Genomic DNA, 43,094 nt, shown 5'->3' with positions numbered 1-43,094 from the left:
GCGGGGCCGGGGGCGGGGCCGGGAGCGGGGACGCGGGCGGTGTCCCGTGACGGCGCCTACGGGAGGGAACGGGCTGCCTCGTGCGGGACGGAGGGATCTAGCGCGCGCGGGAGGGAACGTTCTCCCCCGCGCCGGACGGAATGACCTGCCTCATGCCGTCCGGAGCTATCTGACTCGCGCGGGACGGAATGATCTGACTCGCGCGGGACGGAATGATCTGACTCGCGCGGGACGGAACGATCTGGCGCGCACGGATCAGAACGACCTGCCCGGCGCGGAACCGAGCGAGCTGCCCCTCGCTTCGGGCGGTTGTCCGCGCAGCGCGTCGCGCGGTCGCTTGTCCGCCGCCGTACGTGGTCGGTTGCCCCACGCCGTGCGCGCCCCGCTGCCCTGCGCAGAACGGACGGATCCGCCGCGGGCGGTCGGCGGTCGGCCACGAACTCCCGTACGCGGCCGGCTCCTCCGCGCCGCGCGGAGCCGGCTCCCCGCACTCCGCGCCGTACGGACCGGGGTCCGCGCACTCGGAGCCGCATGCGGCGCCGTACGGAAACATCTCCCCGTACTCGCCGGAGCCATCATCCTCGCCCTGCTGATCTGGCGGCTCGGCACCGGAGCCTTCGTGGACGGACTGCACAGGATCGACGGGCCCACCCTCCTGGCCGCCCTCGGTATCGGTCTGCTCACGACGGTCCTCAGCGCCTGGCGCTGGTGTCTGGTGGCCCGTGGGCTCGGAATGCGGCTGCCGTTGGGCGGCGCCGTCGCCGACTACTACCGCGCCCTGTTCCTCAACGCGGCGCTTCCCGGCGGCGTACTCGGCGATGTGCACCGCGCCGTACGGCACGGCCAGAGCGCCGGGGACATCGGCCGGGGCGTCCGCGCGGTCGTTCTTGAACGGGTCGCTGGTCAGGTGGTTCTCATCGTGGCCGGGGTGGCGATCCTGTCGGCTCAGCCGACACCGGCGCTGGCGGGGGTGCCGGGGCTGTCGGGGCTGCCTGGGCTCCCCGAGCTCGGCCGTATGCCCCACCGACTCGCCATGATGCCGGACGCCACCTTGCCCCTTGCCGTGGTCGTGCTCTCCGTGTTCATGACCGTGGTAGCCCTCCGTCTCCGGGCTCGACGCCGCCTTCGCCAGGAGCCGGGCCCCGGATCGTCGCGATCGCACCGTGCGTTCCGCGCCGCACTCACCGAGGCCCGCTCGGGGCTGCTCGCCCGCGGGATCTGGCCGGGTGTGGTCGTCTCGTCCGTCGTGGTGCTGGCGGGGCACGTGGCCATGTTCCTGCTCGCTGCCCGGGTCGCGGGCGTGACGGCGCCGGCCGCCGCGTTGGTGCCCCTGGCCGTACTCGCGCTGATCGCCATGGCGCTGCCGCTGAACGTCGGAGGCTGGGGGCCCAGGGAGGGTGTCACCGCCTGGGCCTTCGGCGCCGCGGGCCTAGGGGCGACACAGGGGCTGACCGTCTCCGTGGTGTACGGAGTGCTCGCCTTCGCGGCCGGTCTTCCCGGTGCCGGGGTGCTCCTCGGCAGGTGGCTCGCCCGAGTCGGTACGCGCCGGTCGTGCGCCGCAGCACGCATTCGCCGACCGTTCGGCAGGCCGCTCAACAGCCGTCCGTTCGCCGGAGCAGTGCTCGTCGGCCGTCGCCGGATGGCCCGACTGCGGCGTGCCCAGGTCGAGTTCGTACAGCGTGTCCTCGCCGAGGACCGTACGTCGGACGGGCGGACGGAGTGCGTCCCGCATCACCACCGGGCCGGGGAAGCGGAGCCCCGGGACGCCGTCGCCGAGGAGGACTGGTGCCACCGTGACGTAGAGCCGGTGCAGCGCGCGCTCGTGCAGGAAGCGCGACACGGTGACGCCGCCGCCCTCGATCAGCAGACGGCCCAGGCCGCGTCGCGCGAAGGTCTGCACAAGGCGCGCGGGAGCGAAGGCGTCACGGTCGGGCAGGGTGAGTATGTCGACCCCGTCCGGAACGGCGGATCGCTCGCGGTCCTGGCCGGCGCCCACCACCCACAGGGTGGGGGCTGATCCGTCCATGAACACGCGTCGCTTCAGCGGGACACGGCCTTGCGGATCCAGGACGATGCGCAGGGGGTTTGGCCCCGCGCAGGCGCGCACCGTCAGCTGCGGGTCGTCCGCGACGGCGGTGCCGGCCCCGACGACCACCGCGTCCGCGAGCGCCCGTAGGCGGTGCAGATGACGGCGGTCGTCCTCGCCCGTGACGTAGTCGGCGTCGCCGGTACGGGTCGCTATGAAACCGTCCAGGCTCTGCCCGAGCTGCGCGAACGTGACGTGCGGGCCGGCCAGGCACAGCGGCACGTACAAGTCGGCGAGTCGTTCTGCTTCGGGCGTTGCGTCCTGGCGCCACTGCCACGCAGGGCCGGCTTTAGCACCCCCGACCACGAGCCCGGCGGCCTCGGCGTCCGCCCGGGACCGTATGGCGAGCAGCCGCTCCCAAGCCTCTGCCGCGTCCAGTACGTGATGGTCCGGCTTCCGTTCAGTATGGGCTGTCATCGGGTCCCCCTCGCATTCGGTGTGTTAGGGGCAACGACAGAGACGTACTCAGCGAACGAATCGACCAGTCCGGCGAGCAGTTCCTTACCCTTCACGGCGGACGCCAATGATGGACTGCCGATGACACCGGACTCCGTATAAGCCGGCATACCGAGAGTGAGGAGATGCCGACGCTCATCGGCAAGGAAATCGGCGGATTCATATCCGGGGCGGACCAGTTCCGGATGGGCGTGCAGCAGGATGGAGGTCTCCACCTCGCCCGCATGCATATCGCTGTGTGAGGAGGTCTGTACTCCGGCCCTTGCGCGGGCAGCGTCCCAGTCCGCCGCCCCCGGAAATAGCGCCATGCGCGTACCAGTCCCTTCGGATTCCTGAACCACGTTGCGGAGTACGTAATTTCCGCCGTGGCCGTTCACCAGAATGAGGGCCGAGATGCCGGACCTGCGGAGCGATTCGGCGATGTCCCGTACGACGGCGTACAGGGTGACCGCGGAAATGCTGACCGTGCCCGGCCAGGCGGCGTGCTCGTGCGAGCAGGAGATCGTCAGCGGCGGGAGGAGAAGTACGGGATGAGCTGCGGCGATCTCCCGGGCGATGGTGCAGGCGACGACCGTGTCGGTCACCAGGGGGAGAAAAGCGCCGTGTTGCTCGAAGCTGCCGATGGGCAGGACGGCGACATCGGCCTGTTGTGCCTTCACGTCCTCTGTCGTGTTCAACGGCAGGACGCCGTAGGCAGTCGCTTGCGTTTCCGCACCGCTCATGTCTTTCCTCTCCGACTCCTCCGCCTCCGCGCCTTTCGAACCCGGCGGCTTTGGGCAGTCCGTTGATACTTGTTCGTCATTTTCGCGCACACCGCGGTCACATACCAGCTAGGGTCGGTCCATGGCAGAAAGTGACTGGACGTTCGACGGCGGCCAGGCCCGCCCGTCAGGTGTCGAACGAGTGGTGAATGTCCAACTGTCCACGGTGTACGGCGATTTTCTCGCCGTCGGCTACCTGGACCGCAATCGCGGTGACGAACAAATGGCGCTGATCTACGGCGTGACAGAAGGCGACATCGGTCACAGTGACATCGGTGATGGCGGCATTGGTGACGGCGACATCGGTGATGGCGACATCGGTGGGGGCGACATCGGTGGGGGCGACATCGGTGGGGGCGAACTCGTTCAAGGTGGCCCCTGTGACGGCGTCGGCGGTGACGGAATGCTCACCCGCGTCCATTCGGAGTGTCTGACCGGTGACGCTTTCGGCTCCAAGCACTGCGAGTGCGGAGAGCAACTGTCCGCGGCACTGCACGCCATCGCGAGCGAAGGACGCGGCGTTCTGCTCTACCTCCGCGGTCACGAAGGGCGCGGAATAGGTCTGCTGGGCAAACTCCGGGCGATGAAGCTCCAACAGGAGGGGCTCGACACGGTCGAGGCGAATCTCGCCCTGGGCTTCCCGGCCGACGCCCGCGACTACGAGGTCGCGGCGGACATCCTGCACGACCTGGGTGTGCGATCGGTGCGGCTGCTGTCGAACAACCCGCGCAAGAGCGAGGCGCTCATGCGGCACGGGATCAAGGTCACCGAACAGGTCCCCCTGCTGACACCGCCGCGCCCGGAGAACATCACGTACCTGCGGACCAAGCGCGAACGCCTCGACCATCACCTGCCGCACCTGGATCGCGGTCCTGACCGAGACCCCGAGCTCGCCATGGATCTGCATGGCGCGGCCGACTGGTCGTAAAAGGCTGTCCACCATCTCGGCCGCCTGTTCCCGAGGGCTAGCCACGGGTGCGGCAGTCGCCACGCCCTTGGATGGGGGGTGCCGTTGCTTGGTCAGGGATGTCCAGCCAGTCGCCGATGAGCCTGACCGCATCCTCCACCAGTGCGCGCGGGGCGCCAGAGGATTCGACCGAGGTGCGGGCTATCGCGGCGATTTGGGGGTCGGTGAGGGCGAAGGTCGCGCGGGCTGTCTCGTACTCCTCCAGCAGGCCCGGGCCGAACAGGAGGGGGTCGTCGGCGTTGAGGGTGCACCGGACGCCGGCCTGCAGCAGAAGCGGGAGGGGGTGGACGGACAGGGATTCCACGACGCCGAGGGCGACGTTGGAGGTGGGGCAGACGTCGAGGACTACGCTTTCCGCAGCCAGGCGGGCGACGAGAGCCGGGTCCTCAACCGCCCGTACGCCGTGGGCGATCCGTCGCGCGTCGAGCACGTCAAGTGCGGCGCGCACGCTGGCCGGACCTGCGAGTTCCCCAACCGCCCGTACGCCGTGGGCGATCCGTCGCGCGTCGAGCACGTCAAGTGCGGCGCGCACGCTGGCCGGACCTGCGAGTTCCCCTGCGTGCGGGGCGGAAATCAGCCCGGCATCACGGGCGATGGCGAAAGCCTCGGCGAACGGCTCAGGGGCATAGTGGGCCTCGTCTCCGGCCAGCCCGAAGGAGACCACCCCGTTGTCTGCCCGCCGGGCCGCGAGGCGGGCGGTCTCGACGGCCTCCGAAGGATCCGCGTTACGCCGGGCGAACACCAGGACGCCGAAGCCGATGCCCAGCCGGGCGGCGGTACGGCGGCCCTCGTCGATCACCGCGTCCAGCAGTTCCAGCGCGGCGTCCGGGTCGTCCTCGTAGGTCAGGGGGTTCACATGGGGTTCGATCCATACCGCTCCGTCTGCGGCGGCGTCCTCGACCACTTCGCGCACCAGCCGCAGAAGGTTCTCCCGCGGGCCTTCGCGCACCAGCCGCGCAGCGACGCGATACAAGGGCATGAAGTCCTCGAACGACTTGAAGCCGCCTGAGTCCGGCGGCTGTTCGCCACGCTCGCCCGCTAGTTCCGCGAGCGTGGCTGGGCGCATCGCGCCTTCGAGATGGAGATGGAGATGGGCCTTCGGCAGACGGGCCAGGCTTCGCATGGTGCATCACTCTATGACCATCCCAGTGACGGTCGTTGGAGATACGTCAGCAGGAGTCCCCTATGTCCATCCGCCGGGCCATGCCCGACAGCACCCCTCGCAGGATGAGGAGTGGGGAGTGCGCCGGTTCTTCGTCCGTGACCCCAATGGCAGGATGATCAACGTGCTGATCAACGTGCTGAGCCACCGATGAGCCCCTCTGTGGTCTGACGTGCTTGTGTCGACCGCTGTGATGACGACCGAGGGCGCGCCACAGCGCCGACCCGGTCGTTATGCTGCACGAATGGACGGGGAGGCGATGAGCGAGGCGCGGGAGCACCAGGAGAATCCCGAGGCGGGGGAGTGGGCCGAGCATGGTCCGGCCGCGCGGGAGATCGATCAGCCCGCGCCCGTCGAGGGTGCCCTGGAGCGGGCGATCGCGGTGCAGGTGCGCCGGTATCGCCAGGCCATCGGGCTGACCGTGGGTGACATGGCGACGCGCGCCGGGATCTCCAAGGCGATGCTGTCCAAGATCGAGAACGCCCAGACCTCCTGCAGCCTCACCACGCTGGCCCGGCTCGCCGCCGCCCTGGATGTGCCGGTCACGGCCCTGTTCCGGGGCGCCGACGCCAAGCGGGAGGCGGTGTTCACCCCGGCGGGGTCGGGGGCCCGCATCGTGCAGCGCGGGACCAGGGTCGGCCACGACTACACGCTCCTCGGCGCCCTGCGCGGACCGCACAAGCGGATGGAGGCCCACCTCGTCACGCTGACCGAGCAGAGTGAGGTGTTCCCGCTCTTCCAGCACCCCGGCACCGAACTCATCTTCATGCTCGAGGGCGAGATGGTGTACGGGCACAGTGACGCCAGTTACCGGATGGAGCCCGGCGACGCCCTCCAACTGGACGGCGAGGGTGTGCACGGCCCGCAGGAGCTGGTGAAACTGCCGATCCGCTTCCTGTCCGTGGTGGCTTACGGGGACATCGAGCCCTGACATAGCGTCAGAGCACGTCGGTAGTTGTCCTTTGCGGGCCGAGCGACCTCGGGCAACACGTTCTTTATCCAGTGCACCGCGTCCCGTAACACCGATCGTCCACTGTCTCTCAACATTGGTTCTCTTCAGGAGACAGGACGGCAGGCGGCACCGGCCGTCGCACGATCTGGAGGACGACAGCATGGACGCAGCAAGTACCGCATGGATTCTCGCCTCCTTCACGGCGGTGAGTCTCATGGTGCCCGGCCTCGCGCTCTTCTACGGCGGCATGGTGGGCTCCAGGAGCATGCTCAACATGATCATGATGGTGTTCGGCGCCGTTGCCGCCGGAGCCGTCGTCTGGACCCTGTACGGCTACTCCGCGGTCTTCGGTGACTCCTACGGCGGCCTCGGCCTCCTCGGTGACATCACCGAACACGCCGGCCTCACGGACGTACTCAAGGGGGACAAGGAAGCAGCCATTCCCCCGGCCCTGTTCGCCGCGTTCCAGGCGCTGTTCGCGGCGCTCACGGTGGGGATCATCGCCGGGGCACTCGTCGACCGGGTGCGCTTCGGCGCCTGGATCGTCTTCTCCGCCCTGTGGGTCAGCCTCGTCTATCTGCCCATCGGGCACTGGGTGTTCTCGCTGAGCGCCGAGGACGGTTCGCTCACGGGTGGATGGATCCTCAACCGGCTCGCGGCCGTCGACTTCGCGGGCGGAACCGCCGTGCACATCAATTCCGGTGCCGCGGGCCTCGCCGCCGTACTGGCACTCGGCGCCCGGCGCGGCTGGCCCCGGCAGCCGCGCCCGAACAGCATTCCGTTCACCGTTCTGGGTGGCGGCATCCTCTTCTTCGGCTGGTTCGGCTTCAACGGCGGCTCGGCCCTTGCCTCGGGCAACAGCGCATCGGTCGTCGTCCTCACGACCATGAACGCCGCCTTCGCGGCCATGCTGGTCTGGCTGCTCGTCGAGCGGATCATGGACAAGCACGCCACCGCGCTGGGTGCGGCATCGGGCCTCATCGCCGGCCTCGTCGCGATCACCCCCGCCTGCGGCGCCGTGTCCCCCATGGGTGCGCTCGCCGTCGGCGCGATCGCCGGCGCCCTCTGCCCGCTCGCCATCCGGCTCAAGTACAAGCTGGGATACGACGATTCACTCGACGTCGTCGGCGTCCACCTGGTCGGCGGCGTCGCCGGAACCCTGATGGTGGGACTGTTCGCGACGCCCGATGCACCGAGCGCGGCCACCGGCCTCTTCTACGGCGGCGGCTTCCGTCTGCTCGGCGTCCAGACCGTGGCGGCGCTCGCGGTCCTCGCGTACTCCTTCGTCGTCACCTGGCTACTGGTGAAGGCCATCGACAAGACGATGGGCATGCGGCTGGAGGCGGAAGCCGAGGAGAACGGCGTCGACGTGACGGTCCACGGTGAGGTGGCCTGGGACCTGGAGGGTGCGATGTACGGGCCCGCGCCCAAGCTGGCCGAGCGCAGCCGCGAGGTCGTCGAGTCCGCGGAGGCGCTCGCGTCGGCCGCGGCCGAGCGCGGCAAGGGCTGAGACCGGCGCGCCCGGCACGCAACCTCACTCCGACGCATCACCTGCCCCGGCCCATCAGGCCACGCGGCCCGGCTCCGTGCATCAACGGGCCGGGCTGTGTGGCGTGTTGAGGCCATTGCTCGTTGTAACAGGCCTTAACGGCTCATTAACCACCGCTGTTTCCTGTGGCGATACGGTATTTCACCGTAGGACATCGGAAGGTGGGTCCGTATGGCACTGTCACCGTCTTCGTCCCGACTGCTTCTGCCAGGCCTCACCCCACGGGAGCCGGGCCTTGAGACCTACGGGGTCCGACCCGGCGGCGTCACCGGCGTACGGCTGCGACCCGGTGACCGGATCGATGTGGTCGACCGGCACGGCAGGCAGCCCGCCGAGTTGACCGTTCTCGACCGCGAGGGCCCCACCGGCTCCGCGCTCGGGATCACCCTCGATGCGCCGGCCACGGTGCTGCGCGGGTCCGCGGCGCCGAACGTGTCCGCCGTCCCGGCCGAGTACGGCATCGATCCGGAACGGGCCATGGCGGTAAGGCTGTTCGGCGGCTGGTCGCCCGCCGGTGCCCGGGAGTCGTTCACCGCCGTCTGCGAGGCCGTCGTCCTGGTCGCCGCCCCCGCCGTACCCATGGCTGTGGACGACGAGGCCGCCAACCCGCCGTCCGATCTGCTCATCGAGATACGCCGTGCCGCTCCTCGGGTCGCCCACGAGCCCCGGCTGCCGGAGCCGCTGGCCGAGCCCGTGCTCGATCTGCGGATAGACGCGGCCACCGCCCGCGGCTATGAGGTCAAGAAGGGCCAGTACATCCAGGTCATCGACGTCGAGGGCGGGCAGTGCTCCGACTATCTGGCCTTCGACGCCAGGCGGTTGCAGAACGGTCTCGAGCGCGGTCTCGACGCGACCACGACCCGGCACTTCACGGGCCGCGCCTATCCGCAGCCCGGACTGCACGGCAAGTTCTACGACGAGGACGCCCGGCCGCTCGTGGAGATCGTCCGCGACACGGTCGGCCGGCACGACACGTTCGGGCTCGCCTGCAACGCCAAGTACTACGAGGACATGGGCTATCCCGGCCATGCCAACTGCACGGACAACTTCAATGCGGAGCTCGCCGGTTACGGAATCGCCGCCCGGACCGGCTGGCCCGCGCTGAACCTCTTCTACAACACGGCGTTCGACGATGCGCAGGTGCTCGTATTCGACGAACCATGGTCGCGGCCCGGCGATTACGTCCTGATGCGGGCCATGACGGATCTCGTCTGCGCCTCCTCCGCGTGTCCCGACGACATCGACCCGTCCAACGCCTGGGAGCCCACGGACATCCACATCCGCGTGTACGACGCGAGGAGGACCTTCTCCATGGCCATGGCCCATCGGGTCACCCCGGACGCCGAGCCGACACTGACCAGGCCGACCGCGTTCGCGCCCAGGACCGAGAAGCTGACGCGGCAGTTCACCGAGTACCGCGGCTACTGGCTGCCGGACAGCTACGACAACCACGGTCCGCAGGAGGAGTACTGGGCCTGCCGCGAGCGCGCGGCCGTCATGGATCTGTCCCCGCTGCGCAAGTTCGAGGTGCTCGGGCCCGACGCGGAAGCCCTCCTCCAGGCCACCCTCACCCGCAACATCCGCAAGCTGTCGCACGGCCAGGTCGTGTACACGGCCCTGTGCAACGAGACTGGCGGCGTGATCGACGACGGCACCGTCTTCCGGCTCGGCGACACCAACTTCCGCTTTGTCGGCGGTGACGACTACGACGGCATCTGGCTGCGCGAGCAGGCCGAGCGGCTCGGCCTCGACCGCGTCTGGGTCAAGCCGTCGACAGACCAGCTGCACAACATCGCGGTCCAGGGCCCCGCCAGCCGCGACCTGCTCGCCGAGATCATCTGGACCCCGCCGACCCAGCCCGCCTTCACCGGCCTCGGCTGGTTCCGCTTCGCCGTCGGCCGCCTCGGCGACCATCAGGGCATCCCGCTGCTGGTCTCCCGTACGGGCTACTCCGGCGAACTCGGCTACGAGATATGGGTCCATCCGCAGCACGCGACGGCGCTGTGGGACGCGGTGTGGGAGGCCGGCAGGCCATACGGCCTGACGCCCCTGGGCCTGGCCGCGCTCGACATGCTCCGCATCGAAGCCGGACTGGTCTTCGCCGGATACGACTTCTCCGACCAGACCGACCCCTTCGAGGCGGGCATCGGCTTCACCGTGCCGCTGAATACGAAGGAGGACGAGTTCGTCGGCCGGGAGGCGCTGCTCGCCCGCAAGGCCAGTCCGCAGCGGACCCTCGTCGGCCTGGAGCTGGAGGGCAACGAGCCCGCCCGGCACGGCGACTGCGTCCACGTCGGACGCTCCCAGGTCGGCGTGGTGACGAGCGCGACGCTCTCGCCGCTGCTGCGCAGGAACATCGCGCTGTGCCGGATCGCCGTCCAGTACGCGGATCCCGGCACGTACGTCGAGATCGGCAAGCTCGACGGCCATCGCAAGCGCATCCCCGCGCAGGTCGTGCGCTTCCCGTTCTACGACCCCGACAAGACGCGCCCGCGTTCCTGAACCCCCTCGCCTCCCCCCACACCCACCTACAGGAGGATCTCCCATGTCCCGTGTCGCCATCATCGGAGCCGGTCCCAGCGGGCTCGCCCAGTTGCACGCCTTCGAGCAGGCCGGGCTCGCCGGCGCGGATGTCCCCGAAGTCGTCTGTTTCGAGAAGCAGAGCGACTGGGGCGGTCTGTGGAACTACACCTGGCGCACCGGCCTGGACGAGCACGGCGACCCCGTCCACGGCAGCATGTACCGCTACCTCTGGTCGAACGGCCCCAAGGAGTGCCTGGAGTTCGCCGATTACACCTTCGATGAGCACTTCGGCGGGCCGATCCCGTCGTTCCCGCCCCGCGAGGTGCTCTACGACTACATCACCGGCCGGGCCAAGAAGAGCGGCGTCCGGCAGTACATCCACTTCGACACGGCCGTGCGGTGGATCGCGTACGACGAGGCCCGCGGCACGTTCGAGGTGACGGTGGAGTCCCGTGCCGACAAGTCCACCCGCACCGAGGAGTTCGACTGGGTGATCGTCGGCACCGGGCACTTCTCGACGCCGAACTTCCCCGAGTATCCGGGCTTTTCGACCTTCCCCGGACGCGTACTGCACTCCCACGACTTCCGTGACGCGGGCGAGTTCGCGGGCAAGGAACTGCTGATCCTGGGCAGCAGCTATTCGGCCGAGGACATCGCATTGCAGTCGCTCAAGTACGGGGCCGAGTCGGTCACCATCTCGTACCGGACGAGCCCGATGGGCTTCGGCTGGCCCGAGGGGATCAGCGAGGTGCCGGGGCTCGACCGGGTCGAGGGGCGGACCGCGTACTTCGCCGACGGCTCCACGCGTGACGTCGACGCGATCGTGCTGTGCACCGGCTACCGGCACCACTTCCCGTTCGTCGAGGAGGCGCTGCGGCTGCGTACGGGCAATGAGCTGTACCCGGAGAAGCTCTACAAGGGCGTCGTCTGGACGCCCAACCCGAAGCTGATGTACCTGGCGATGCAGGACCAGTACTACACCTTCTCGATGTTCGACGCGCAGGCGTTTTATGTGCGCGATGTGATCCTCGGGCGGATCGCGCTGCCCGAGCCGGACGCGATGCAGGCCGACATCGCCTCCTGGCGCGCCCGCCAGGACACCCTCGCCGGACCGATGGACGACATCGACTTCCAGACCGACTACCTGCGTGACCTGATGAAGCCGACCGATTACCCGGCCTTCGATCTCGACCTGGCCCGGCAGCACTTCGCGACCTGGGAGCACCACAAGGAGGAGAGCATCACCGGCTACCGGGACCGCTCCTTCGCGTCGCCGTGCACCGGCACGGTGGCCCCTCTGCACCACACCCCGTGGTGGGAGGAGCTCGACGACTCGCTGGCCACGTTCCTCGGTTCCGGGCGCGTCAGCGGCGACGTCAACTGATGTGCCCGAAACACGCGTTCACGGCCGCGTAACCCACCGAGCGTTTCCTCGTATGACACTTGATTTCACTGCAGGATACGAGCAAGGAGGGCGAGGATGACCACGACCGAAGGCGCGATCCTCAAAGTGCAGGACGGTGCCGCCAACCTCCCGAGCATGAACGTCGAGGGCTCCAAGGCGTTCATCGGCGACGCGTTCGCCAACCCCGGTGGTGCGGTGATCTGCTCGGGGTTCTTCGAGCTCTTCCACTCCGAGCCGCTCGTCTACGAGTACACCTACGACGAGACCAAGTTCGTCGTCGAGGGGGAGTTCACGCTCACCGACATGGCGACCGGCCAGGTCGTCCACGCGGCCAAGGGGGACGTGCTGTTCTTCCCCAAGGGCACCACCGTCAAGTTCGAGACGCCGGACCACGCCGTCGGCTTCTACGCCGGCCACCGCAGCTTCGCTCCCTGACATGGGTCTCCAGCACACGAGTGTTCCGCGCTGGCCGACGGCGGATCCGGGTGTGGACCGGACCGGCCGCGCGTATGCGGTGATGTCCTTCGGGCCGGACGCGGCGCCGCTCGCGGCGGGCTGGGGGCGCGAACTGCACGCCCTCGGACGGACGGTGTGGTCGTGGCACGGCGAGGCGGCCACCGACGAGGCCGTCGCCGAGCTCCGCCGGCAGGTCGAGTACGCCACCGTGGGGTGGCGCCTGATGCTGGCAGGCCCGCAGTGCGACGTACTGCGGGCCCATGCGGAGGCGCTCCGGGGCGGCGTCCTGGAGGCGGAGATCACCGTCCTGGTGACCGACGCGGTGCGGACCCGGGTGTGGTGTGCGCACTGCGGCGCCACGACCCTCGCCGACGCGGCCCTCGGCGAGGTCACAGGCTGCTCCGGGTGCGGCCGGTCCCTGTACGTCTACCACCACGTTTCCCGGCGAACCGCCACTCACCTGGGGTTCATGGCCGATGCGGAGGAGTTGCAGTGACCCTGAAGCTCGTCGTCCGGCGCAGCACCGAGATCGCCGAGGGAATCCGCGAGATCGTCATGACCCGGCCTGACGACGGACCGCTGCCCGCCCATCCGCCGGGCAGTCACGTCGTCGTCGACTGCGGGCCTCAGCGCAACGCCTACTCGCTGACCAACTGCGGCATCGACCCGGGTGCCTACACCGTCGCTGTCCTGCGTCGCCCGACGGCGGACGGCGGGAGTGGCGGCTCCGAGCAGATGCATCGGTTCCAGCCCGGCGACCGGGTCGCCCTGTCGCCGCCGCGCAGCGCGTTTCCCCCGGTGTCCACCGCGCGCCGGCATCTGCTGATCGCCGGAGGCATCGGCATCACGCCCTTGCTCAGCCATGCGCGTAACGCCGTGCGCTGGGGTGCGGACGTACGGCTGCTGTATGTGCATCGCCCGGGGGCCGGAGCGTACGCCGATGAGCTCTCCGAACTGCTGGGCGAGCGCGCGCAACGCGTCACCGAGAAGAGTGAGTTCAGTGTGCTGCTGCGGCAGGCGCTGGTCTCTCAGCCTATGGGGACCCATCTGTACGTCTGCGGTCCGGCGGCGCTGATGGACCGGGTGCTGCAGGAGGCCGCCGCGGCCGGATGGCCGCCGCAGCGGCTGCACCTGGAGCGGTTCACCCCCGCCGAGCTCGATCCGGGGCAGCCGTTCACGGCGAGTCTCGGGCGGTCGAGGCGCCAGGTTTCCGTACCGGCGGGTACCAGCCTGCTCGAGGCGCTGGAGAACGCCGGTGTGGAGGTACCGAACATGTGCCGGCAGGGGGTGTGCGGCGAATGCCGGGTGCCTGTGCTCGCCGGGCGGCCCCTGCACCGCGACGAGTTCCTGTCCGAGGACGAGCGGGTGGCCGGGGACAGCGTCATGTGCTGCGTCTCCCGCAGCGAGACCGAGACCCTGGAGGTGGACCTGTGACTACTGCTGCCGCGCGGCGCTCTGCCGCGCTGTCGTCGCGGATCGCGGGCTTCCCGTTCCCGTTCCGCGCCGACACCTACCGCTACTCCACCAACGTCGAGCCCGCCCGGGTGCCGGTCGCCACCGAGGCCGGGGGCTGGGGCGGCGGAATCCTGGACATCGACGGCGAGTACGCGGCAGAGCTGGCGGAACGGGAGCGCATACTCGCTGCCGATCCCACCCGGCTCACCGTCCTGCCCCACATGCGCCCGGCCTGCTGGGACGCGCTGCGCACACTGCTGCGCGAGCTCGCAGCCCAGCACCCGGACATGATGGAGCTGCGCCGGGACGGCGACGAACTCGTCTGGCGCAATGAACTGTTGGGCATCGAGCAGCGCTTCCGGGACGGAGATGACGACACTCTGCCCGGCGGCCCCCTGGGGTTCCTCGGCAGTCAGATCCAGGACGACATCGTGCTCCTCGACCAGCGTGAGGGCTCACTGTGGGCCGATGCCGGACTGGTCACCTTCGCCGCCGACTGGTCGCTGCACTTCGACGTCGGCATGCGCTTCCTCGAGGTGCACGGTCCCGTGCCGCGCGTCCATGAGGAGGGCGTCATCTCGCGCGCCGAGCGCTTCCTGATGCGGCTGCAGCCGGGCCAGGAGTACCGGCGTACGAACTGGACCATGTCGGTGGACCGGCGGCTCGACCAGTCGACCGAGGTCTACCCGTTGTGGGGCAGGGACCGGCGGCTGATCGCCGAGGCGCCGGCGGACGAGCTCGCGGAGCGGCTGCAGCTGCGCGTCGAGGTCCAGCACCTCATCCGGCTCGGTGCCTCGGGTGCCGTGCTGTTCCTGATCCGCACCTATCTCCTGTCGCTCGCCGAACTGGCGCAGGTGCCGGCCTGGCGGACACGGTTCGGCCGCGTCCTGGCCGAACTACCCGACGACATGGCCGAGTACAAGGGCCTGACCCGGTTCCGCCGAGCCGCGGCGGACTGGCTGCTGCCCGACTCCTGACCGACCTCTGACTGACTTCTGACCGACCTCTGCGCTGTCTCCTCAGATCTCCTCCTGACCGCTCGCGACCCCGGATTCTGGAGCCCCCATGACCGTCGATGTCTCCACGCCACCAGCCGAAGCCGCTCAGGATGAGGCTCCTTCGGACCTCGCCACGCGGGCCCGCGCCGACGGCGTGAAGTTCCTGCTCGCTCTCTTCGTCGATCTGACGGGCAAGCCGTGCGCCAAGCTCGTCCCCGTCGAGGCGGCGGACGAACTCCAGTACGAGGGCGTCGGGTTCGCGGGCTACGCGGCCGGGGCGATGGGCCAGCAGCCCAGCGACCCGGATCTCATCGCCCTCCCGGACCTCGCCTCGTACACCCCGCTGCCGTGGGTGCGGGAGGGGCTGGCGCTCGTGCACTGCGACCCGCATGTGGAGGGCAAACCCTGGCCGTACGCTCCCCGCGTGATCCTCAAGACGCTGCTGGAGCGCGCACGGGCGCAGCAACTGGAGCTTTTCGCGGGCGCGGAGGTCGAGTACTTCCTCGTCTCGCGCGACGCCGACGGCCGGATCGCTCCCGCGGACACGAAGGACACCAGCGCCCAGCCGTGTTACGACGCGCGCGGGCTGACCCGGATGTACGAGCACCTCACCGCCGTCTCGACGGCGATGAACGCCCTCGGCTGGGCCAACTACGCCAACGACCACGAGGACGGAAACGGGCAGTTCGAGCAGAACTTCGCCTACGCGGACGCGCTGACCACCGCCGACCGCGTCATCACCGCCCGCTATCTCATCTCCGTGCTCGCCGAACAGCGCGGCATGACGGCCACGTTCATGCCGAAGCCGTTCAGCGACCGCACCGGAAGCGGCATGCATCTGCATCTGTCGCTGTGGCGGGACGGTGCCGCGCTGTTCCCCGACGGCGCCGACGAGCGTGCGCTCGGGCTGTCGGAGGTTGCGTACTCGTTCCTGGCCGGGATCCTCGAACATGCGCCGGGACTGCAGGCCGTGTTGGCCCCGACCGTCAACTCGTACAAGCGCACAGGCGCGGTCTCGACTCGCTCGGGCGCCACCTGGTCGCCCCGGCACGCGAGCTACGGGGGCAATGACCGTACGCACTTCATACGTGTCCCGGACGGCAACCGTATCGAGATGCGCGGCGGCGACGGCTCCGCGAACCCGTACCTTGCGCTGGCCGCCGCGCTGGCCGCGGGCCTCGACGGGATCGAGCGCGGCCTGGACCCGGGTGCGCCCGGAGCGGACGACGGCACGAAGCGCCCCGAACTGCCGCTGACCCTGCTGCACGCGGTGGACGCCCTGGCCGCCGACCCCGTGGTGGGCGGCGCACTGGATGCCGCCGGGCCCGGAGTCTGCGACTACTTCGCCGGGCTGAAGCGCGAGGAGTTCTTCGCCTGGCACAGCACGGTCGGCTCATGGGAGGTCGACCGCTACCTCACTGCTTTCTGATCCACGGACTCTGTACGCACGAAAGGGGATGTGCCGATGTGCGGGATCGTCGGTCTTCATCTGCGTGACCCCGGACTGCATCCGCAGCTGGGCACCCTGCTGGAAGCCATGCTCGGCCAGATCGTCGAACGCGGCCCGGACTCGGCTGGTGTCGCCGTCTACGGCGACCGGCGCCGCTGCCCGGAGGGCCATGCCGCAGTGTCGGTGATCGGCGCACTGCCGGACGCATTCCCCGGCCTGCCCGAGGTGTTGGTGACCAAAGCGGGCGACACCACGATCGTCGCCGCACCGGTCGCACCCGACGTACTGGCGGCGGCCGTCCGTAAGGCCGCGCCGGACGCCTTGATCGTCGGCACGGGCACCGACCTGACCGTCTACAAGGGCACCGGGAATCCACGGGACCTCGCCGCGACCTACGGTCTGGCCGAAGCGCAGGGCTGGCAGGGCCTCGCCCACACCCGCATGGCGACCGAGTCGGCCGTCACCCCGGAAGGCTGCCACCCCTTCTCCGTTGGTGACGACCAGTGCCTCGTGCACAACGGATCGTTCGCCAACCACGCCACCATCCGCCGCGAACTGGCGGCCGAAGGCGTGGAGTTCGACAGCGAGAACGACTCGGAGGTCGGCGCCCGGTTCGTCGCGGCGCGGCTGGCGCAGGGCGAGGACCTGGAGAAGGCGCTGCGGGCCTTGTGCGAGCGCTTCGACGGCTTCTACACGTTGCTCGTCACGAACGGCGACGGATTCGCCGTCGTCCGCGACGCCATCGCGTGCAAGCCCGCGATCATCGCCGAGACGGACGCCTGGGTGGCCATGGCCTCGGAGTTCCGCGCCCTGGCGGTGCTGCCGGGCATCGACACCGCCCGTATCTACGAGCCCGAGCCGGAGAGGGTCTACGCATGGAGCCGCTGACGACAGAGCCGGTGACCACACAACCGCTGACCACGCGTATCGACCTGGACACCAGCCCCGTACGCGACCTCAATGCGAAGCTGCACACCGGCTCCGTCGAGGCCTGCGAGGTGCTCAACCCACAAGGCAAGCACGCCCTCGCGGTCGGCCTGCGCCACCCGGTGACCGTCGACGTGCGCGGCCACGCCGGCTACTACTGCGCGGGCATGAACGACGGCGGCACGGTGACCGTGCACGGCAGCGTCGGGGTTGGCGTCGCCGAGAACATGATGTCCGGGACCGTCCGCGTGAAGGGCGACGCATCGCAGTCGGCCGGTGCCACAGGGCGCGGCGGGCTGCTGGTGATCGAGGGCAGCGCCTCCATGCGCTGCGGCATCTCGATGAAGGGCATCGACATCGTCGTGGGCGGCGACATCGGACCGATGAGCGCGTTCATGGCGCAGGCGGGGCGGCTGGTGGTGTGCGGTGACGCGGGCGAGGCGCTCGGTGACTCGATCTACGAGGCCCACCTGTACGTGCGCGGATCGGTGGCCTCGCTCGGCGCAGACTGCGTCGAGAAGCCGATGCACGACGAACACCGCGCCGAACTAGCCGAGTTGCTATCCGCCGCCGGGTTCGACCACGACCCGGCCGAGTTCCACCGCTACGGCTCCGCCCGCACCCTGTACCACTTCGCGGCCGCCAACTCAGCCGCGTACTGAGGAGGACTTCTGCCATGACCACCGAACATCTGCGGGAGTCCGCCACCTTCGACCGGGCCGCCATCGCCGCGATCCAGCGTGCCGCCGAGACCGGCGTGTACGACATCCGCGGCTGGGGCGCCAAGCGGCCGCTCCCGCACTTCGACGACCTGCTGTTCCTCGGCGCGAGCATGTCCCGCTACCCGCTGGAGGGCTACCGCGAGAAGTGCGGCACGGACGTCGTGCTGGGCGACCGCAACGCCGCCTTCCCCCTCCACCTCGACATCCCCGTCACCATCGCCGGCATGAGCTTCGGAGCGCTCTCAGCACAGGCCAAGGAGGCGCTGGGGCGCGGTGCCAGCGAGGTCGGTACGTCCACGACCACGGGCGACGGCGGCATGACGCCGGAGGAGCGCGGCCAGTCCAAGCACCTCGTCTACCAGTACCTTCCGTCGCGCTACGGCATGAACCTCGAGGACCTCCTCAAGGCCGACGCCATCGAGATCGTGCTCGGCCAGGGCGCCAAGCCCGGCGGCGGAGGCATGCTCCTCGGCCAGAAGATCAGCGACCGGGTGGCCGGGATGCGGACTCTCCCGCCCGGCATCGACCAGCGCAGCGCCTGCCGCCACCCCGACTGGACCGGCCCCGACGACCTCGCCATCAAGATCCTCGAACTGCGCGAGATCACCGACTGGGAGAAGCCGGTCTACGTCAAGGTCGGCGCCACACGGACGTACTACGACGTGAAGCTCGCCGTCGCGGCGGGTGCGGACGTGGTTGTGGTCGACGGCATGCAGGGAGGCACCGCCGCAACCCAGGACGTGTTCATCGAACACGTCGGCATCCCCACGCTGGCCGCGATCCCGCAGGCCGTCCAGGCCCTTCAGGAACTCGGCCTGCACCGCAAGGTCCAACTGATCGTCTCCGGCGGCATCCGCACCGGCGCCGACGTGGCGAAGGCGATGGCGCTCGGCGCAGACGCCGTCGCTATCGGCACCGCCGCGCTCATCGCGCTGGGCGACAACCATCCGCGGTACGCGGGGGAGTACGAGCAGCTCGGCTCCGCGGCCGGGTTCTACGACGACTTCCAGGACGGCCGCGACCCGGCCGGCATCACCACGCAGGACCCCGAACTGGCCGCGCGACTCGATCCGGTGGAGGGCGGCCGCCGTATCGCCAACTACCTGCGCGTCCTCACGATGGAGGCGCAGACCCTGGCCCGCGCCTGCGGCAAGGCGCATCTGCGCCACCTCGAGCCGGAGGATCTGGTGGCGCTGACGATCGAGGCGGCGGCGATGGCGCGGGTGCCGCTGGCCGGTACGTCCTGGATCCCCGGGGGTGGGCTGTGACGGGCACCGCTGATGTGGTCATCGTCGGCGGCGGCATAGAAGGAGCCGCCACGGCCTGGGCGCTGGCCCGACGCGGCTTCACGGACGTCGTCGTCTGCGAGCGCGACACCGTGGGTTCCGGCGGGACCGGCAAGTCCAGCGGAGTGGTGCGCTGCCACTACGGCGTGCCCTCGCTGGCGGCGATGGCCTGGAAGGGCCTGCACCTCTTCGAGAACGCCGAGGACGTCCTCGGCGAGGACATCGGCTTCCACCAGACCGGCTATGTGGTCGGCGTCGGCGAGCAGAACGCCGACGCGCTGGAGGCCAGCCTCAAGGCGCAGCGCGCCCTCGGCATCGAGACGATGACGATCTCCCGCGACGAGGTCGCCGAGCTGTGGCCCGTCGCCGAACTGGGGGACTTCGCGGCGTTCGGCTGGGAGCCCCGGGGCGGGTACGGGGATGCGTACCGGACGGCCCAGGCCTTCGCCGCGGCGGCCCGCCGGAACGGCGTACGGATCCGGCAGGGGACCGCGGTGGCCGAGATCCTCACCGACTCGGGGGGAGTGCGCGGGGTCAGGCTCGAGGATGGGGAGGAGATCGCCACCCGCTCGGTGGTGGTCGCGGCCGGGCCGTGGTCGGTGGGGCTGCTCGCGCCACTGGGTGTCGACCTGCCCATCACTGTGCACCGCGAGCAGATCGTGCTCATATCCCCAGGCCACGGGGTGGACCCCCGCTTCGACGCCGCCAAGGTCCCGGTCTTCTCCGACCTGGTGTCGCTGCAGTACATCCGGGCCGAGACCGCAGGGGAACTCCTCTTCGGCAACAGCGATCTGAGCCGGCCCGAACCAGCCGATCCCGACCGCTACGCCAACCACGCCGACCCGGACTTCCTCGAGGCCGCGGTCACCAAGATCGCGCATCGCCTGCCCGGCCTGCCGGACGCCTCCGTGTCCAGCACCTACGCGGGCTGCTACGACGTGACCCCCGACTTCAACCCGGTCATCGGCCCCACCGGCATCGACGGACTCATCGTCGCCGCCGGTTTCAGCGGCCACGGCTTCAAGATCTCACCGGCCGTGGGAGAACTGCTCGCCGACCTAGTCATGGACGGCCGCTCGAACGACCCGGCCGTCCCGGATGGCGACTTCCGGCTCAGCCGATTCGCCGAACAGCAGCCACTCGTCAGCCCATACCCGTACATCGGAGCGGGCGAGATGCGCTGAGCCACCACAAGCCGCGGTGTCGGCGGTCACACCACCCCGTCCCGGCGCAGGGCATCCGCCTCCTCCTCCGGGACGCCGAGTTCGGCGAGGATCTTCGCCGTGTGCTCGCCCACGTCCGGGACAGGGTCCATGCGTGGGGAGGGGTCGACAAGCCCCGGAGGGGCCAGCGCCGGGAGGGGCCCGGCCGGTGAGGCGATCTCGTGCCACCGGCCGCGGGCGGCGAGCTGGGGATGGTTCCACACATCGGCCAGGGTGTTGACGCGGGCATGCGCGACGGGGACGGCTTCGAGGAGCGTGCTCGCCTCGTCGCCGGTCAGTGTCGCGAAACGCTCGGTGATGATCCGGCCGAGCGCCTCACGGTGGGCGTTGCGTTTCGCGTTGCCCGTGTAGTCGGGGTGGTCGGCGAGTTCGGGCCGGCCGAGGAACCGGTCGCAGAAGCCCCGCCACTCCCGCTCGTTCTGGATGCTCATCATGACGACCTTGCCGTCGCCCGCCTCGAACGGGCCGTAGGGGTAGATCGTCGCGTGGGCCGCACCGGCGCGCGGCGGCGGCTCGGCACCGTCGTAGGCGTAGTACAGGGGGAAGCCCATCCACTCGACGGTCGCCTCGAGCATCGACACATCGACATGTGAACCCTTGCCGGTCGACGCTCGTTCGAGGAGCGCGGCGAGGATCGAGCTGTAGGCGTACATCCCCGCGGCGATGTCGGAGACGGCGATCCCGACCTTGGCCATCTCGTCGCCGGTCCCGGTGACGGACAGCAGCCCCGCCTCGCTCTGCACCAGCGCGTCGTACGCCTTCATCGACTCGTACGGGCCGCCCTGCCCGTACCCGGAGATGTCGCACACGATCAGCCGGGGGTGAGCCGCCTGCAGCTCGGCGGCGCTCAGGCCCATGCGGGCGGTCGCGCCCGGTGCCAGGTTCTGGAGGAAGACGTCGGCGGTCGAGAGCAGCCGGCGCAGGACAGCCAGGCCGCGGGGCTCCTTGATGTCGAGGGTGAGCGACTCCTTGTTGCGGTTGACCCAGACGAAGTGCGAGCTCAGGCCCTTGACGCGGGTGTCGTAATGGCGCGCGAAGTCGCCTGTCACCGGCCGCTCGACCTTGATGACGCGGGCCCCGAGGTCAGCGAGCTGCCGGCTGGCGTACGGCCCCGCGATGGCCTGCTCGAGGGACACGACGGTCAGTCCGCGGAGGGGTTGCACGGGTTCTCCTTGCGTGGGGCGGTCGGCGGTTCCGGCGGCCGGTTCTCCTTACGTCGGGCGGTCGGCGGTTCCGGCGGCCGGCGGTTCCGTGTCTATCAGCCGACGGTGGCTGCGTATACGAGGGCCCTGGCCCGTAGGGCGGTGGATGTGGGCCGGCTGTGGGGCGCGAGGGCTGGCGGCGACGGAAAACCGGCTGTCTCGTAGCCACCCATGCCCCAGGCCGCCAGCGACCCCAACCCATGTCGCCCAGCCATCCCAGCTCGCCGAGACACGCCCGGTGTCAGGCGACCTCGAACCCGTCCCACAAGCGCCCGCCCGCGCTTCCCAGCACCTCGTCGACCAGCGCGACCAGCGCCTCGGGGCGGGCCTCGAGAGCGTCGCGCACCGCCGGATCAAGGCGGTCGGCGAGGCCGGGCTCGGCGGCCTGCAGGCGGCGGGCCAGCCACTTCCCGCCGCCGAGCCAGCGCCCGCGGACGAGCAGCGCCAGTTCGGCGGCGCGCTGCGCCAGCGCCGTGACGATGAAGAGGCGTTCGGCCGGATCGGCGCAGCCGGCAAGATCATCGAGAAGATCAGTCAGGACGTACCGGCGGTGCTCCAGCTCCTCCGGGGTGGCCGGCGGTGGGCCGGCCGCGAGCCGCTCCCTGGCCTCCGCGGCGAGCCGGACGCCCGAGCCGTCGTGGTCGAGGAGCAACTCACCGTGGGCGCACATGAAGAGCAGCGGCGAGCTTCGACCGGCCGTCTCGCGCTCCACGAAGTCATGCCAGGTCTCGTCGGTGTGCACGAACATCTCCACCGGCCAGCCGGCTGCGACGAAGCTGCTGCGGTAGGGGGCGGGCGCGCCGTCCAGCATCACCACGAGGTCGAGGTCCGAGTACGCGGTGCGGTGCTCGGTGAGCACGCTTCCGCAGACGAAGGCGGCCAGGGCCTCCGGGTGGCGCTGTCGCGCGATCCGGCGTGCGGCTTCCACGGGTCCGAGTCTGGTCATGCCTCGTCATCTTCGCGGAGCGCACAGGCCGGGGCACGCGGATTTGTTCTCGTGCCCGGGAAGCGCCCTGCCGGGGACGCGAGGGACAATGCCCGGATGACGGACTCCGCGGCTCCCGCGTCCTCCAACGGGCGCATCTCCATCCGAGGCAGCGAGAGAACCCCGCTGCGCGACTTCCTGAGGACGGAGACCGGCAGCGCCGTGGTGCTGGTCGCCGCCACCCTTGTCGCCCTCGTGTGGGCCAACATCGCGCACACCTCGTACGAGAGCTTCTGGCACACCCGGCTGTCGATCACGGTCGGGGACCAGGGCGTTGCGCTGCCGCTGCGGGAGTGGGTGAACGCCGGGCTGATGACGTTGTTCTTCTTCGTCGTCGGGTTGGAGGCGCGCCGCGAGTTCGACATGGGGGAGCTGCGTGACCGGCGGGCGCTGTCGCTGCCGGCGATCGCGGGACTGTGCGGCATGATCGTGCCGATCGTGATCTACCTCGCCATCAACGCCGGCCGCTCCTCGGTACACGGCTGGGGCGCCGCGATGTCCACGGACACCGCGTTCGCCCTCGGCATGCTCGCCCTGCTCGGTTCGCGGTTCCCGGACCGCCTGCGCACCTTCATCCTCACGGTGGCGGTCGTCGACGACTTCCTCGCGCTCGTGGTGATCGCGGTCTTCTACAGTGAGGACATCGACCTGCCCGCGCTGCTCGCCGCCCTGGGCATCTTCGGCGTGATCCTCCTGGTGCGCGCGGCCGGGGTGCGCCACGGCTGGGCGTACGCGCTTCTCGGCGCGGCCGCCTGGGTGGCGGCGGTGAAGTCCGGCGTGGACCCGGTCGTGGTGGGCCTGGCACTCGGCCTGCTGACGTACGCGTACCCTGCGTCGCGCAGCGAGCTGGAGCGGGCCACCGGCCTGTTCCGGGCCTTCCGCGAGCAGCCGACGCCCGAACTCGAGCGGTCGGTACGCCAGGGGCTCAGATCGGCGATGTCGCCCAACGACCGGCTGTTGCAGATGTACCACCCCTGGACCAGCTACGTGATCGTGCCGTTGTTCGCGCTGGCGAACATGGGCATCGCCATCAGCGGCGACCTGCTGGCCCGCGCCTATTCCTCCCCGGTGACGCTGGGCATCCTGTGCGGCTTCGTGCTGGGCAAACCGATCGGCATCGTCGGCGCCGCGTGGCTGGCCAACCGCCTCAGCCGCGGCCGTATGAGGCCGCAGGTCGGCTGGGGGTCCGTGGTGGGCGGCGGCACGATCGCCGGTGTCGGCTTCACGGTGTCCCTGCTGATCGTCACCCTCGCCTTCGAAGGCGACCAGCTCGAGGAGGCGAAGATCGGCATCCTCAGCGCGGTCGTCGGCGCCTTCGCCGCCACCTGGGTGGTCGCCTTGGGTCTCAGGGCCCTTCCGCCACGCCGCCGGGCGCAGGCCCTGCTCGGCACCGCCGAGACGATGATCGACCTCGCCGTCCCGGTCGACCCGGACCGCGACCATGTGCGGGGGCCCGCCGAGGCGCCGGTGACCATCGTCGAGTACGGCGACTTCGAGTGCCCCTACTGCGGGCAGGCCGAGCCGGTCGTCCGCGAGCTCCTCGCCGGCCACGCGTCCGTGCGGTACGTCTGGCGGCACCTGCCGCTGACCGACGTCCACCCGCATGCCCAGCTGGCCGCCGAGGCAGCTGAGTGCGCGGCCCAGCAGGGCGCCTTCTGGGAGATGCACGACCTGCTCTTCGACCATCAGGGCGCTCTGGAAGTCCGCGACCTCGTGCGTTACGCGGAGCAGCTCGGCCTGGACACGGAGCTCTTCCGCCAGGCCCTGCGCGAGCGTGCCGGGGCCGCCAGGGTGGCGGAGGACGTCGAGTCCGCGGACCTGAGCGGCGTCTCCGGAACACCCACCTTCTTCATCAACGACCGCCGCCACCTGGGCGCCTACGACATCGAGGCCCTCTCCGCCGCCGTACGCGCGGCGAAGACGCGCGCGGTGCTCAGGGCGGGGTGACGGGCTGCGCCGCCCGCTCGAGCCGCAGCGCTCAAGCAGCAGCAGCAGCCGTCGGCGGCCGCCGCACCGCGAACCCGGTGACGCGGAAGTGACTCCATACCGTGCGGAAGGCGAAGTGGCCGCTCGTGTACGGCTCCGGGTCCGTGTAGTCGAAGACCAGCCGGCCGTTGTTCCACCACTGCACCGTCGAGCCGTCCGAGACGATCCGCACGTGGTTCGGCGCGTTCGCGACGAGCAGCGGCTCCGTGTAGTCGTGGATCAGCGGGCGGACGCCCGGCTCACCGACATAGCGCCGCAGGCGTGTCGTGGTGTTGTAGTTGGCGCCGTAGCCCGCGTAGTACGTCGTGAGGTGGTCGTACTCGGCGAGGGTGCCGCCCCGCTGCGTGGCGAAGAGGTCGTCGGGGGAGCGGACGTCGGTCGCGTTCCAGAAGTTGTTGAGGTCGGAGACTCGGTCGTTGGCACCGCCTGCCGATATCGGCGTCGCGGTGTACTCGAGGACGTATGGGCCCTGAAGTCTCTCCCTGAACCAGACTGTCGCACCGCCCGGCACGTCGATGTCGAGCACGCCGCGCTCGGCGGTGACGCTGCCGCCGCTCTCCAGCTCGACCGCCCACTTGCCGAGGCCGTGACGGAAGTCGTCGTGAGCGATGCGGCGTCCGTGGCGCGGACGTGCCGCGGCGGTCGACGTCGGCAGGAGTCCGGACAGAGCAACTCCGGTGGCCAGAGCGGCGAAAGCTCTGCGTGAAGGCGTCATGAGGTGAGGGCTCCCTGCTGGTGCGTAGGTCGTCTGGAACGATTCAACGGCCCACACCTTCTCTTGTGCGCCACACAAGCGCAAGGTTCCGCACACGTTCCAACAAGAGCCCCTCGTCGGTGAGTTCGGGGTCAGGCGCCGTAGAAGGCGAAGGCCCCCCATGCCGCGGCGCTGGGGAACACCCGCTGAAGGTAGCCGTCGCCAGCCGAGGCCAGGTGTCGTTGCCCCCACCAGTCGGAGGCCTGGCTTTCCGGTGTCGTCCCCTCGACGCCGCCGGAGTGGGCGGACCAGCGGTCGTACTCACCTTGGTTGCCCGCCCTGCGGTGGGCGAAGGCCAGTGCGGCGAAGCTCAGACGGTCGGTGTCGGCGGACCGTCCCGGCGACTCCAGCCGGGAGCACGCCCAGTCGATCAGGTCGGCGGCGGTCCACGAGGCCATCCGGCGCTGGGCACCGGCCAGCGAGCCCGCGACGGTGTCCGCGTCCCAGGCCGGTTCGGAGGCCAGTGCCTCATAGAACAGCGACATCAGGATCGCCGCGTCACGGTCCACCACCGGCCACATGCTCACGACCAGCCCGCGCGCCCCGGCGGACAGGAGCGCGCGCCCGAGCCCGACCAGCTCGTCCCGCTGTCGCACCTGGTGGCGGCCGCTGCTGCAGGCGCTCAGGGTGACCAGCGCGCCCGTCCAGTCCATGGCGGCCAGGCGTTCGGTCCGCACGACTTCGGTCGTGGCGGGTCCGGCGGGTCCGGCGGGTCCGGCGAGGAACAGCCCGCTGCGTTCGGGCCGCTGCTCGTCGAACATGCCGTGGCAGGCGAGGTGGACCAGGGAGAGCCGGTCCGCCGAATTGACCGCCGTCTCCAGCCAGTCGGCGGTGGCCGCCTCGTCGAACTGAGCGGTGCCGCCGAGCCGGTCGACGACTTCGGCGCATTCGCCGCGGTAGTACGTGAGTTTCCTGGAGCCGGTCCCCGGATAGCCCCCGGCCAGAACTGTGCCGTCCCGGTGCCACGCGCCACCGCCGGTTCTGAGCAGGGACGCGGATGGGAGGTATCGCGTCGGCCGGCTCCGCCGGTCCGGCTCGGGCTGCCTCTCCTGGGCGTTCGACGGCAGATGCACGTTCGACGGCAGATGCAGCGGCACCGTGTGCAGCAGACCGTGGGGGACGACCAGAACCGGGGTGCCAGGGCCGCCCGCGTCCTCCACCACGTCCCTCACCGCCCTGTGCAGCGGACTGCGCACGATCGTGTCGAGGGCCGCCGACTGGTCCTCCACCGAGCTCGCCGCGAGCAGAGCGCGTACCTCGTCGGCGTACTGCTGCCGTCCCAGCGCCTCATGGCCGCCCAGCGACACCAGCACGGGCTCTGTCCGTCCCGCCTCCAGCACGAACGCGTACAGTGCCTCGCGGCCGACCCAGAACTCGACCAGTGCGGAGGCACCGGAGCGGCCGAGCAGGCGCACCGCCTCCGCCGCGGTGATCGGCTCGGCCATCCGGTGGACGCGCACTTCCGGGTACTCCGCCGACAGCCGCTCCCAGAGCCCGGTGAGCTCCTGACGCACCTCCTCCAGGTGCTGTTCCCACCCGATCAGGCGCCGTACCCGAGCCTCGGTGTCCTCGCCCTCGGGACGCGCCGACAGTTCCGCGCGCAGCGCCCGCTGTCTCTGCCACAGCTCCTGCTCGCGGGCAAGCAAGCCGTGGTCGCTGCTGTCGACGGCGGCCGCCGAACCGGTGTGCCGCACGGCGTCCAGCAGCGACCGGCCCTTCGCCCGTTCCACCAGGTCGAACGCCTGGGCGACGTGGCCGAGCGTCAGGGCGGTCTCGACCGCCTCCGCGTACGGCGGGGCCAGAAACGTGCGGAAATCGGCCAGCGGACCGAGGTCGAGGGCTCTGCGGCGCAGTTCTTCGTACGCGTCGCACGCCGCCACCAGGTGGTCGAGCAGAGCGGGGCTGCGCTCCCCGGTCTCGAACCGGTACCAGCCGATCGCCGTGTGCGCCGTCATCAGCGTCTGGTCGTCCGGCCGGCGGTCACCGAGCGCCGCGAGCCGCTCCATGGTCTCGGCCGCGGCCTCGGTCCGCCCGGTCTCCTTGAGGATCCGCAGCCGGACGGCCAGCCTGACCGCGAGCCGGTGCGAGAAGCGCTCCTCTGCCCGTTCGGCGGCGGCCAGGGCACGCTCGCTGTAGGTGTCGGCAAGCTCCCAGGCTCCGTAATCGGCGCATATCTGAGCGAGTTTGCCGTCGATCACTCCGCCGTCGATCAGGATCCCGCCGTCAGGAAGGGCCTCGTCCGGCAGATCCGGGGCGACCTGTGCGAGCCGTCGCCGCGCCGCGAATCCGCTCAGCGCACGCGCCCTCAGGAGCAGACCGAGGTCCTCCTCCTCACCGAGCCCGAACCGGCTTCTGACCATGGCCAGATGCCTCAGCGCGAAGCACTCCCGCATGGCATCGCCGAGGGCGTGGGCCAGATGCCGGGAGCGGGAGAGCACCGACAGGGCACGGTCGGGCGCTCCCGCGTAGAGGTGGACCAGGCCCAGCAGATTCCACACCTGGGGCATGCAGTGCGCCGCCCGCAGCTGCTCCCAGTGGCTCTCGGCACGGATCAGCAGCGCCTCGGCGGCGGCCAGGTCGCCCTCCTCGAACCGCTGTTCCGCCGTGTCGACGAGCCGGCGCCCCATGGTCGCGTTGAGGCCGATCTCCAGGGCGAGGTCGGCTTCCGAGGAGATCTGCTCGCGCAGGTGGGTCTCGGTGAGCGCCTCGATCTGCGCGACCCGTTCGTCGTGCAGACGCCCGTAGTGCTCGACGTCGACGTGGTCATGGATCCGCTTGAGCAGGTCGTGGGCGTGGGCGAAGGCGGTCCCGCTCTCGGCCTCGCGGCCTGCTTGCCGGCTGATGTCCGCCAGATGTCTCCACGCCTTGACGGCGTCCAGGTCGGCGCCCGCGTCGGTGAGTGTCCGCGCGGCCTGGGCGGCCAGTTCCGCGGCTTCGTCGAGCCAGCCCTGGCGGGCGAGTTCGTGCGCGAGGTTGTCGGTGATGACGCCACGCAGGGAAGCGCTGATCCCCTGTACGGCCAGGGCGCGGCGCAGCGGTTCCTCGGCGCCTTCGAGACCGTGGGCGGTGACGATGTTGGCGTGGTTCTGCAGTACTGCGGCGTAGCCCGCGGAGTCTCCGGCGGCGCGGGCCGCCTCGGCCGCGTCCCCGAACAGGCGGACGGCTCGCTTCAGTCTGCCCTCCGCAGCAGCCGTCAGGGCAAGTCCCTCCAGCGCGGCACTCCTCAGGGCCTCGTTGTCCGCGACCTCGCGGCATTTCTCGTAGTGGGCGGTCGCGTCGGCCAGGCGGCCCTCCGAGCGTGCCGTCTGGCCGAGCAGCCGATGGAGCATGAAGTGCAGTTGGACGTCGGCGACATGCGCGGACGCTGCTTCCACTGCGAGGAGCACACGCTGGGCTTCCGACAACCGGCCCTGGGCCAGCAGCCCATGGGCGTACATCAATCCCTCTAAGAGGCCCGCGAGTTCCGCGTCGTCGGACATCGTCCCTCCCCCGTTCTCGGACCCCGGAATGCTACCCATACACCGGGTCACGCCCGACATACTGGAGCTCATGGACACCTCCGACAACGCCGAGCCCGCGATCGGTGACACGCGCATCGGCAGCGACGGCGCACTGCAGCACTGGGACGGCCGCCAGTGGCTTCCGTACAAGCGGCAGGTCGAGGCCGAGGACCACACGTTCCGTCACGAAGAGGACCCGGAAGACTCTTGACCTCCTTCCTCCCCTCACCTGCTCAGGAGCCCGCCGACCCCGTCGCCACCGGGCCCGCAGACGCGGTCGCCGATCTCCGCACCACCGCCCGCTGGACGATCGTCGCCGTCGCGGGGGTGGGCGCGCTGCTGGTCGGGGGCGGCCCGTTGACCGCCGTCGGCAGGATCGACGACTGGGGCGACACCTTCGCCGCGTTCGGCGGGCTGGCGTTGACGGTGCTGGGTGTCGGCTGGGCCATCTGGAAGACGGGTGAGGCGCTGACCCCGTGCCTGGCCACGCTCGACGACCTCGACGCGCCGGAGATGGCCTCCCTGCGGGCGGCGATCGCGCGCAACCCGGCCGCGTACTACGGCCCCTACCGTTCCCTGCGCGAACTGCGCACGCAGCGCCGCCTGCACGAGGCGGTCGCCGCGGACCTGGCGGTGAAGCTCGCGCGCGAGCAGGACCCGGTGCAGACGAAGGTCTTCGAACAGGGCCTCGCCGACGCCCGCGCCAACGCCGAGGAGGCTCGTCGGCTGCAGCACCGGCTCCTCACGCTGATCCACGCCTGGTCCGTGCGCCACGCCGTACGCAGCGCCCGGCTGCACACCCTCGCGGCGTTCGGGCTCGTCGCCCTGGGGGCGGTCCTCTTTCTCACCGCGACCGGCGACAAGGCCGCCGATCCGCCTGCCAAACAGGCGCGTTCGGCGTCCGCTGCCCCGGATGGCGCGGGTCTCGCACAGACGGCAGACCGACCCACGGAGAACCGACCGGGCCGCTGAGCGGTCTCGGGATGCGGGCCGGTTGCGCTGCCGCTGTCCGGCAGAGAACCGCGCCGCTACCCCATCATCTGCCGTCGCACCAGTTCATGGAGGCGCCCGCCCGTGTCGGCGAGCAGCTCCGCGGGCGGCCCCTGCTGCACGATCCGGCCCTCCGCCATCACGATCACGCGGTCGGCGTCCATGACGGTGGACAGCCGGTGGGCGATCACGATGCGGGTGGCCTGCAGACGGCGGGTGCTCTCGATCACCGTGCGCTGGGTCTCGTTGTCCAGCGCGCTCGTGGCCTCGTCGAAGAACAGGATCCGCGGACGGCGTATGAGGGCCTGGGCGATCATCAGGCGCTGGCGCTGCCCGCCCGAGACGGAGCTGCCGCCGGCGACGATGGTGTGCATGCCCATGGGCATGCGCTTGATGTCCTCGGCCAGGCCCGCCAGTTCGGCCGCCTCCCACGCCTCCTCCAGCGTGAACGGCTCGGCACCGCAGATGCAGTCCAGGATCGAGCCGGTAAGGGGCTGCGCGTGCTGCAGGACGACGCCGCACTGTCGGCGCACGGCTGCCTGGTCCAGGGCCGCCAGATCCTGACCGTCGTACAGCACACTGCCCGACACCGGCTTGTCGAAGCCGATGAGCAGCCTCAGCAGCGTCGACTTGCCGCAGCCGCTCGGGCCGACGACCGCCACGAACTCGCCGGGCCGCACCTCGAAGGTCACGTCGTCGAGGACCAGCGGACCGTCGTCGGTGTAGCGGAAGGACAGCTTGCGGGCCTCGATGCCGCCCGACAGGACGCCGGGCTGGGTGCTGGCGCTGCGCACCTCCGGGGTCGCATCGAGGACCGGCTTGATCTCCTCGAACATCGGCAGCGCGGCGGCGGCCGAGACGAGCGCGCCCGTGAGCTGCGTGGCCGATGTCAGCATCATGGTCATCGCGGTGTTGAACGTCAGGAATGCGCTGGCCGTCAGGGAGCCGCGGGCCGGGCCCGCCAGCAGCATGAACATGATGAGAGAGCAGAGCGGCAGATAGACCGCACCGAGCACCGTTGTCAGGTTCTTGATCCGCCCGACGCGCTGCTGCAGCTCCCGGCTGCGCGCGAACTCCTTGGCCCACGACGCGTACGCGTAGTTCTCCGCCGCCGCGACCCGCAGCTTGGGCAGGCCGCGCAGGGTCTGGAACGCCTGGTTGTTGAGCTTGTTGCTGAGCACGACCAGCCGACGCTGCCAGCGCACCTGCCACAGTCCCATGCCGAGGAAGACGGCCGCGATCACCAGCAGCAGCCCCATGGCCGCGAGCGCCAGCGGCACGCTGTAGAGAAGCAGCAGGACGAGGTTCATCGCACCCACCGTGCCCGCCTGGACGACGACCGGGCCGACGCCCGCCAGCAGCCGGCGGATGGCGCTGATCCCCATCGCCGCACTGGCCAGCTCGCCGGTGGAGCGGCCGGTGAAGAACTTCGTCGGCAGCCGCAGCAACCGGTCCCAGACGGCCGGCTGCAGCGTGGCCTCGATCCGCCCCTCCATCCGCAGGATGGTCAGGTTCTGCATCAGCATGAACGCGGCCGAGACGATGCTGGCGACCATGATCGCCAGGCACACCTGGACGATCAGGCTCTCCTCGGCGTCCGGTACGAAGGAACCGAGCACCTGGCCGGTCGCGATGGGCACGAGCGCGCCGAGCAGGACCGTCACCAGCCCGCTCAGCAGCAGGTTGCGCATGTCGCCGCTCGTGCCGTGCAGGCTGAACCGCATCAGCCGCAGCGGGCTCATCGGCCGCTCCGGCAGCGGACGGTAGAACATGATCGCGCGCGGCTCGAACTCCTCCGCGTTGTCCTCGTCGACGCGGATGCTGCTGCCGGTCGCGGGGTTCCGCGCCACGTACCCGCCGCGCCGCCACAGCAGCGCGACGGGCGCCCCGGACGCGGCCCGACAGCCCACCAGTGGGCCCGTGTTCTCCCGCCACCAGCGTCCGTCGAGCCGGACCGGGCGGGTACGGATCCGCGAGGCCACGGCGATGCGCTCGACCGGGTCGAGCCGCTCATTCTGCGCGCCGCTCTTCGACGGCTCCGTCAACGTGATACCGGCCGCCCGGGCCACCACGCCGCAGACGGCGTACGTGGCGTCGTCACCCCCCGCAGTGGTGCGGGAGGACTTCGAGGAGCGGCGGCGCATGGAGTCGAGCAGCGCCTGATCGGCCTCGGCACGGACGGCCTCACCAGCCTTGATACCGGCCGCCGTCCGGTCCTCGTGAGAGCGCTCCAACTGCTCGATCCAGCGGTCGAGCGAGGACAGCAGCCGGTACTGCTGGTCGACCATCCCCTGCCACACGGCCGGATCGATGAGCAGGTCGGCCGCCGCATCGGCGCTCACCGATGCGCCGTACTGCACGCTGCCCGGCGGCACCTGCATCCACAGGATGTCGTCGTCGGCCGCCATCCCGGCGTCCGCGGTCCGGCTGTCCAGCGGTGCCTGGAAGAGGATGCCCATGCTGCGCCCGACGCCGAGCGCGAACGCGTACTCCAGCGGGCTCGGGGCGGCCTGGGCCTGTGCCTGGTAGTCGTACGACTGGACGCCCGTGTCGTACATGCCGGCGCCGTAGGGGTCGGTGGCGTACGGGTCGTGCGACCACGTGTCGGTGAACTCCGGCCGGTACAGCTGCCGCAGCGGGATCCGCCGCAGCACGCACTCCCGCAACGGCCGGCCGACCAGGGTGTGCTGTGGTCCTTCGACGGGGCCGAGCAGCAGCGATCCCGCTTCGAGGCGGCCGAGGAAGTGCCAGTGGCCCTCCTGCACCGCGTCGACTGCGAACAGGTCCATGGCGCCCGCCGCGACGAGCCACAGTACGTGCGGCCCCTCCAGCGGAAGACGGGTCAGACCGCTGCAGTCGAGCGGCGTCCCGAGGCCCCCGAGGGCGCCGAGCACGTGGTCGCCCTCTGCGGCCCCGGTGGCGGCGTGCTGATGGACGGAGGTCATCTCAACGCTCCTTGACCAGTTCGGCGTACGGCCCCCCGGCGGCGACCAGCACATCATGGCGTCCGCGTTCGACGACCGTGCCGTGGTGCAGCACCACGATCTCGTCGCTGTCGCGGACCGTGCTCAGCCGGTGGGCGATCACGACGCAGGCGCAGCCGCGCCGCCGCAGGTTGTCGATGATGACCTGCTCGGTCTCCGCGTCGAGCGCGCTGGTCACCTCGTCGAGGACCAGGATGCTGGGCTTGCGGACCAACGCCCGGGCGATCTCGAGGCGTTGCCGCTGGCCGCCGGAGAAGTTGCGGCCGTCCTGTTCGACCTGGCTGTGGATGCCGCCGGGGCGGCGCATCACCACGTCGTACAGCGCCGCGTCCTGCAGTGCGGCGATCACCGCGTCGTCCGGGATGGACGGGTCCCACAGCGCCACGTTGTCCCGGACCGTGCCCTCGAAGAGGAAGACGTCCTGGTCGACGAAGGACACGGACGCGGCCAGGGCACCCCGGGGAATGTCCTCGAGCCGCTGCCCGTCGATACGGATCGTGCCCTCCCACGGCGTGTACAGCCCGGATATCAGCCGGGACACCGTGGACTTGCCGCTGCCCGAGCCGCCGACCAGCGCCACCTGCTGACCCGGCCCGACCGACAGCGAGAAGCCGGTGAGGAGCGGCTTGTCGAGCGGGCTGTAGCCGAACGTGATGTTCTCCAGCGTCACATGGCCCTTGAGCCTGCGCGTGCTCGACGCCCCGTCCGGGCGGGCGTAGAGGGAGTCCGCCGGGAAGTTCTCGACATCCTTCAGGCGCGCCACGTCGGCGGCGAAGTCCTGGATGCGGCCGGTGACACCGTTGAGCCGGGTGATCGGCGCGGTGAAGCGGGTCACCAGCGCCTGGAAGGCGACCAGCAGACCGATCGAGATATGACCGTCCACCGCACGCAGACCGCCGATCCACAGGATCAGCGCGCTGTTCAGCGTGGCCAGCGTCGGCGCGACGATCCCGAGCCACGCGGCCGGCACGCCGAGCCGCTGCTGCTCCTCCAGCGTCGTCGCATGCTGCCCGGCCCAGCGGCGGAAGTAACCGTTCTCCCCACCGGTGGCCTTCAGCGTCTCGATCATCTGCAGACCGGTGTACGCGGTGGTGGTCAGCCGGGCGTTGTCGGCGCGCAGCTTCTGCGTACGGGTGGCCCGCAGGCGCACCACCACGCGCATCGCCACCACGTTGAGCAGCGCGACCAGCACACCGATGACGGTCAACTGAGGGTCGTACGACCAGAGCAGGACCGCGTACAGGATCACGACGACCGCGTCGACACCGGCCGCGGCGAGGTCGCGGGCCAGGGTCTCGGACACCGCGTCGTTGGACTGCAGCCGCTGCACGAGGTCGGCGGGGCTGCGCTGGGCGAAGAACGTGACCGGCAGCCGCAGCAGATGCCTCAGGAACCGGGCGCTGCTGAGCGTCGACGAGATGATGCGGCCGTGCAGCAGGTTCGACTGCTGCAGCCAGGTCAGCACGGCCGTGAGCAGCACCGTGGCGCCCATCGACGCGAACAGCACCCCGAGCAGCGAGGTCTGGCCGCCGATCAGGAACATGTCGATGTACGTACGGCTGAGGGCGGGCACGGCCGCCCCGACGGCGACCAGCATCAGGCTGGCGAGCACAGCGGCCGGCATCGTGCCCGACGTGCCGCGCAGGCGCGCGGGCATGGCGCCGAGGACGCCCGGCTTGCGTCCGCCGCGCCGGAAGCCCTCACCGGGCTCGAGGACCAGCACGACACCGGTGAAGCTGGTGTCGAAGTCCTCCATCGGAATGAAACGGCGGCCCTTGCCCGGGTCGTTGATGTACACACCGCGCCGTCCGAGACGGCGCCCCATGCCGTCGTAGACGACGTAGTGGTTGAACTCCCAGAACAGGATGGCCGGTCCGGGCACGCCTTCGAGGGCCGCAAGGTCCATCTGCATGCCCTTGGCCTGCAGACCGTAACTGCGCGCCGCCTTCAGGAGGTTGCTGGCCCGCGAGCCGTCCCGCGAGACGCCGCAGGCGATCCGGAGCTCCTCCAGCGGCACATGTTTGCCGTAGTGGCCGAGGACCATGGCCAGCGAGGCGGCGCCGCACTCCACGGCCTCCATCTGCAGCACGGTGGGGCTGCGGACCGTCTTCGGCTTCTTGACCTTCGGCTTCGACCTCGACTTGGACCTTGGGTTGGAGCGCGGGTTCGACCGGGGGTTCGACTTCGACTCGGGCCGGTGCCGGCGGCGGACCGGCGGCGGTGGTAGCTCTGTCACGGAAGCAGCCAATCGATCGGGCGCTGCTCGGCCAGCCGGATGGCGCCGGTGGCCTGAGTCATGGAGTCGAGTGCGTACGGGGGGCCGTCGGCGGTGGACCACTTGTAGCCGGACTTCGTGACGGAGGACCGCTCGAGACGCACCAGCACCGCCACCGGCCGGCCCTGCTGCGAGAACTGCGCGCCGAGCTGGCTGTCGCCGAGGAACGCGGTGATCTGCTGCTGCGTCTCCGCAGTCCTGCCGACGGCCTTCACACGACCGCGCAACACGCCGTACTCATCCTTGGGCACCGACTGGACGGTGAGGTCGACGGACGCACCCACCGGTACGGTCGACGCGCTGTCGGCCGGCACGTACACCACCGCCATCAGGCGATCGGACGCGTCATCGGTCCGCTCGAGTGTCGCGACGTTCGCTCCGGTGGTGACGACCGCGCCGATCGTGGCCAGCAGGGTGGTCACGCGGCCCGCGGCGATGGTGCGGACGATCTGGTCGCCCTGCTGCGTACGGACCTTCAGCAGGGGGGAGTTGGCGTCAAGCCGTTCGCCCTCCTTGGCGAGGACGGCGGTGACCTGGCCCGCGACGGGGCTCTGCAGGACGTAACTGCCCTGCGCGTGCGTCAGGATCGCGGAGGCCTTCAGCGTGGACGACACGCTGCCGGTCACGGCCCAGAACGAGGCCGCCGCCATGACGACCACGGTGACGATCAGGACCAGACGGCCCTGCGGCCGGGCGAAGCGCACCGGCAGATCGAGCTCTTCGGGCGACTGCAGCTTGGAAAGGGCCTTCTGGCGGAACTGCACGGGACTCTTCCCTCAACTGCGAAAACGTGGTGGTAGGGGCAGGCCGGGGCCGGGTGGCGGCTGATAGCCGGTCAAGAAGGCCAGCCTAGTGGCCGGGAGCCGGGAGCCGGGAGCCCGGAGCCGGGAGCCGGATGGTCGGCGGCCGGGGGCCTGCGGGCACCCGTGAGTCCCGGAACCGGTTGGTTCCGGTTCCGGGACTCACGGAGCAAGAAGCCTCAGAGACCGGCGGTCAGACCGGAGGCGAGACCGGTGACCGGGGCGGTGCTGATGCCGGTGGTGGCCTCAACGGTGCTCACCAGGCCCGTCACGGTGCCGGTGACCGGGTAGATGGAGTCAACGGTGCCCGTGACGTTGGAGACCAGCTCGCCGACGAGGCCGCCGGAAACGTTGTCCAGGTCGGCGTCGGAAATCTCGCGGGTCTCAACCTGGGGGGTGAAGTTCATGATGTGAGCTTCCCTTTCCTGTGGATATTTCTTCAAAGTGGCGGCCGGCGCTGCTGGCATGCGGACAGGCCGTCCCGCGGGTGTCTGACGCTTGAACGAGAACGTTCGTGCAACTCCCGCAGTGCGCAGGATCAAAGCACGTCAGCGCGCCACGCAGCCAATCCTCCGAGCATCGGTTCGACGCTGTTCGACGCCTCAACTACCTTTGCGTGCAGGCCTGTCCACGGCTTGGTGGCCGCTTCTTCACAAGATCCTCCAGGGGTGTTCGCCTGCTTCGATTCAGCCGTGAGAGCCAAATGGGACACTCCCGCACCAAAGGCAGGACAGGGTGTCAGTCCTGCCGCACTCGTGTGCCGTGCCGTGCCTGGGCTGGGTAATCGGTGTGCAGATTTGCTGAAGGCGGGATTCGCGCCCGGCCTTATGAACGCGCGGTAACCGGACATTGCAGAGCGCATTCGGGTGACGTTTCTTCATGGAGAACGGGACATTACTGCTGTCGCTGCGGTATTCGGGGATATATATCGCGGACGTCCGGTCACGAAAGCGCGCCCCCGTCCGGGACGCGGCAGGTACAGCACGAAGGCCGGCCCGTGAGGGGCCGGCCTTCGGTCGTTCGGTACGCGCTGCTGCGCGTGCCCCGCTTACTTGCGGAGCAGCAGGATCACTCCGGCGACCACGGCGCCGAGTACGACGGCGGCGATCCCGTAACCGAGCCGGTGCGCACGCAGGCCGGGGAGGAGCCGGTCGACCGCGTAGCGGCCCGGGCCGGTCAGGGCGAGGGACGCCGCCGCGACGGTCAGCACGAGTTCGTACTCCACGCCGTCGGGGGCGAAGAAGCCGCCACCCCACTTCACCGCGAGAGCGTTGATCATGGTGCCGAAGACGGCGGCGCCGGCCAGCGGAGTGAGCAGACCGAGTGCGAGGCCCAGACCGCCGAGGGTCTCGGTGAGGCCGGCCACGGCCGCCATGGTCTTGCCGGACGGGTAGCCGCTCATCGTGAAGAACTGGCCGGTGCCCTCGAGGCCCCCGCCGCCGAACCAGCCGAAGAGCTTCTGGGTGCCGTGGGCGGCCATGGTGAGGCCGACGGCCAGGCGGAGCAGGAGGAGGCCGACGTCGTAGGCGTGCAGGGAGGGGGTGTGCCGGGTCGTGGGGGTGAAGCGAGTCGTTGTGGAGGTGGTCACGAGCGTTCTCTCCTGTGTAGAGGTTCGGGTCAGCATTGCCACAGGCCGCCCAGGAAGATGCTTGATCGTTCAAGCTGTGGGGTGGCCCATGGTACCTGATGCTTGAGGTTTCAACATTTCCTCCAACATTTCGGCGTCCTGCGGGCGGCTCTGCGGGAGGGGTCTGCGGGCCACGTCCGCTGGACCCGGCCCGTCCCCGCCGAGGCGGCAGGCGCGTCCCCGCCGGTCGCTTCCGGCCGGGCAGCGGGCCGTCGGCGCCCCTCAGCTGCCGTCCGCGGCCGGTGCCGCGTCGTCGTACGGATTGCTCGGTTCGTGGATCTTCCGGACGGCACTCGCGTCCAGGGCCGGCTCAGCCGCCTCGGAGCCCGGTGCCCCGGTCGGCCGCCAGACGCCGGTCACGGTCACCCACGTGTCGGCGTCGAGTGCCGTCGCCCCGTGGATCTCCACCTTGAACACCTGCGCGTCGGCCGCACAGCAGCCGACCACGAGGCGGCTGAGATACCAGGTGCCCTCGTCACCGCCGTCACTCGGCGAGACGAATCCCGTCAGCAGGACGGTCCGGTCCTTGAGTGACTTTCCCGTGTCGTAGACCGCGCGGGAGCTGAACTCCCGGACGGTCAGGGGGAGTGGGTTGGTGTCGGGCAGGGCGGGGAACGTACCCGCGCCCTGGGCCGCACGAGCCGCCTCCCGCGATGCCGTGTAGGAGCCGAGCGCGGGCGGGGCGAAGAGCAGCAGCAGTACGGCGGGGAGGTAGAGCAGCCAGCCGACGCGAGGGCCGTGGGAGTGCGCGTGACCCCGCTCATGCACTGCGTCTTCGGAGTGCCCCTCCTCGTGTCCCGCGTGTGGGGGGTGAACCCATTCGTGCCCCGCGTGTGGGGAGTGACCCTCTTCGTGTCCGGCGTCCTGGTACGCGTCCCTCCGCCCGCGTGCGTACCCGATCGCTTCACGGACGGCGGCGACCAGGCCGAGCAGCACCAGCAGCGCCCCGGTGGCGATCAGCAGCGGCCGCAGACCCGGCTTCACGTACCGCAGATACAGCTCGCTGAACAGTGAGATACGCAGGACGGCCGCGCCCGCCAGCAGAAGCAGCAGAACCTCGAAACGCCGCCTCACAGCAGCCACCACCCCACCAGCGCGCTGCACAGCACGGCCACCGCGAAGGTGACCGCCGAGAAACGGACGGCGAATGCTCGTCCGAAGGTGCCCGCCTGCAGGGCCACCAGCTTCACGTCCACCATGGGGCCCACCACCATGAAGGCCAGCTTGGCGGTGGGTGAGAACCCGGTCAGCGAGGCGGCGACGAAGGCGTCCGCCTCGGAGCACACCGCGAGGACGACCGCCAGGAGAGCCAGGAGCAGTACGGACAGCCACACCGATCCCGACACCGCGTCCAGCGCCGACTGCGGCACCACGATGTTGAAGGTCGCCGCGGCCATGGCGCCCACCACCAGGAACCCGCCCGCGTGCAGGAAGTCGTGCTGCACCGCCTGCCGGAACTGCTCCCAGCGTCCGGCCCGGCTTGCTGTCGCCTGGCCGCCGTGGCCCGCCCCCGCGGCGGGCTTCGGAATCCTCAGCCACTCCGGCCGCCCGAGAGCGATCCACAGCCAGCCCATGACCATGGACACGGCGAGCGATGCGATGAGCCGGGCCAGCACCATCTCCGGGTTGCCGGGGAAGGCGACACTGGTCGCCACAAGGACGATCGGGTTGATCGCGGGCGCGGACAGCAGAAACGCCAGAGCGGCCGCCGGAGTCACCCCGCGCCGCATGAGACTGCCGGCCACCGGGACCGAAGCGCACTCGCAGCCCGGCAGCACCATCCCCGCCGCTCCCGCCACCGGCACCGCCAGAGCGGGCTTGCGCGGCAGCAGCCGGTCGAAGAGGGAGGCCGGTACGAACACGCTGATGGCAGCCGAGATCAGCGTGCCGAAAAGCAGAAAGGGCAGCCCTTGGACGGTGATCGCCACAAAGACGGTGCGCCAGGCCTGGAAGGCGGGTGTGTCGATCTGCAGGAGCAGCGCCGGCCCGATCGTCATCGCCACGAGCGCCACGACCGCGAGCAAAGCGCCACCGGTGACGGTGACGAACGCGCCGCGCACCAGCAACCGCAGCCACCGGGTTGGTCCTGCCCTCCCGAGCAGCTGGTCCTCCACGCCGTGCCTCCCCTTTCCGCTTTCCCCGCGAAGCGCCGTGTGCCTCGTAGCTCACGGCTCTGCAAGGCGCGGCAAAGGTTAACAACGACGTATGTCGAAAACCCCGCTGAAAGCCGTGCATCAGAGAGGAAAAGGATGCACTACGGGGGTGCCGACCCGACGTTCGGGCCGGCACCCGTGACGGGCACTCAGTGCCCCCGGGCGATCCACTCCTCCAAGTGCGGCGCCTCGTCCCCGATCGTCGTCGACTCGCCGTGCCCGGTGAGTACGCGCGTGTCGGCGGGCAGAGTCAGCAGCCGGTCCCGGATGGAGTCGATGATGGTGCCGAAATCGCTGAAGGACCGGCCCGTGGCGCCGGGGCCGCCATGGAAGAGGGTGTCGCCGGTGAACACCGTCTCCAGCTCTGGTGCGTAGAAGCACACCGCGCCGGGGGAGTGGCCCGGTGTGTGCAGGACCTGAAGGTCGGTGCCCGCGACGGTGAACACGTCGCCGTCCTTCAACTCCCGCTCCGGGGACCGGTCCCTGTGGGTCAGCCGCCATACGGGCAAGTCGTCGGCGTGCAGGAGGATCGGCGCGCCGAAGCGGTCGGCCAGCTCGGGGGCGACCCGTACGTGGTCGTCGTGCGCGTGCGTCGCGAGGACGGCCAGCAGCCGGCGGTCGCCGATCGCGTCCGCGATCACCGACGCCTCGTGCGGGGCGTCGATCACGACGCACTCGCTGTCGTCGCCGACGATCCACACGTTGTTGTCGACGTCGAAGGTCTGGCCGTCCAGGCTGAACGTGCCCGAGGTGACCAGATGATCGATACGCGCCGTCATCACGCACCCGCCTTGTCCAGCACGACCACCGAGCGCAGCACATCGCCGTGGTGCATCTTCGTGAACGCGCTCTCGACCTCGTCCAGGCCGATCGTCTCCGACACGAAGCCGTCGAGGTCAAACCTGCCCTGCCGGTAGAGGTCGATGAGCATCGGGAAGTCCCGGCTCGGCAGACAGTCGCCGTACCAGGACGACTTGAGCGCGCCGCCGCGCCCGAAGATCTCGATCAGCGGCAACGTCACCTTCATGTCCGGTGTCGGCACGCCGACCAGGACGACCGTGCCCGCCAGGTCCCTTGCGTAGAAGGCCTGTTCATACGTCTCGGGACGGCCGACCGCCTCCACCACGACGTCCGCGCCGAAGCCGCCGGTCAGCTCGCGCACCCGCTTCACGACGTCCTCGGCGCGCCCGTTGACCGTGTGCGTGGCGCCGAAGCCGCGTGCCCACTCCAGCTTCCGGTCGTCGACGTCCACGGCGATCACCTTGGACGCCCCAGCCAGCACCGCACCGGCGATGGCGGCGTTGCCGACGCCGCCGCAGCCGATCACCGCCACCGAGTCGCCGCGGGACACCCCGGCGGTGTTGACCGCGGCACCGAAGCCCGCCATCACTCCGCAGCCCAGCAGTCCGGCCGCGGCGGCCGGCGCCTCCGGGTCGACCTTGGTGCACTGCCCGGAGTGGACCAGCGTCTTCTCCGCGAACGCGCCGATGCCCAGGGCGGGGGACAGCTCGGTCCCGTCCGTGAGGGTCATCTTCTGCGCCGCGTTGTGCGTGTTGAAGCAGTACCAGGGCTTGCCCTTGGCGCATGCGCGGCACTGCCCGCACACCGCCCGCCAGTTGAGGATCACGAAGTCGCCCGGCGCCACGTTCGTCACGCCCTCGCCGACCTCGGAGACGATCCCGGCCGCCTCGTGCCCGAGCAGGAACGGGAACTCGTCGTTGATCCCGCCCTCGCGGTAGTGCAGATCGGTGTGGCACACCCCGCACGCCTGTACGTCCACGACGGCCTCGCCGGGGCCCGGGTCGGGCACCACCACATCCGTAAGCTCCACCGGGGCACCCTTGGCCCTGGCGACAACGCCCTTCACCGTGTGCGGCATCTTCCCACCTCCGGATCGTCCTGACCGCCACCCTAACCGTGGAGGTGGATCAACGAGAGGGGCACGGCGACAGGCGGGTCATCCTCGGATGCGAGGCGGGTGCCGTGGGTACGACCTCACGCCCAGGGCCGGTACGGCTCGTCCATGAGCTGGAACAACGGCTCCCTGCGGACGGGGTCCTCGGCCCTGGAGAGCTGCACCCGGTCACCGGGGTGGATCGCGGCGGGCGGGCCGAGCACCCGGCCCCGCACGGTGAACCCCTCGGCCATCTCGATGAGCGACTCGTTGCGGGCCGACGGGGTGCCCCGGTGGAGCACCGTGGTACGGCGCACGACCCCCCTGCCCTCGCTGTGCTCGGTCCGCAGGTCGCTGGAGGCGCAGACCGGGCAGAGCAGGCGGTGGAAGGAGGGGGTGCCGCACCATTCGCAGCGCTGGAAGCAGAGGCCGTCGAAGGCCGGAGTGTCGATGGGTGCGGTGGTGCCGTTCTCAGCCGTGGAAGCGTCGAGCACGCTCTCGGCGATCGCTGTCAACCCTGTCCCTGGGTGAAACACGATGTCATCTCCCTGCACTCGTGCCGGAATCTGATGTGCTCGGAGCGCCGTGCACGAAGCCAGAGTATGGCACTCAGTGTCATGAGTAAAGGCACTCCGTACCCTGAGTCGGCAAAGAGCCTTCGCAGGAGTTGGGCCTCAGTCCTGTCGGAGAGTTGATTCGATTTCCCGGACCACGCGCCACATCGGCGTTCCCCGCTTCGAGATGACGACGACCACGTCCTCCGGTTCCTCCTGCGCGGGCGCGGCGATGCCGGCTCCCTTCGCGCCGAAGGTGTCACGGACATGGCCGAGCGCATGGTCCACCGCGGCGGCCGCGTCGCCCTGTCCGTCCGAACGGAGCCAGGAGCGAAGGCCGTTGTTGTGCGCGGCCACCACCGCCGCGGCGATCACGTCCGCGTGCAGGGTGCCGTCACGGCGCCCCGCGAAGCGCACACGCAGATACTCGGCGAGGGCGCGCTCGTACCGCCACACCACCGACAGTTCGTACGCGCGAAGCCCGGGGACCTTCCGCGTGAGGCGGTAGCGCTGCACGGAGAACGTCGGGTTCTCGGCGTACATGCGCAGCACGAGCCGGGCGGCGTCGCAGACCCGCTCCACCGGGTCGTCCTCGTCCGTGCCCGAGCTCAGGAACTCCGTCATGTCGGCCAGGCAGCGCTCGTGGTCCGGGAAGACCACGTCCTCCTTGGACGGGAAGTACCGGAAGAAGGACCGGCGTCCGACCCCCGCCAGTGTCACGATGTCGTCGACCGTGGTCTGCTCGTACCCGTGCTCGAGGAAGAGCTGGAAGGCCGCCGCGACGAGGGAGTCCCGTATGGGCGGCTTCGGGGGTGTCGCATCGGATGCCGGACCGCGACGGGGTGCCTCGCTCATGAGGGCGAACCTAACATCGGGCAGAGAAAATGGCACTCAGTGTGCATACTGGAGGGAACTGAGTGCCATGAGCGCAGCATCCGTTCGGCGTCATCCCGTTCGGCGTTCGGCATCATCCCTGTTCAAGCGGACTGGAGCCCCCGACCGATGAACCAGC

The 43,094-nt window shown here is 70.2% G+C and carries 35 protein-coding genes and 1 pseudogene; 18 read left to right on the top strand and 18 right to left on the bottom strand.

Annotated features, from left to right (window positions below):
• Nucleotides 1-46 precede the first annotated feature (46 nt).
• Nucleotides 47-1,426, top strand: a pseudogene (locus tag H1D24_RS43295) (lysylphosphatidylglycerol synthase transmembrane domain-containing protein); the annotation flags it as partial.
• Nucleotides 1,427-1,429: 3 nt separating this feature from the next.
• Here H1D24_RS43295 and H1D24_RS43290 read toward each other — a convergent pair.
• The gene (locus H1D24_RS43290) at nucleotides 1,430-2,503 is read right to left on the bottom strand and encodes a RibD family protein (protein ID WP_258564683.1); all 1,074 of its coding nucleotides are present in this window, start codon (nucleotides 2,501-2,503) and stop codon (nucleotides 1,430-1,432) included.
• The gene (locus H1D24_RS38980; RefSeq protein WP_181662496.1) at nucleotides 2,500-3,264 is read right to left on the bottom strand and encodes a creatininase family protein; all 765 of its coding nucleotides are present in this window, start codon (nucleotides 3,262-3,264) and stop codon (nucleotides 2,500-2,502) included. Before H1D24_RS38980 ends, H1D24_RS43290 begins: the two co-directional genes overlap by 4 nt.
• A gap of 121 nt (nucleotides 3,265-3,385) precedes the next feature.
• On the opposite strand from H1D24_RS38980, the gene H1D24_RS38975 reads away from it, so the two are divergent.
• Complete coding sequence (locus tag H1D24_RS38975; protein WP_181662492.1) at nucleotides 3,386-4,231, top strand: GTP cyclohydrolase II; 846 nt, start codon at nucleotides 3,386-3,388, stop codon at nucleotides 4,229-4,231.
• A 37-nt stretch (nucleotides 4,232-4,268) separates the two neighbouring features.
• Here the strand turns inward: H1D24_RS38975 and H1D24_RS38970 are convergent, their stop codons facing one another.
• Nucleotides 4,269-5,393, bottom strand: a complete 1,125-nt coding sequence (locus H1D24_RS38970; protein WP_181662491.1) for an adenosine deaminase family protein — start codon at nucleotides 5,391-5,393, stop codon at nucleotides 4,269-4,271.
• A 283-nt stretch (nucleotides 5,394-5,676) separates the two neighbouring features.
• Here H1D24_RS38970 and H1D24_RS38965 point away from each other — a divergent pair, with 283 nt between their 5' ends.
• The 13 genes from H1D24_RS38965 to H1D24_RS38910 all read left to right on the top strand — a co-directional run bounded on the left by H1D24_RS38965 (nucleotide 5,677) and on the right by H1D24_RS38910 (nucleotide 20,339).
• Nucleotides 5,677-6,363, top strand: a complete 687-nt coding sequence (locus H1D24_RS38965; RefSeq protein ID WP_258564678.1) for a helix-turn-helix domain-containing protein — start codon at nucleotides 5,677-5,679, stop codon at nucleotides 6,361-6,363.
• Nucleotides 6,364-6,544: 181 nt separating this feature from the next.
• Nucleotides 6,545-7,894 carry an ammonium transporter gene (locus H1D24_RS38960; RefSeq protein ID WP_181662490.1) on the top strand — a complete coding sequence of 450 codons (1,350 nt, stop codon included), beginning with the start codon at nucleotides 6,545-6,547 and terminating at the stop codon, nucleotides 7,892-7,894.
• A gap of 210 nt (nucleotides 7,895-8,104) precedes the next feature.
• Nucleotides 8,105-10,435 carry a trimethylamine N-oxide demethylase gene (locus H1D24_RS38955; protein WP_181662489.1) on the top strand — a complete coding sequence of 777 codons (2,331 nt, stop codon included), beginning with the start codon at nucleotides 8,105-8,107 and terminating at the stop codon, nucleotides 10,433-10,435.
• 43 nt (nucleotides 10,436-10,478) lie between these two features.
• Entirely contained in the window at nucleotides 10,479-11,840 is a 1,362-nt protein-coding gene (locus tag H1D24_RS38950) for a trimethylamine monooxygenase (RefSeq protein WP_181662488.1), read from the top strand.
• 96 nt (nucleotides 11,841-11,936) lie between these two features.
• The gene (locus tag H1D24_RS38945; RefSeq protein ID WP_181662487.1) at nucleotides 11,937-12,296 is read left to right on the top strand and encodes a cupin domain-containing protein; all 360 of its coding nucleotides are present in this window, start codon (nucleotides 11,937-11,939) and stop codon (nucleotides 12,294-12,296) included.
• A gap of 1 nt (nucleotide 12,297) precedes the next feature.
• Nucleotides 12,298-12,813, top strand: coding sequence for a dimethylamine monooxygenase subunit DmmA family protein (locus H1D24_RS38940; protein WP_181662486.1), 516 nt, complete (start codon nucleotides 12,298-12,300; stop codon nucleotides 12,811-12,813).
• Complete coding sequence (locus tag H1D24_RS41940; protein WP_220137729.1) at nucleotides 12,810-13,751, top strand: PDR/VanB family oxidoreductase; 942 nt, start codon at nucleotides 12,810-12,812, stop codon at nucleotides 13,749-13,751. Before H1D24_RS38940 ends, H1D24_RS41940 begins: the two co-directional genes overlap by 4 nt.
• Nucleotides 13,748-14,749, top strand: coding sequence for a heme-dependent oxidative N-demethylase family protein (locus H1D24_RS38935; RefSeq protein ID WP_220137728.1), 1,002 nt, complete (start codon nucleotides 13,748-13,750; stop codon nucleotides 14,747-14,749). Before H1D24_RS41940 ends, H1D24_RS38935 begins: the two co-directional genes overlap by 4 nt.
• 88 nt (nucleotides 14,750-14,837) lie before the next feature.
• A complete protein-coding gene (glnT, locus tag H1D24_RS38930) occupies nucleotides 14,838-16,199 on the top strand; it encodes a type III glutamate--ammonia ligase (RefSeq protein WP_181662484.1) in 1,362 nt (453 codons plus the stop codon).
• Between the two features lie 36 nt (nucleotides 16,200-16,235).
• Nucleotides 16,236-17,108, top strand: a complete 873-nt coding sequence (locus H1D24_RS38925) for a class II glutamine amidotransferase domain-containing protein (RefSeq protein ID WP_181662483.1) — start codon at nucleotides 16,236-16,238, stop codon at nucleotides 17,106-17,108.
• Complete coding sequence (locus H1D24_RS38920) at nucleotides 17,096-17,809, top strand: glutamate synthase (RefSeq protein WP_181662482.1); 714 nt, start codon at nucleotides 17,096-17,098, stop codon at nucleotides 17,807-17,809. The genes H1D24_RS38925 and H1D24_RS38920 overlap by 13 nt, the downstream gene beginning before the upstream one ends.
• A 14-nt stretch (nucleotides 17,810-17,823) precedes the next feature.
• Complete coding sequence (locus tag H1D24_RS38915) at nucleotides 17,824-19,137, top strand: FMN-binding glutamate synthase family protein (RefSeq protein ID WP_181662481.1); 1,314 nt, start codon at nucleotides 17,824-17,826, stop codon at nucleotides 19,135-19,137.
• Entirely contained in the window at nucleotides 19,134-20,339 is a 1,206-nt protein-coding gene (locus H1D24_RS38910) for an NAD(P)/FAD-dependent oxidoreductase (RefSeq protein ID WP_181662480.1), read from the top strand. Before H1D24_RS38915 ends, H1D24_RS38910 begins: the two co-directional genes overlap by 4 nt.
• A gap of 26 nt (nucleotides 20,340-20,365) precedes the next feature.
• Here the strand turns inward: H1D24_RS38910 and H1D24_RS38905 are convergent, their stop codons facing one another.
• A complete protein-coding gene (locus H1D24_RS38905) occupies nucleotides 20,366-21,541 on the bottom strand; it encodes a CaiB/BaiF CoA transferase family protein (RefSeq protein WP_181662479.1) in 1,176 nt (391 codons plus the stop codon).
• 280 nt (nucleotides 21,542-21,821) lie between these two features.
• On the bottom strand, nucleotides 21,822-22,526 hold the full coding sequence (locus tag H1D24_RS38900; protein WP_181662478.1) for a nucleotidyltransferase domain-containing protein: 705 nt from the start codon (nucleotides 22,524-22,526) through the stop codon (nucleotides 21,822-21,824).
• A gap of 96 nt (nucleotides 22,527-22,622) precedes the next feature.
• Between H1D24_RS38900 and nhaA the strand changes: the two genes are divergently transcribed.
• Nucleotides 22,623-24,512 carry a Na+/H+ antiporter NhaA gene (nhaA, locus tag H1D24_RS38895; RefSeq protein WP_181662477.1) on the top strand — a complete coding sequence of 630 codons (1,890 nt, stop codon included), beginning with the start codon at nucleotides 22,623-22,625 and terminating at the stop codon, nucleotides 24,510-24,512.
• Nucleotides 24,513-24,543: 31 nt separating this feature from the next.
• On the opposite strand, the gene H1D24_RS38890 is transcribed toward nhaA, so the two are convergent.
• Together H1D24_RS38890 and H1D24_RS38885 are read right to left on the bottom strand one after the other, a co-directional pair.
• A complete protein-coding gene (locus H1D24_RS38890) occupies nucleotides 24,544-25,266 on the bottom strand; it encodes a DUF6250 domain-containing protein (protein ID WP_181662476.1) in 723 nt (240 codons plus the stop codon).
• 131 nt (nucleotides 25,267-25,397) lie between these two features.
• Complete coding sequence (locus H1D24_RS38885; protein ID WP_181662475.1) at nucleotides 25,398-28,784, bottom strand: CHAT domain-containing protein; 3,387 nt, start codon at nucleotides 28,782-28,784, stop codon at nucleotides 25,398-25,400.
• 70 nt (nucleotides 28,785-28,854) lie between these two features.
• Between H1D24_RS38885 and H1D24_RS38880 the strand changes: the two genes are divergently transcribed.
• A complete protein-coding gene (locus H1D24_RS38880) occupies nucleotides 28,855-29,016 on the top strand; it encodes a hypothetical protein (protein ID WP_181662474.1) in 162 nt (53 codons plus the stop codon).
• Nucleotides 29,013-29,777, top strand: a complete 765-nt coding sequence (locus tag H1D24_RS38875; RefSeq protein WP_181662473.1) for a hypothetical protein — start codon at nucleotides 29,013-29,015, stop codon at nucleotides 29,775-29,777. Before H1D24_RS38880 ends, H1D24_RS38875 begins: the two co-directional genes overlap by 4 nt.
• A 56-nt stretch (nucleotides 29,778-29,833) precedes the next feature.
• Here H1D24_RS38875 and H1D24_RS38870 read toward each other — a convergent pair whose 3' ends face one another.
• The 11 genes from H1D24_RS38870 to H1D24_RS38820 form a co-directional block, all read right to left on the bottom strand.
• Nucleotides 29,834-32,740 (bottom strand): NHLP bacteriocin export ABC transporter permease/ATPase subunit, encoded by a 2,907-nt coding sequence (locus tag H1D24_RS38870; RefSeq protein WP_181662472.1) that lies wholly within the window; start codon nucleotides 32,738-32,740, stop codon nucleotides 29,834-29,836.
• Between the two features lies 1 nt (nucleotide 32,741).
• Nucleotides 32,742-34,859 carry an NHLP family bacteriocin export ABC transporter peptidase/permease/ATPase subunit gene (locus H1D24_RS38865; RefSeq protein ID WP_374064643.1) on the bottom strand — a complete coding sequence of 706 codons (2,118 nt, stop codon included), beginning with the start codon at nucleotides 34,857-34,859 and terminating at the stop codon, nucleotides 32,742-32,744.
• A gap of 152 nt (nucleotides 34,860-35,011) precedes the next feature.
• Nucleotides 35,012-35,818 (bottom strand): HlyD family efflux transporter periplasmic adaptor subunit, encoded by an 807-nt coding sequence (locus tag H1D24_RS38860; RefSeq protein ID WP_181662470.1) that lies wholly within the window; start codon nucleotides 35,816-35,818, stop codon nucleotides 35,012-35,014.
• 215 nt (nucleotides 35,819-36,033) lie between these two features.
• Entirely contained in the window at nucleotides 36,034-36,261 is a 228-nt protein-coding gene (locus H1D24_RS38855) for a type A2 lantipeptide (protein ID WP_181662469.1), read from the bottom strand.
• Between the two features lie 641 nt (nucleotides 36,262-36,902).
• Nucleotides 36,903-37,478: a DoxX family protein gene (locus tag H1D24_RS38850; RefSeq protein ID WP_181662468.1), complete on the bottom strand. Its 576-nt coding sequence runs from the start codon at nucleotides 37,476-37,478 to the stop codon at nucleotides 36,903-36,905.
• 225 nt (nucleotides 37,479-37,703) lie between these two features.
• Nucleotides 37,704-38,555 carry a TIGR03943 family putative permease subunit gene (locus H1D24_RS38845; protein ID WP_181662467.1) on the bottom strand — a complete coding sequence of 284 codons (852 nt, stop codon included), beginning with the start codon at nucleotides 38,553-38,555 and terminating at the stop codon, nucleotides 37,704-37,706.
• Complete coding sequence (locus H1D24_RS38840) at nucleotides 38,552-39,595, bottom strand: permease (protein ID WP_374064634.1); 1,044 nt, start codon at nucleotides 39,593-39,595, stop codon at nucleotides 38,552-38,554. Before H1D24_RS38840 ends, H1D24_RS38845 begins: the two co-directional genes overlap by 4 nt.
• A 188-nt stretch (nucleotides 39,596-39,783) precedes the next feature.
• Nucleotides 39,784-40,413 (bottom strand): MBL fold metallo-hydrolase, encoded by a 630-nt coding sequence (locus H1D24_RS38835; protein ID WP_181662466.1) that lies wholly within the window; start codon nucleotides 40,411-40,413, stop codon nucleotides 39,784-39,786.
• Nucleotides 40,413-41,513: an S-(hydroxymethyl)mycothiol dehydrogenase gene (locus H1D24_RS38830; protein ID WP_181662465.1), complete on the bottom strand. Its 1,101-nt coding sequence runs from the start codon at nucleotides 41,511-41,513 to the stop codon at nucleotides 40,413-40,415. The genes H1D24_RS38835 and H1D24_RS38830 overlap by 1 nt, the downstream gene beginning before the upstream one ends.
• 116 nt (nucleotides 41,514-41,629) lie before the next feature.
• The gene (locus tag H1D24_RS38825; RefSeq protein ID WP_309484608.1) at nucleotides 41,630-41,980 is read right to left on the bottom strand and encodes a Zn-ribbon domain-containing OB-fold protein; all 351 of its coding nucleotides are present in this window, start codon (nucleotides 41,978-41,980) and stop codon (nucleotides 41,630-41,632) included.
• A 222-nt stretch (nucleotides 41,981-42,202) separates the two neighbouring features.
• Nucleotides 42,203-42,937, bottom strand: coding sequence for a TetR family transcriptional regulator (locus tag H1D24_RS38820; RefSeq protein WP_181662464.1), 735 nt, complete (start codon nucleotides 42,935-42,937; stop codon nucleotides 42,203-42,205).
• Nucleotides 42,938-43,094 lie beyond the last annotated feature (157 nt).

The sequence above is a fragment of the Streptomyces himalayensis subsp. himalayensis genome, assembly GCF_013778455.1.
Taxonomy (GTDB): domain Bacteria; phylum Actinomycetota; class Actinomycetes; order Streptomycetales; family Streptomycetaceae; genus Streptomyces; species Streptomyces himalayensis.
Note: the sequence above shows the minus strand (reverse complement) of the source record. Positions and strands in the feature narration are given on the sequence as shown.

Coding starts and splice junctions, on each gene's coding strand:
- H1D24_RS38850 (WP_181662468.1), bottom strand. CDS start 37,478: ATGCTGACCCGAACCTCTACACAGGAGAGAACGCTCGTGACCACCTCC.
- H1D24_RS38960 (WP_181662490.1), top strand. CDS start 6,545: ATGGACGCAGCAAGTACCGCATGGATTCTCGCCTCCTTCACGGCGGTG.
- H1D24_RS38920 (WP_181662482.1), top strand. CDS start 17,096: ATGGAGCCGCTGACGACAGAGCCGGTGACCACACAACCGCTGACCACG.
- H1D24_RS38925 (WP_181662483.1), top strand. CDS start 16,236: ATGTGCGGGATCGTCGGTCTTCATCTGCGTGACCCCGGACTGCATCCG.
- H1D24_RS38940 (WP_181662486.1), top strand. CDS start 12,298: ATGGGTCTCCAGCACACGAGTGTTCCGCGCTGGCCGACGGCGGATCCG.
- H1D24_RS38970 (WP_181662491.1), bottom strand. CDS start 5,393: ATGCGAAGCCTGGCCCGTCTGCCGAAGGCCCATCTCCATCTCCATCTC.
- H1D24_RS38900 (WP_181662478.1), bottom strand. CDS start 22,526: ATGACCAGACTCGGACCCGTGGAAGCCGCACGCCGGATCGCGCGACAG.
- H1D24_RS38945 (WP_181662487.1), top strand. CDS start 11,937: ATGACCACGACCGAAGGCGCGATCCTCAAAGTGCAGGACGGTGCCGCC.
- H1D24_RS38835 (WP_181662466.1), bottom strand. CDS start 40,413: ATGACGGCGCGTATCGATCATCTGGTCACCTCGGGCACGTTCAGCCTG.
- H1D24_RS38885 (WP_181662475.1), bottom strand. CDS start 28,784: ATGTCCGACGACGCGGAACTCGCGGGCCTCTTAGAGGGATTGATGTAC.
- H1D24_RS38975 (WP_181662492.1), top strand. CDS start 3,386: ATGGCAGAAAGTGACTGGACGTTCGACGGCGGCCAGGCCCGCCCGTCA.
- H1D24_RS38965 (WP_258564678.1), top strand. CDS start 5,677: ATGGACGGGGAGGCGATGAGCGAGGCGCGGGAGCACCAGGAGAATCCC.
- nhaA (WP_181662477.1), top strand. CDS start 22,623: ATGACGGACTCCGCGGCTCCCGCGTCCTCCAACGGGCGCATCTCCATC.
- glnT (WP_181662484.1), top strand. CDS start 14,838: ATGACCGTCGATGTCTCCACGCCACCAGCCGAAGCCGCTCAGGATGAG.
- H1D24_RS38820 (WP_181662464.1), bottom strand. CDS start 42,937: ATGAGCGAGGCACCCCGTCGCGGTCCGGCATCCGATGCGACACCCCCG.
- H1D24_RS38915 (WP_181662481.1), top strand. CDS start 17,824: ATGACCACCGAACATCTGCGGGAGTCCGCCACCTTCGACCGGGCCGCC.
- H1D24_RS38950 (WP_181662488.1), top strand. CDS start 10,479: ATGTCCCGTGTCGCCATCATCGGAGCCGGTCCCAGCGGGCTCGCCCAG.
- H1D24_RS38870 (WP_181662472.1), bottom strand. CDS start 32,740: ATGACCTCCGTCCATCAGCACGCCGCCACCGGGGCCGCAGAGGGCGAC.
- H1D24_RS43290 (WP_258564683.1), bottom strand. CDS start 2,503: ATGACAGCCCATACTGAACGGAAGCCGGACCATCACGTACTGGACGCG.
- H1D24_RS38890 (WP_181662476.1), bottom strand. CDS start 25,266: ATGACGCCTTCACGCAGAGCTTTCGCCGCTCTGGCCACCGGAGTTGCT.
- H1D24_RS38955 (WP_181662489.1), top strand. CDS start 8,105: ATGGCACTGTCACCGTCTTCGTCCCGACTGCTTCTGCCAGGCCTCACC.
- H1D24_RS38855 (WP_181662469.1), bottom strand. CDS start 36,261: ATGAACTTCACCCCCCAGGTTGAGACCCGCGAGATTTCCGACGCCGAC.
- H1D24_RS38865 (WP_374064643.1), bottom strand. CDS start 34,859: ATGGAGGCCGTGGAGTGCGGCGCCGCCTCGCTGGCCATGGTCCTCGGC.
- H1D24_RS38980 (WP_181662496.1), bottom strand. CDS start 3,264: ATGAGCGGTGCGGAAACGCAAGCGACTGCCTACGGCGTCCTGCCGTTG.
- H1D24_RS38880 (WP_181662474.1), top strand. CDS start 28,855: ATGGACACCTCCGACAACGCCGAGCCCGCGATCGGTGACACGCGCATC.
- H1D24_RS38830 (WP_181662465.1), bottom strand. CDS start 41,513: ATGCCGCACACGGTGAAGGGCGTTGTCGCCAGGGCCAAGGGTGCCCCG.